Source organism: Bacillus sp. SIMBA_008 (assembly GCF_046535495.1).
Classification (GTDB): domain Bacteria; phylum Bacillota; class Bacilli; order Bacillales; family Bacillaceae; genus Bacillus; species Bacillus subtilis.
This window is the reverse complement of sequence record NZ_JAWRWL010000002.1, coordinates 519,043-575,658: the sequence shown is the minus strand read 5'-3', so window position 1 is coordinate 575,658 and position 56,616 is coordinate 519,043. Positions and strand designations below refer to the sequence as shown.

At 44.7% G+C, this 56,616-nt stretch carries 59 protein-coding genes, 1 pseudogene, 4 riboswitches and 1 other annotated feature (1 of these 65 only partly in view); of the genes and pseudogenes, 41 read left to right on the top strand and 19 right to left on the bottom strand.

Translation table 11 applies throughout. The features are described 5' to 3' along the window. Positions 1-26 precede the first annotated feature (26 nt). Positions 27-1,343, bottom strand: coding sequence for a serine/threonine exchanger (gene steT / locus SB658_RS08350; RefSeq protein WP_144500801.1), 1,317 nt, complete (start codon positions 1,341-1,343; stop codon positions 27-29). A gap of 388 nt (positions 1,344-1,731) precedes the next feature. Here steT and SB658_RS08345 point away from each other — a divergent pair, with 388 nt between their 5' ends. The 4 genes from SB658_RS08345 to SB658_RS08330 all read left to right on the top strand — a co-directional run bounded on the left by SB658_RS08345 (position 1,732) and on the right by SB658_RS08330 (position 6,088). After that, the gene (locus SB658_RS08345) at positions 1,732-2,682 is read left to right on the top strand and encodes a ring-cleaving dioxygenase (protein WP_129092418.1); all 951 of its coding nucleotides are present in this window, start codon (positions 1,732-1,734) and stop codon (positions 2,680-2,682) included. A gap of 100 nt (positions 2,683-2,782) precedes the next feature. Next, a complete protein-coding gene (locus SB658_RS08340) occupies positions 2,783-2,929 on the top strand; it encodes a hypothetical protein (RefSeq protein ID WP_003244977.1) in 147 nt (48 codons plus the stop codon). Between the two features lie 7 nt (positions 2,930-2,936). Further along, the gene (locus SB658_RS08335; protein WP_124059770.1) at positions 2,937-5,105 is read left to right on the top strand and encodes a glycosyltransferase family 39 protein; all 2,169 of its coding nucleotides are present in this window, start codon (positions 2,937-2,939) and stop codon (positions 5,103-5,105) included. Between the two features lie 11 nt (positions 5,106-5,116). Continuing rightward, positions 5,117-6,088, top strand: a complete 972-nt coding sequence (locus SB658_RS08330) for a glycosyltransferase family 2 protein (RefSeq protein ID WP_015715747.1) — start codon at positions 5,117-5,119, stop codon at positions 6,086-6,088. 517 nt (positions 6,089-6,605) lie between these two features. Here the strand turns inward: SB658_RS08330 and htrA are convergent. Next, complete coding sequence (htrA, locus tag SB658_RS08325) at positions 6,606-7,964, bottom strand: serine protease HtrA (RefSeq protein WP_124059938.1); 1,359 nt, start codon at positions 7,962-7,964, stop codon at positions 6,606-6,608. A 168-nt stretch (positions 7,965-8,132) separates the two neighbouring features. Between htrA and proG the strand changes: the two genes are divergently transcribed. The 10 genes from proG to SB658_RS08275 all read left to right on the top strand — a co-directional run bounded on the left by proG (position 8,133) and on the right by SB658_RS08275 (position 18,512). After that, positions 8,133-8,951 carry a pyrroline-5-carboxylate reductase ProG gene (gene proG, locus SB658_RS08320; RefSeq protein ID WP_124059771.1) on the top strand — a complete coding sequence of 273 codons (819 nt, stop codon included), beginning with the start codon at positions 8,133-8,135 and terminating at the stop codon, positions 8,949-8,951. A gap of 128 nt (positions 8,952-9,079) precedes the next feature. Then, positions 9,080-9,904 carry a D-aminopeptidase DppA gene (gene dppA, locus SB658_RS08315; RefSeq protein WP_029317684.1) on the top strand — a complete coding sequence of 275 codons (825 nt, stop codon included), beginning with the start codon at positions 9,080-9,082 and terminating at the stop codon, positions 9,902-9,904. 16 nt (positions 9,905-9,920) lie between these two features. Further along, a complete protein-coding gene (dppB, locus tag SB658_RS08310; protein ID WP_003245446.1) occupies positions 9,921-10,847 on the top strand; it encodes a dipeptide ABC transporter permease DppB in 927 nt (308 codons plus the stop codon). 5 nt (positions 10,848-10,852) lie between these two features. Next, positions 10,853-11,815, top strand: a complete 963-nt coding sequence (gene dppC / locus SB658_RS08305) for a dipeptide ABC transporter permease DppC (RefSeq protein ID WP_014476568.1) — start codon at positions 10,853-10,855, stop codon at positions 11,813-11,815. A gap of 4 nt (positions 11,816-11,819) precedes the next feature. Continuing rightward, positions 11,820-12,827, top strand: coding sequence for a dipeptide ABC transporter ATP-binding subunit DppD (dppD, locus tag SB658_RS08300; RefSeq protein ID WP_106610745.1), 1,008 nt, complete (start codon positions 11,820-11,822; stop codon positions 12,825-12,827). 2 nt (positions 12,828-12,829) lie between these two features. After that, positions 12,830-14,479 (top strand): dipeptide ABC transporter substrate-binding protein DppE, encoded by a 1,650-nt coding sequence (gene dppE, locus SB658_RS08295; RefSeq protein ID WP_072174130.1) that lies wholly within the window; start codon positions 12,830-12,832, stop codon positions 14,477-14,479. A gap of 87 nt (positions 14,480-14,566) precedes the next feature. After that, positions 14,567-15,526, top strand: a complete 960-nt coding sequence (locus SB658_RS08290) for a S66 peptidase family protein (RefSeq protein ID WP_072175411.1) — start codon at positions 14,567-14,569, stop codon at positions 15,524-15,526. Next, the gene (gene ykfB / locus SB658_RS08285; RefSeq protein ID WP_128422192.1) at positions 15,523-16,623 is read left to right on the top strand and encodes an L-Ala-D/L-Glu epimerase; all 1,101 of its coding nucleotides are present in this window, start codon (positions 15,523-15,525) and stop codon (positions 16,621-16,623) included. The genes SB658_RS08290 and ykfB overlap by 4 nt, the downstream gene beginning before the upstream one ends. Continuing rightward, positions 16,620-17,510, top strand: coding sequence for a gamma-D-glutamyl-L-lysine dipeptidyl-peptidase (eepC, locus tag SB658_RS08280; RefSeq protein WP_072175409.1), 891 nt, complete (start codon positions 16,620-16,622; stop codon positions 17,508-17,510). Before ykfB ends, eepC begins: the two co-directional genes overlap by 4 nt. Positions 17,511-17,522: 12 nt before the next feature. Continuing rightward, the gene (locus SB658_RS08275) at positions 17,523-18,512 is read left to right on the top strand and encodes an ABC transporter ATP-binding protein (protein WP_003232600.1); all 990 of its coding nucleotides are present in this window, start codon (positions 17,523-17,525) and stop codon (positions 18,510-18,512) included. A gap of 43 nt (positions 18,513-18,555) precedes the next feature. Here SB658_RS08275 and pgl read toward each other — a convergent pair whose 3' ends face one another. Both pgl and SB658_RS08265 read right to left on the bottom strand, forming a co-directional pair. Further along, a complete protein-coding gene (gene pgl, locus SB658_RS08270; RefSeq protein ID WP_101172472.1) occupies positions 18,556-19,605 on the bottom strand; it encodes a 6-phosphogluconolactonase in 1,050 nt (349 codons plus the stop codon). An 89-nt stretch (positions 19,606-19,694) separates the two neighbouring features. Further along, the gene (locus SB658_RS08265) at positions 19,695-20,555 is read right to left on the bottom strand and encodes a dimethylarginine dimethylaminohydrolase family protein (RefSeq protein ID WP_049139773.1); all 861 of its coding nucleotides are present in this window, start codon (positions 20,553-20,555) and stop codon (positions 19,695-19,697) included. 159 nt (positions 20,556-20,714) lie between these two features. On the opposite strand from SB658_RS08265, the gene SB658_RS08260 reads away from it, so the two are divergent. Together SB658_RS08260 and hmpA are read left to right on the top strand one after the other, a co-directional pair. Then, positions 20,715-21,233 carry an acyl-CoA thioesterase gene (locus tag SB658_RS08260; protein ID WP_003232595.1) on the top strand — a complete coding sequence of 173 codons (519 nt, stop codon included), beginning with the start codon at positions 20,715-20,717 and terminating at the stop codon, positions 21,231-21,233. A 239-nt stretch (positions 21,234-21,472) separates the two neighbouring features. Further along, a complete protein-coding gene (gene hmpA / locus SB658_RS08255; protein ID WP_072175406.1) occupies positions 21,473-22,672 on the top strand; it encodes an NO-inducible flavohemoprotein in 1,200 nt (399 codons plus the stop codon). A 76-nt stretch (positions 22,673-22,748) separates the two neighbouring features. Here the strand turns inward: hmpA and SB658_RS08250 are convergent, their stop codons facing one another. Then, complete coding sequence (locus tag SB658_RS08250) at positions 22,749-22,973, bottom strand: hypothetical protein (protein WP_009967080.1); 225 nt, start codon at positions 22,971-22,973, stop codon at positions 22,749-22,751. Between the two features lie 144 nt (positions 22,974-23,117). Between SB658_RS08250 and SB658_RS08245 the strand changes: the two genes are divergently transcribed. From SB658_RS08245 to SB658_RS08205, 9 genes are all read left to right on the top strand, one after another. Beyond that, on the top strand, positions 23,118-23,849 hold the full coding sequence (locus SB658_RS08245) for a DUF421 domain-containing protein (protein WP_015715759.1): 732 nt from the start codon (positions 23,118-23,120) through the stop codon (positions 23,847-23,849). A gap of 91 nt (positions 23,850-23,940) precedes the next feature. After that, a complete protein-coding gene (locus tag SB658_RS08240; protein WP_049139777.1) occupies positions 23,941-24,468 on the top strand; it encodes a DinB family protein in 528 nt (175 codons plus the stop codon). Beyond that, positions 24,458-24,976 carry a GNAT family N-acetyltransferase gene (locus SB658_RS08235; RefSeq protein WP_003244793.1) on the top strand — a complete coding sequence of 173 codons (519 nt, stop codon included), beginning with the start codon at positions 24,458-24,460 and terminating at the stop codon, positions 24,974-24,976. Before SB658_RS08240 ends, SB658_RS08235 begins: the two co-directional genes overlap by 11 nt. A 32-nt stretch (positions 24,977-25,008) precedes the next feature. After that, positions 25,009-25,120: riboswitch (guanidine-I (ykkC/yxkD leader) on the top strand. A gap of 77 nt (positions 25,121-25,197) precedes the next feature. Further along, positions 25,198-25,536 carry a multidrug efflux SMR transporter subunit YkkC gene (gene ykkC, locus SB658_RS08230; RefSeq protein ID WP_003232583.1) on the top strand — a complete coding sequence of 113 codons (339 nt, stop codon included), beginning with the start codon at positions 25,198-25,200 and terminating at the stop codon, positions 25,534-25,536. Then, positions 25,536-25,853 carry a multidrug efflux SMR transporter subunit YkkD gene (gene ykkD, locus SB658_RS08225; RefSeq protein WP_015252242.1) on the top strand — a complete coding sequence of 106 codons (318 nt, stop codon included), beginning with the start codon at positions 25,536-25,538 and terminating at the stop codon, positions 25,851-25,853. Before ykkC ends, ykkD begins: the two co-directional genes overlap by 1 nt. 70 nt (positions 25,854-25,923) lie before the next feature. Beyond that, the gene (gene purU, locus SB658_RS08220; protein WP_041850915.1) at positions 25,924-26,826 is read left to right on the top strand and encodes a formyltetrahydrofolate deformylase; all 903 of its coding nucleotides are present in this window, start codon (positions 25,924-25,926) and stop codon (positions 26,824-26,826) included. Positions 26,827-26,913: 87 nt separating this feature from the next. Further along, positions 26,914-27,124 (top strand) — a binding site (T-box leader). A gap of 52 nt (positions 27,125-27,176) precedes the next feature. Next, on the top strand, positions 27,177-28,274 hold the full coding sequence (gene proB, locus SB658_RS08215) for a glutamate 5-kinase (protein ID WP_014479591.1): 1,098 nt from the start codon (positions 27,177-27,179) through the stop codon (positions 28,272-28,274). Between the two features lie 11 nt (positions 28,275-28,285). After that, positions 28,286-29,533 (top strand): glutamate-5-semialdehyde dehydrogenase, encoded by a 1,248-nt coding sequence (gene proA, locus SB658_RS08210; RefSeq protein ID WP_014479592.1) that lies wholly within the window; start codon positions 28,286-28,288, stop codon positions 29,531-29,533. Between the two features lie 125 nt (positions 29,534-29,658). Beyond that, entirely contained in the window at positions 29,659-30,084 is a 426-nt protein-coding gene (locus tag SB658_RS08205; protein WP_003232574.1) for an organic hydroperoxide resistance protein, read from the top strand. A gap of 30 nt (positions 30,085-30,114) precedes the next feature. Here SB658_RS08205 and ohrR read toward each other — a convergent pair whose 3' ends face one another. Next, positions 30,115-30,558: an organic hydroperoxide resistance transcriptional regulator OhrR gene (gene ohrR / locus SB658_RS08200; RefSeq protein WP_141949430.1), complete on the bottom strand. Its 444-nt coding sequence runs from the start codon at positions 30,556-30,558 to the stop codon at positions 30,115-30,117. A gap of 142 nt (positions 30,559-30,700) precedes the next feature. Here ohrR and ohrB point away from each other — a divergent pair, with 142 nt between their 5' ends. Together ohrB and SB658_RS08190 are read left to right on the top strand one after the other, a co-directional pair. Further along, positions 30,701-31,111 carry an organic hydroperoxide resistance protein OhrB gene (gene ohrB, locus SB658_RS08195; RefSeq protein ID WP_144500800.1) on the top strand — a complete coding sequence of 137 codons (411 nt, stop codon included), beginning with the start codon at positions 30,701-30,703 and terminating at the stop codon, positions 31,109-31,111. A gap of 26 nt (positions 31,112-31,137) precedes the next feature. Beyond that, positions 31,138-31,314 (top strand): annotated as a pseudogene (locus tag SB658_RS08190) (hypothetical protein). A gap of 48 nt (positions 31,315-31,362) precedes the next feature. Here SB658_RS08190 and guaD read toward each other — a convergent pair. The 3 genes from guaD to isp all read right to left on the bottom strand — a co-directional run bounded on the left by guaD (position 31,363) and on the right by isp (position 35,669). Beyond that, entirely contained in the window at positions 31,363-31,833 is a 471-nt protein-coding gene (gene guaD / locus SB658_RS08185; protein ID WP_021479438.1) for a guanine deaminase, read from the bottom strand. Between the two features lie 172 nt (positions 31,834-32,005). Continuing rightward, the gene (metE, locus tag SB658_RS08180; RefSeq protein WP_003232565.1) at positions 32,006-34,294 is read right to left on the bottom strand and encodes a 5-methyltetrahydropteroyltriglutamate--homocysteine S-methyltransferase; all 2,289 of its coding nucleotides are present in this window, start codon (positions 34,292-34,294) and stop codon (positions 32,006-32,008) included. A 127-nt stretch (positions 34,295-34,421) separates the two neighbouring features. Next, a riboswitch (SAM riboswitch) is annotated at positions 34,422-34,577 on the bottom strand. Between the two features lie 132 nt (positions 34,578-34,709). After that, positions 34,710-35,669, bottom strand: coding sequence for a serine protease Isp (gene isp / locus SB658_RS08175; RefSeq protein ID WP_003232562.1), 960 nt, complete (start codon positions 35,667-35,669; stop codon positions 34,710-34,712). A 222-nt stretch (positions 35,670-35,891) separates the two neighbouring features. Between isp and rsbRB the strand changes: the two genes are divergently transcribed. Continuing rightward, a complete protein-coding gene (gene rsbRB / locus SB658_RS08170) occupies positions 35,892-36,725 on the top strand; it encodes an RsbT co-antagonist RsbRB (RefSeq protein WP_003232560.1) in 834 nt (277 codons plus the stop codon). A gap of 30 nt (positions 36,726-36,755) precedes the next feature. Here the strand turns inward: rsbRB and thiX are convergent, their stop codons facing one another. From thiX to thiU, 4 genes are read right to left on the bottom strand one after another with little or no spacing between them, the layout of a single operon-like run. Beyond that, entirely contained in the window at positions 36,756-37,520 is a 765-nt protein-coding gene (gene thiX / locus SB658_RS08165) for an HMP/thiamine ABC transporter permease ThiX (protein ID WP_019712472.1), read from the bottom strand. Continuing rightward, positions 37,495-39,138, bottom strand: coding sequence for an ABC transporter ATP-binding protein (locus SB658_RS08160; protein WP_003232556.1), 1,644 nt, complete (start codon positions 39,136-39,138; stop codon positions 37,495-37,497). Before SB658_RS08160 ends, thiX begins: the two co-directional genes overlap by 26 nt. Continuing rightward, positions 39,125-39,724 carry an ECF transporter S component gene (locus tag SB658_RS08155; protein WP_003232554.1) on the bottom strand — a complete coding sequence of 200 codons (600 nt, stop codon included), beginning with the start codon at positions 39,722-39,724 and terminating at the stop codon, positions 39,125-39,127. The genes SB658_RS08160 and SB658_RS08155 overlap by 14 nt, the downstream gene beginning before the upstream one ends. 1 nt (position 39,725) lies before the next feature. Further along, positions 39,726-40,328: an HMP/thiamine ABC transporter substrate-binding protein ThiU gene (thiU, locus tag SB658_RS08150; protein ID WP_021479434.1), complete on the bottom strand. Its 603-nt coding sequence runs from the start codon at positions 40,326-40,328 to the stop codon at positions 39,726-39,728. Positions 40,329-40,424: 96 nt separating this feature from the next. Further along, positions 40,425-40,537, bottom strand: a riboswitch (TPP riboswitch). Positions 40,538-40,638: 101 nt separating this feature from the next. Between thiU and ykoG the strand changes: the two genes are divergently transcribed. The 7 genes from ykoG (at position 40,639) to mgtE (ending at position 46,054) form a co-directional block, all read left to right on the top strand. After that, positions 40,639-41,325, top strand: coding sequence for a two-component system response regulator YkoG (gene ykoG, locus SB658_RS08145; RefSeq protein WP_003232551.1), 687 nt, complete (start codon positions 40,639-40,641; stop codon positions 41,323-41,325). 3 nt (positions 41,326-41,328) lie between these two features. Next, on the top strand, positions 41,329-42,693 hold the full coding sequence (gene ykoH / locus SB658_RS08140; RefSeq protein ID WP_032677392.1) for a two-component system sensor histidine kinase YkoH: 1,365 nt from the start codon (positions 41,329-41,331) through the stop codon (positions 42,691-42,693). Then, positions 42,690-43,370, top strand: a complete 681-nt coding sequence (locus SB658_RS08135) for a PepSY domain-containing protein (RefSeq protein WP_003232546.1) — start codon at positions 42,690-42,692, stop codon at positions 43,368-43,370. Before ykoH ends, SB658_RS08135 begins: the two co-directional genes overlap by 4 nt. Before the next feature lie 91 nt (positions 43,371-43,461). After that, positions 43,462-43,974: a PepSY domain-containing protein gene (locus SB658_RS08130; RefSeq protein WP_003232544.1), complete on the top strand. Its 513-nt coding sequence runs from the start codon at positions 43,462-43,464 to the stop codon at positions 43,972-43,974. Positions 43,975-44,056: 82 nt separating this feature from the next. Next, a complete protein-coding gene (locus tag SB658_RS08125; RefSeq protein ID WP_003218541.1) occupies positions 44,057-44,194 on the top strand; it encodes a transcriptional regulator SplA domain-containing protein in 138 nt (45 codons plus the stop codon). Between the two features lie 107 nt (positions 44,195-44,301). After that, positions 44,302-44,467, top strand: a riboswitch (M-box (ykoK) riboswitch). Positions 44,468-44,558: 91 nt separating this feature from the next. Next, positions 44,559-44,681, top strand: coding sequence for a hypothetical protein (locus SB658_RS08120; protein ID WP_009967087.1), 123 nt, complete (start codon positions 44,559-44,561; stop codon positions 44,679-44,681). A 17-nt stretch (positions 44,682-44,698) separates the two neighbouring features. Continuing rightward, positions 44,699-46,054 (top strand): magnesium transporter, encoded by a 1,356-nt coding sequence (mgtE, locus tag SB658_RS08115; protein ID WP_003232543.1) that lies wholly within the window; start codon positions 44,699-44,701, stop codon positions 46,052-46,054. A gap of 42 nt (positions 46,055-46,096) precedes the next feature. Here the strand turns inward: mgtE and SB658_RS08110 are convergent, their stop codons facing one another. Then, a complete protein-coding gene (locus SB658_RS08110; RefSeq protein WP_003232541.1) occupies positions 46,097-46,429 on the bottom strand; it encodes a MerR family transcriptional regulator in 333 nt (110 codons plus the stop codon). A gap of 194 nt (positions 46,430-46,623) precedes the next feature. Between SB658_RS08110 and SB658_RS08105 the strand changes: the two genes are divergently transcribed. From SB658_RS08105 to SB658_RS08095, 3 genes are all read left to right on the top strand, one after another. Further along, positions 46,624-46,779: a hypothetical protein gene (locus tag SB658_RS08105; RefSeq protein ID WP_003232538.1), complete on the top strand. Its 156-nt coding sequence runs from the start codon at positions 46,624-46,626 to the stop codon at positions 46,777-46,779. 87 nt (positions 46,780-46,866) lie between these two features. Continuing rightward, positions 46,867-47,049, top strand: a complete 183-nt coding sequence (ykoL, locus tag SB658_RS08100; RefSeq protein WP_003245766.1) for a stress response protein YkoL — start codon at positions 46,867-46,869, stop codon at positions 47,047-47,049. A gap of 132 nt (positions 47,050-47,181) precedes the next feature. Further along, positions 47,182-47,646, top strand: a complete 465-nt coding sequence (locus SB658_RS08095) for a MarR family winged helix-turn-helix transcriptional regulator (RefSeq protein WP_003232536.1) — start codon at positions 47,182-47,184, stop codon at positions 47,644-47,646. A gap of 41 nt (positions 47,647-47,687) precedes the next feature. On the opposite strand, the gene SB658_RS08090 is transcribed toward SB658_RS08095, so the two are convergent. After that, on the bottom strand, positions 47,688-48,782 hold the full coding sequence (locus SB658_RS08090; RefSeq protein ID WP_144500799.1) for an MGDG synthase family glycosyltransferase: 1,095 nt from the start codon (positions 48,780-48,782) through the stop codon (positions 47,688-47,690). A 91-nt stretch (positions 48,783-48,873) separates the two neighbouring features. On the opposite strand from SB658_RS08090, the gene SB658_RS08085 reads away from it, so the two are divergent. Continuing rightward, positions 48,874-49,425, top strand: a complete 552-nt coding sequence (locus SB658_RS08085) for a YkoP family protein (RefSeq protein ID WP_024572091.1) — start codon at positions 48,874-48,876, stop codon at positions 49,423-49,425. Positions 49,426-49,452: 27 nt separating this feature from the next. On the opposite strand, the gene SB658_RS08080 is transcribed toward SB658_RS08085, so the two are convergent. Next, positions 49,453-50,265 (bottom strand): metallophosphoesterase, encoded by an 813-nt coding sequence (locus tag SB658_RS08080; RefSeq protein ID WP_003245342.1) that lies wholly within the window; start codon positions 50,263-50,265, stop codon positions 49,453-49,455. A 192-nt stretch (positions 50,266-50,457) separates the two neighbouring features. On the opposite strand from SB658_RS08080, the gene SB658_RS08075 reads away from it, so the two are divergent. Further along, on the top strand, positions 50,458-52,152 hold the full coding sequence (locus tag SB658_RS08075; protein ID WP_003245165.1) for a DUF6044 family protein: 1,695 nt from the start codon (positions 50,458-50,460) through the stop codon (positions 52,150-52,152). A 12-nt stretch (positions 52,153-52,164) separates the two neighbouring features. Next, entirely contained in the window at positions 52,165-53,178 is a 1,014-nt protein-coding gene (locus tag SB658_RS08070) for a glycosyltransferase family 2 protein (protein ID WP_003245533.1), read from the top strand. Positions 53,179-53,203: 25 nt separating this feature from the next. Here SB658_RS08070 and SB658_RS08065 read toward each other — a convergent pair whose 3' ends face one another. The 3 genes from SB658_RS08065 to SB658_RS08055 all read right to left on the bottom strand — a co-directional run. Further along, positions 53,204-55,039, bottom strand: a complete 1,836-nt coding sequence (locus tag SB658_RS08065; RefSeq protein ID WP_010886495.1) for a DNA ligase D — start codon at positions 55,037-55,039, stop codon at positions 53,204-53,206. A 3-nt stretch (positions 55,040-55,042) separates the two neighbouring features. After that, positions 55,043-55,927 carry a non-homologous end joining protein Ku gene (ku, locus tag SB658_RS08060; protein WP_003245346.1) on the bottom strand — a complete coding sequence of 295 codons (885 nt, stop codon included), beginning with the start codon at positions 55,925-55,927 and terminating at the stop codon, positions 55,043-55,045. A gap of 87 nt (positions 55,928-56,014) precedes the next feature. After that, positions 56,015-56,616 carry the final stretch of an EAL domain-containing protein gene (locus SB658_RS08055; protein WP_029726983.1) on the bottom strand. Its footprint extends 1,801 nt past the window's final position, so only the last 602 of its 2,403 coding nucleotides appear in the window; its start codon lies off the right edge, out of view; its stop codon occupies positions 56,015-56,017.

Genomic DNA, 56,616 nt, shown 5'->3' with positions numbered 1-56,616 from the left:
GTTCCCTAAACAAGGGAACCGTTTTATCAGCTTGCTTTTCGTTTTTTCATCCCGTAATAGACAGGCAGTCCGGCAAGGCCGATGAGGATGGATAATCCGCAGCTCATAGTATCTGTAATGAGTGTGCTGCCTAGCACAAAGAAGGAGCCCGCGATTGCCAGAATTGGCATAAATGGATAAAGCGGAACACTGTAGGCGCGCTTTTCTCCCTTTGCTCGCTTGCGGAGAATAAACACTGCAAAAAAGGCCATCACATAAAAAATGTAGATCATGAAAATGGAGATTTCTGAGAGCTTATCAGGGTTGCTGATCAGCATCATAATCAAAGCTAAAGCAATTTGAAAAGAAATCGCAATCCATGGTGTCCGGAACGACGGGTGTACATGTGACAGTTTTTCAGCAAATGGAAGCTGTTTGCGTTCCGCCATTGCAAATGAAACACGCGGGAAAGAAAGCACCTTTCCATTTAAGCACCCAAAGATGCTGACGATAATCCCTACACTGATCAGCTTTCCGCCAATTGACCCGAACAGCATGGTTGCCGCGGTGCTTGTCGCATTTTCACCAAGCGTGACAATTTCGTTCGCTGACAGGATGTGGAGCAATGCAAAATTAATGAAAATATAGATCGCCGTTACAATTAATAATCCGCCCGTCATAGCGCGTGGAAGCAGCTTTTCGGGATTTTTCATTTCTCCGCCGAGAGCGGCAAGGAGAATCCATCCGTCATAAGCAAACAACGTAGCTAAAATAGCCGCCCCGAAGTTCATATCGGAAATGCTTTCGTTTACTGCTGTGAAGATGTGCTGATCGCCTTTCCAAAGGCCAAAGATGATGATGCAGGCAATCGGAATCAGTTTTCCGATCGTTGTCAGCGTTTGGACAAAGCCGCCGTATTTTGTACCGATAATATTAATGACGCATAAAAAGAGAACTGCTATAATTCCGATTACTTTTGATAGTCCAGATCCCCAGCCGAAAAGATTCGCCATTAAAGATCCAAAATATAAACCCAGTGCGCCAATAATCGCTGGACCGTAAATGATAATCTGCACCCAGCCGCACAAAAATCCCCAAAACTCGCCGTACACTTCTTCAAGATACGCATAAAGCCCGCCGGTTTTTGGAATCTGCGTTCCGATTTCCGCGATTGTCAAACCGCCCGCCAGTGTTAAAATACCGCCTAGCAGCCAGGCGAAAAGCGCCGTTTTTGAATCACCTGAATAAGCAAGCACAGCGCCGGGCTTCATAAAAACACCAGAACCGATAATGGTTCCGATGACAAGAGTAAGGGCAAACAAGAGGCCTATCTCTTTTTTCAAACCGTTGTCTTCAGTATGCATGTCCTTAACCTCCTATGATGTTGAAGCTTCATGTTGAAGAATCTATTTTTTCATATTGTAAACCCTATTTTAGAAAAGTGAAATAAAATAAATTTTCTGATTTTCGAAATTTGCTTTGTGTACAGCAGATAAAACTGTGGAAACACCTGTTTTAACAATCTATAAGCGAATAAACTTCATGATTTTTATTTGTAAAGTTCGTGTTTTCTGTATTAGGATTTTAGCCGGTACAGAGGGGAGATGAGAATTCAGAAAATGAACGAACCTTCGGTGAAGCTGATATGTTGACTTTCTCATGCGAATAAAATACTTTGTTATTAGAACAATAAATATACAACTATGATATGATATCTCGAAATCGAGATAAATTAACCTGGAGGGACAGCATATGAAAGTTAACGGCATTCACCACGTATCGGCATTAACGGCCGACGCACAAAAAAACTTGGATTTTTATAAGAAAGTATTAGGATTAAAGCTCGTCAAAAAATCCGTCAATCAGGATGAACCGACAATGTACCATCTGTTCTACGGAGATGAAGTGGCAAACCCGGGAACTGAGCTGACGTTTTTCGAGATTCCCCGCATTGCACCGTTTCATGCAGGAACAAACAGTATTTCTTCTATTGGATTGCGCGTTCCAAGCACAGAAGCCCTGCATTACTGGAAAGAACGTTTTGAAGCGCAGCAAGTAACGCACAGCGGTATATCCAAAAGAGCTGGACGTGACATATTGGCATTTCAAGATCATGAAGGGCAGCGACTTTTGCTGACTGCTGATGAGGAAGGAAAAGGATATGGCCTGCCTGTTAAACAGAGCGGCATTCCGGAAGAATTTTCGTTTCGCGGGTTAGGGCCGATTGAACTGACTGTGCCATATGCTGAACCAACCTTACACGTATTGACGAATATTCTTGGATTTACAGAAATCAGCCGTGAACCAGTCGAAGGGCAAGGAACCGCCGTTATTCTGGAATCAGGAGAAGGCGGTGCTGCAACGGAAATCCATTTAATAGAAAGAAACGATCTTCCGCGCGAGCGTCAAGGCAAAGGAAGTGTTCACCACGTTGCATTTCGGGTAAGAGATGAAGAAGAACTTGCCGGGTGGCACCGGATCATTAGCCGGGAAGGCTTTAGCAATTCCGGCATTGTGGAGCGCTACTATTTCAAGGCGCTGTATTTCAGAGAACCGAACGGCATTTTGTTCGAGTTATCAACAGACGGACCGGGCTTTATGGTAGATGAAAATCTTGATGAGCTTGGCCAAACGATCGCTCTTCCGCCGTATCTTGAGCATCGAAGAGCTGAAATTGAAGCGAAATTGAAACCGATCCAATAAATTGTGATTCATTTGCCTTCCGGCGCCGCCGGAGGGCTTTTTTTATTACCATAATTAATTTTGACCTAAACAGCATGCCTTATTAGGGAGGAAATATCAGATGCTGATTGGGAGAAATGGCTTAAAACCCTTTGCAAATATGGGTGATTGGTATGGAATGGCCTCGGCAAAAATATTGTCTTTGTTTATTAATAGTTTATTCATATTTGCTTGTTACACTATTTCCAAGTTAGACAAAAAGGAGTGAAAAATAAGTGGAAAAGAAAAAACGCGAGCTGGATATTTTCCTCATCCTCATTTTGCTCGCATCTGCATTCTTAAATATCTATAACATCTGGAATGATGATACGGTGAATCCTTATTACACCGCTGCAGTCACAAGTATGATGCAAAGCTTTCATAATTTTTTCTATGCCTCATTCGACGCGGCGGGGTTTATAACGGTTGATAAACCGCCTATTACGTTCCAGATACAAACCATCAGCGCACTTATATTCGGTATGCACGGCTGGAGCGTCATCCTGCCTCAGGCACTTGCTGGTGTAGGTTCTGTCCTTTTAATGTATCTGTTAATAAAACCGACATTCGGTAAGACAGCAGCAAGAATTGCCTCTTTCATCATGGCATGTACACCGATTGCTGTAGCTGTAGCACGTACAAACAATGTTGATGCATTACTGGTATTTTTCTTATTGCTTGCTACATGGCTTCTCTTTAAAGCGATCAGAAAAGGAAAGCTGATCTGGCTGTTAGCAGCATTTTTCGTTGTTGGAGTAGGTTTTAATACAAAAATGCTGCAGGCTTACATGATTTTACCGGCCTTCCTATTGTTCTATTTGATTGCGGCAAATGCCGCGATGAAGAAAAAAATCATTTCGCTGGTCAGTGCGTTAGCCGTATTAGCAGCCGTTTCGTTATCGTGGCCGCTCATTGTCGACAATATCCCTGCAAGCAAGCGGCCTTATATCGGAAGCAGCCAAACCAACTCTGTTTTGGAATTGGCTTTTGGCTATAACGGAATCCAGCGGCTGACAGGCCAAAATTCAGGCGGCGGCCAGGGTGCGCCAAACAAAGACGCTTCAAAAGAAATGTCTTCTTCTGATAACACTCAAGCACCGCCTAATCAGTCATCAAACAGCAGCTCATCAAATGATGACAAATCTTCAAATGGCAATATGACGGCACCTCCATCCAATGGCCAAATGCCAAGCGGAGGAGAAATGCCAAGCGGCGGTCAAGGAGGCCCTCCAAGCGGCGGAGATGGCGGCCAAGGCGGACCTGGCGGAGACGGAGGGAAAGGCGGTACAGGAACCGGTTCGAAAATGCAATCAGGTTCAGGGATGTTTGGAACGGGAACACCTGGTCCACTGCGGCTTTTCCAAACAGAGTTATCTGATCAAATCAGCTGGCTTCTGCCATTTGCGATATTTGGAATCGCAGGCTTACTGATCGCAGGCGCGAGAGAAAGAAGAAGATTATCTGTAGAGCAGAAGGAAACGGTGTTCTGGGTTGCGTGGCTTGTACCGATTGCCGGATTCTTCAGTGTCGCAGAATTTTTCCATCATTATTATCTCATCATGCTGGCACCGCCGATTGCGGCTCTTGTTGGTGCGGGATGGGTTGCCCTTGTTCATCTGTATCGCAATCAGACAGGCTGGAAAGCATGGCTTTTGCCAGGAGCAATTATTGCGACAACTGGATTTGAATTGTTTATTCTCAGAAACTACAACGATCAAATCGGTGTTGGATGGAGTATCGGGGTAGGTGTTATCGGCGTGTTGTCAGCGATTGCTTTGCTGCTGTTTAAACAGCGCCAAAAACCGTTCAGTTATTATGTTTCACTTGCAGCTCTCTTCGCATTGCTGGTGATGCCGATTTATTGGGCAAGTACGCCACTTCTGTACGGAGGCAACAGCTCACTGCCTGAAACAGGCCCTCAGCTCGCATCAATGAGCGGAAAAGGCATGGGAATGTCTGATGCGACTGTAAATGAAAAACTGATCAAATATCTAGAGGAGAATAACTCCGGAGCTGAATACCTATTCGCCACAACCGATTCGAACACAGCGGCACCATATATCATTAAAACGAAAAAAGCTGTCATGGCTATTGGCGGATACAGCGGTTCTGACCCGGCAATCACACTGACTCAATTCAAAAAACTTGTAAAAGAAGGAAAAGTGAAATACTTCTTGGCTTCTGGAATGGGAAGAGGCGGAAACAATGACATTGTTGAATGGGTTGAGAAAAATGGAAAAGAAGTAGCATCAGAAAAATGGCAATCAAGTTCTGATCAAAAAACAGAAAATACTGATTCAGCTGATACATCAAGCAGCAAGGCTTCAGGTGAAAACGGCAAAATGGGCGGACCTGGCGGAATGAATCAGTCAGCAACATTATACGAACTACATGCTGATGAATAGGAGGCAAAAACATGAGCAGACATATTCAATATTCAATTGTTGTACCTGTGTATAATGAAGAGCTTGTCATTCATGAAACCTATCAGCGCTTAAAAGAGGTCATGGATCAAACGAAGGAAAACTACGAGCTGCTTTTTGTAAACGATGGCAGCAAAGACCGCAGTATTGAGATTTTAAGAGAGCACAGCCTGATCGACCCGAGAGTGAAAATTATTGATTTTTCAAGGAATTTTGGACACCAGATCGCCATTACGGCGGGTATGGATTATGCACAGGGGAATGCAATCGTCGTCATTGACGCCGATTTGCAGGACCCTCCTGAACTGATTTTAGATATGATTGAAAAGTGGAAGGAAGGCTATGAGGTCGTGTACGCCGTGCGGACTAAACGAAAAGGGGAAACCTTTTTCAAAAAACAAACCGCGGCTATGTTTTACCGGCTTCTCAGCGGTATGACAGATATTGATATCCCGATTGATACGGGGGATTTTCGTCTCATGGACAGAAAAGTCTGTGATGAAATGAAGAGATTAAAAGAAAAAAATCCATTTGTCAGAGGGCTAGTCAGCTGGGTGGGCTTTAAACAGACAGCGGTCGAGTATGTACGTGATGAAAGGCTTGCCGGAGAAACAAAGTACCCGCTCAAGAAAATGCTGAAGCTGTCAATGGACGGCATCACGACATTTTCACATAAACCGCTGAAGCTGGCAAGCTATGCGGGGATTTTAATGTCAGGTGCTGGATTTCTGTATATGTTTATCGTGCTGTATCTGAAGCTATTCACAGACAGCACGATTACCGGCTGGTCATCACTTATTGTGATCCAGCTCCTGTTCAGCGGCATTGTCCTTCTGATTTTGGGCGTGATCGGCGAATATATCGGCAGAATCTACGATGAAGCCAAAGACAGGCCGCTTTACATCGTCCAAAAATCGTATGGAATTGAAAATAAAAGACTCTATAGAGACCAGCATATGTCATAACCTCAAACCCCCTGTCCGTTACGGACAGGGGGTTTTTATGTTCTGAGCACGATCTAAAGCAAAAGATGCTGATAGATATATGGAAATTGGGTAAAGAAGAGATTGTGAGCTTGTACTGCGGTTCAGTCATGCTGAAATAAAAACAGCAAAACTTAAAGATTTCGTCCTCGGCTTTGCTGCATGTCAGCTGTTATATTGGGGGGCTTTTAAGAAACGCATGATTAGAGCCGTACCAGTTATATTTAATAGAATACTGGTACCCAATACAATTCCCCACGTCAACGTCGATTCAGAGAGAAGAAAGCTCAGCAAAAGAAAAGCCAATCCTGCGCAGATCATACTCAGTCCCACGGTTTACATGTTCATGCCTCCTAGCAAACGATGTTTCTAGCATCTGATGTGAATGATGTCAATCTGTATGATATACGGATATCTCGTCAGAAAGTTTCATAGAACAATTAGGTCTTTTATCTAATAAAAAGCCTCAGACCGCTTTTACGGCCTGAGGCGTTATGTCTTACGAAGTTTTCTCTTCTTTTTGATCCAGTTTAATTTTTTTCGTCATTTCTTTGCCGTTTCGGAGAATTTTCACTTCAACGGTATCACCGATCTTTGCGTCTTTATATAAGATATTGCGCAATTCACTGCCTGTATCAATTTCTTTACCTTTTAGGCCGATGATAATATCCTCCGCTTTTAATCCGGCCTTTTCCGCAGGAGAGCCTGAAGCGACCTCACGGATGTAAACACCTTTATTCAGCTGGCTGCCGAACAGGCCGAGTGTGCCTTCTTGGTAATTTTGCGGCACTTGTTCTAGATCAAGCATGCTGACACCGATATATGGACGTTCAATTTGTCCTTTAGACAGCAATTCTTCAGCAATCGGTTTTACGTCATTGCTTGGAATGGCGAATCCGATACCCTCAACATCATCCTCACTGATTTTCATACTGTTAATGCCGACAATTTTGCCGTCTGCATTTAACAAAGGACCGCCGCTGTTACCTGGATTAATTGCTGCGTCTGTCTGAATGACGTTAATGCTCGTTTCGCCGGCTGATGTAGACATTGAAACCGTTCTGTCCACGCCGCTTACAATTCCTTGTGTTACTGTGCGGGACAGATCTTTTCCAAGCGGATCCCCAATCGCAATAACGGTCTCGCCTGTTCTGAGATCAGATGAATCACCGAAGTTTGCCACTTTTGTGACGTGGTCATCACTGATTTGGAGGACGGCTAAATCAGTTAACGAGTCACTGCCTACCAGCTTTGCAGTAACCTCAGTGCCGTCATATAAAGATACCTTCAGTGATGATGCCCCTTCTACGACGTGGTTATTTGTAATGATATAAGCCTTGCCATTCTCTTTTTTGAAAATGACACCTGACCCTGAACCGCTTTCTGTATCTTCGCTGGAATCAGAAGAACTAGAGCCGAACAAAGAGCTGTTTGATTGTGCCTGAAGATTTGTAATACCGACAATCGCTGGTGAAAGGTCTTCTACCATATCTGAGATTTTAGAAGAGTCCTCGCTCTTGAATGCAGATGAGCTGCTTGAGCTTGATGAGCTTTTTTTAGATTCAGAGGAGGTGCTTGTTGCTGTAACAGATTGCGTTTGCTGCTGGCTGGATGATTGTTTTGCAGTGTCCTGAGAATCATGGTCGCCAAGCGGTGTAAACGTGTAAATGCCAAGGGCGAGACTGCCGCCGATCACTCCGCCAAGCAACGGTCTGAACCATCCGAATCCTCGTTTTTTCTTCTCCTGATCATGAATGACATTGCGGGCCGAGTAGGAGGCGCTCTGATCGTTCTCTTTCGTTAAAAAGACCTCATTCTCATTACCTTTCGTTCTGTTTTCATCACGATAGTTATCCATCATGTTCACTCCGTTTCTCTATTTTCACATGTCTATTTATATTGATAGGTTTATGACTTGAGTTTATCATAAACAAAAACTGTGGGATAAAAATGAAAAGATTATGGGAAATTGTGAAAAAGTGCGGAAAACGGTACACTTCATATTGTATATGAAAGGACTGAGTCGATGGAACAGATTGGATTGATTGGATATGGCAGCATGGCGGATATGATCGCCAGACAGCTGTTGAAACATGAACAAATAAAAGAGAATGAGCTATTTATTGAGACGAGAACGAAGGGGGAGCGGCTGCGGGCACTCATGTCAGATTATCCAAACGTATCGGCTGATCCGTTGGAGAATTGGGCAAATACGTGCCAATTGATTTTGATATGCGTCCCGCCACTCCATGTCATCGAAACAATGCGCCGTCTGCACCCGTATGTGAACAGAAATACTCACATCGTATCCATAGCTGCCGGTGTGCCGCTGCGTCTTTTGGAGGCAGAAACAGAAGCGGGTATCTCACGTGTTATTCCTGCCATTACGTCCGAAGCAGAAGCTGGCATTTCACTTGTCGTTCACAGTGAAGCACTGGCTGCGGAGAAGAAAGAGCATCTGAATGAATTGTTATCGGTTTTCAGCCGTGTTCGAGAAATCAAAGAATCGAATGTTGATGCGGCCAGCAATTTAACGAGCTCGGCACCGGGATTCATAGCTGCAATCTTTGAAGAGCTGGCACTGTCTGCCGTCAGAAACAGCAGCCTGTCCAAAGAAGAAGCCTTTGATTTTCTGATTCATTCGCTATACGGAACTGGCAAGGTGCTGATCGAAAAAAATATGTCTTTCGAGGAGACGCTGGAACGTGTTGCAACCAAAGGCGGAATAACGGGAGAGGGAGCTGAGGTGATACACGCCTCTGTGCCGGACGTTTTTGATGAGGTGTTTGAAAGAACCCTGAAAAAATATGAACTGCTTACAGAACAGGTTGGTAAACAGACATGAATCCTTGAAAGAGGATTCTTTTTTTATCACTGAATGATTGAGATTTTTCCCAGTTATATTGCATTTTTCCTCTTTTTTTAATATAATTTGTTAGAATATTCATAATTTAGTAAAAAAGGAGGAGCGTTATGAAATTGTACATGTCAGTAGATATGGAAGGTATTTCGGGTCTTCCGGACGATACCTTTGTGGATTCCGGCAAGCGGAATTATGAACGCGGACGGCTTATCATGACTGAAGAAGCAAACTACTGTATTGCTGAAGCGTTTAACAGCGGGTGTACCGAGGTGCTGGTCAATGACAGTCATTCGAAGATGAATAATCTGATGGTTGAAAAGCTTCACCCTGAAGCAGACTTGATTTCTGGTGACGTCAAACCATTTTCAATGGTGGAGGGACTGGATGATACGTTTACAGGCGCTTTGTTTCTCGGTTATCATGCGAGAGCCTCGACTCCTGGTGTCATGTCACACAGCATGATTTTCGGCGTCCGTCATTTTTACATAAACGATCGGCCTGTCGGTGAGCTTGGATTAAATGCATACGTTGCCGGTTATTATGGTGTCCCGGTATTAATGGTAGCCGGGGATGACCGGGCGGCAAAGGAAGCGGAAGAGCTTATCCCGAACGTGACGACAGCCGCAGTCAAACAAACCATTTCAAGATCCGCAGTAAAGTGCTTGTCGCCTGCGAAAGCCGGACGGCTGTTGACAGAAAAAACTGCGTTTGCCCTGCAAAACAAGGACAAAGTCAAGCCGCTCACACCGCCTGACAGGCCGGTTCTGAGCATTGAATTCGCCAATTATGGCCAAGCAGAATGGGCGAATCTGATGCCGGGAACGGAAATCAAGACGGGAACTACAACCGTTCAATTTCAGGCGAAGGACATGCTTGAAGCCTATCAGGCGATGCTTGTCATGACTGAGCTTGCGATGCGGACATCATTCTGCTAAAGGGGTGTTTTAGGCTTTGGCGCGATACATGATAAAGCGTTTTTGGGCAATGGCAGCTACGATTTTGGTGATTACCACCCTGACTTTTGTTCTCATGAAGGTCATTCCCGGATCTCCTTTTAACGAGGAGAGAGGCACAAATGAAGCCGTTCAAAAAAATCTCGAAGCCTACTATCACTTAGACGATCCTCTCATTTTCCAATACATTTTCTACTTAAAATCCATCATTACATTCGATTTCGGACCTTCAATTAAAAAACCGTCGGACAGTGTAAATGATATGCTGGAACGCGGATTTCCCGTTTCCTTTGAGCTTGGGATGACAGCGATTGTCATTGCTGTGATTTCTGGGCTGGTGCTGGGCGTAATTGCTGCACTCCGCCGCAATGGCTTTTTGGACTACGCCGCGATGAGTCTTGCAGTACTCGGCATCTCCATCCCGAATTTTATTCTGGCAACATTGCTCATTCAGCAATTTGCTGTCAATCTCAAACTATTTCCCGCTGCGACATGGACGAGCCCGATTCATATGGTGCTTCCGACCGCAGCGCTTGCTGTAGGGCCAATGGCGATCATTGCCAGGCTGACACGGTCGAGCATGGTCGAAGTTCTGACACAGGATTATATCCGCACAGCAAAAGCAAAAGGGCTTTCTCCGTTCAAAATTATCGTAAAACACGCACTCAGAAATGCACTCATGCCCGTCATTACCGTCCTGGGCACACTCGTCGCCAGCATCTTAACAGGAAGCTTTGTCATTGAAAAAATCTTTGCCATTCCGGGAATGGGAAAATATTTTGTTGAAAGCATTAATCAGCGGGACTACCCCGTGATTATGGGAACGACCGTTTTTTACAGCGTCATTCTGATTATCATGCTGTTTTTGGTCGATTTGGCCTACGGTCTCTTAGACCCGCGCATTAAACTGCATAAGAAAGGGTGAAGCGTGTGAATCTCCCTGTACAAACGGATGAACGCCAGCCAGAACAGCACAATCAGGTGCCTGATGAGTGGTTTGTCTCGAATCAGGAAAAAAATCGGGAAGCCGATTCGGTCAAGCGGCCGAGTTTGTCATACACGCAGGATGCCTGGAGGAGGCTGAAAAAAAATAAATTAGCGATGGCCGGACTCTTTATTCTTTTATTTCTTTTTGTCATGGCAGTTATCGGGCCCTTTTTATCGCCCCATAGTGTCGTACGCCAATCGCTGACAGAACAAAATCTTCCGCCCTCAGCCGATCATTGGTTCGGCACCGATGAACTCGGCCGGGATGTGTTTACCCGAACATGGTATGGCGCGAGAATCTCGTTGTTTGTCGGCGTGATGGCAGCACTGATTGATTTTTTGATCGGTGTCATTTACGGAGGCGTTGCCGGCTATAAAGGCGGCAGGATTGACAGCATTATGATGCGGATTATCGAAGTGCTGTACGGGCTGCCGTACCTGCTTGTTGTCATTTTGCTGATGGTGCTCATGGGGCCGGGACTGGGCACTATTATTGTGGCGCTTACTGTGACCGGGTGGGTCGGCATGGCGAGAATTGTAAGAGGCCAGGTGCTTCAGATTAAAAATTATGAATATGTACTCGCCTCGAAAACCTTTGGCGCGAAAACCTTTCGCATCATCCGGAAGAATTTGCTGCCGAATACTATGGGAGCGATCATCGTACAAATGACATTAACCGTACCTGCCGCCATATTCGCAGAATCATTTTTAAGCTTTCTCGGCCTCGGCATACAGGCTCCGTTTGCAAGTTGGGGCGTGATGGCGAATGACGGCCTGCCTACGATTTTATCTGGGCATTGGTGGCGCCTGTTTTTTCCGGCCTTTTTCATATCTCTGACGATGTACGCGTTTAATGTGCTGGGGGACGGATTGCAGGATGCGCTTGACCCTAAGCTGAGGAGGTAGCTGTATGGAAAAAGTTCTGTCAGTCCAAAATCTGCACGTGTCTTTTACGACTTACGGCGGGACGGTTCAGGCGGTCAGAGGGGTGAGCTTTGATTTGTATCAAGGAGAAACCTTTGCGATCGTCGGCGAATCCGGCTGCGGCAAAAGCGTTACCTCCCAAAGCATCATGGGCCTGCTTCCGCCTTATTCGGCGAAGGTGACAGACGGCAGCATTCTATTTAAAAACAAAGACCTTTGCCGTCTCTCTGACAAAGAAATGAGAGGTATAAGGGGAGCCGACATTTCTATGATTTTTCAAGACCCGATGACGGCGTTAAACCCTACGCTGACTGTCGGCGACCAGCTGGGGGAAGCGCTATTGCGCCACAAAAAAACGAGCAAAAAAGCGGCACGGAAAGAGGTGCTTTCCATGCTGTCATTGGTTGGTATTCCAGATCCCGAAGAGCGCCTAAAGCAATATCCCCACCAATTCAGCGGCGGCATGAGACAGCGGATTGTCATTGCGATGGCGCTGATTTGCGAGCCTGACATCTTAATTGCGGATGAACCGACCACCGCCCTGGATGTAACCATTCAGGCACAGATTTTAGAGCTGTTTAAAGAGATTCAGAGAAAAACGAATGTGTCTGTCATCCTGATTACACATGATTTAGGGGTCGTTGCCCAGGTAGCTGACAGAGTCGCAGTCATGTATGCCGGGAAAATCGCGGAAATCGGCACGAGAAAAGATATTTTTTATCAGCCGCAGCACCCTTATACAAAAGGACTGCTGGCTTCTGTCCCGCGGCTGGATTTAGATGGCGCTGAGCTGATCCCAATCGACGGAACGCCGCCGGATTTATTTTCGCCTCCGCCGGGCTGCCCGTTTGCCGCCCGCTGTCCGAACAGGATGGTTGTGTGTGACAGGGTGTACCCGGGCCAGACGATCAGATCTGACTCGCACACCGTCAACTGCTGGCTGCAGGATCAACGAGCAGAGCATGCGGTGCTGTCAGGAGATGCGAAGGATTGAACATGAAAAGGGGGAAGAGGATGAAACGAGTGAAAAAGCTATGGGGCATGGGTCTTGCATTAGGACTTTCGTTTGCGCTGATGGGGTGCACAGCAAATGAACAGGCCGGAAAAGAAGGCAGTCATGATAAGGCAAAAACCAGCGGAGAAAAGGTGCTGTATGTAAATAATGAAAATGAACCGACTTCATTCGATCCGCCGATCGGCTTTAATAATGTGTCATGGCAGCCGTTAAATAACATCATGGAGGGGCTTACGCGTCTTGGCAAAGATCATGAGCCTGAGCCGGCAATGGCGGAGAAGTGGTCTGTTTCGAAAGATAATAAAACTTACACATTTACGATTCGGGAAAATGCGAAATGGACAAACGGAGATCCTGTAACAGCTGGAGACTTCGAATACGCGTGGAAGCGGATGCTTGATCCGAAAAAAGGCGCTTCATCGGCATTCCTAGGTTATTTTATTGAAGGCGGCGAAGCATATAACAGCGGGAAAGGGAAAAAAGACGATGTGAAGGTGACGGCAAAGGATGATCGAACCCTTGAAGTTACACTGGAAGCACCGCAAAAATATTTTCTGAGCGTTGTGTCCAATCCTGCGTATTTTCCGGTAAATGAAAAGGTCGATAAAGACAATCCAAAGTGGTTTGCTGAGGCGGATACATTTGTCGGAAACGGTCCATTTAAGCTGACGGAATGGAAGCATGATGACAGCATCACAATGGAGAAAAGCGACACGTATTGGGATAAAGATACAGTGAAGCTTGATAAGGTGAAATGGGCGATGGTCAGTGACAGAAATACAGATTACCAGATGTTTCAATCAGGGGAACTTGATACCGCTTATGTCCCTGCTGAGCTGAGTGATCAGCTGCTTGATCAGGATAACGTCAATATTGTTGACCAGGCGGGTCTCTATTTCTATCGATTTAATGTCAACATGGAGCCGTTTCAAAATGAAAACATCAGAAAAGCCTTTGCGATGGCTGTGGATCAAGAGGAAATTGTAAAGTATGTCACGAAAAATAATGAAAAACCGGCGCGTGCCTTTGTATCGCCTGGGTTTACGCAGCCTGACGGCAAAGATTTCCGTGAAGCAGGCGGAGACCTGATCAAGCCTAACGAAAGCAAAGCGAAGCAGCTGCTCGAAAAGGGCATGAAGGAAGAAAACTATAATAAGCTTCCAGCGATCACGCTTACTTACAGCACAAAGCCGGAGCATAAAAAGATTGCCGAAGCTATTCAGCAAAAATTGAAAAATAGCCTTGGAGTCGATGTAAAGCTGGCCAATATGGAATGGAACGTATTTTTAGAGGATCAAAAAGCGCTGAAATTCCAATTCTCTCAAAGCTCATTTTTGCCTGATTACGCGGACCCTATCAGTTTTCTGGAAGCCTTTCAAACGGGAAATTCGATGAACCGCACAGGCTGGGCCAATAAAGAATACGATCAGCTGATCAAACAGGCGAAAAATGAAGCCGATGAAAAAACACGGTTCTCTCTTATGCATCAAGCTGAAGAGCTGCTCATCAATGAAGCGCCGATCATTCCGGTTTATTTTTATAATCAGGTTCACCTGCAAAATGAACAAGTAAAAGGAATTGTCCGTCACCCTGTCGGCTATATCGATTTAAAATGGGCAGATAAAAACTGATGGCGGTGATTGAGGAAATACTGCTTCTTTATGCGAAGGAGCGGTATTTTTTCTCTTTCTTGCACGTATACGTAGGGTGCAGAGCAAATGAAAGGAGTGTTTTCGTTGAATTACAAGCCGAAAGCGCTGAAAAAGGGTGATACAGTCGGAGTGATCGCGCCCGCAAGTCCGCCGGATCCAAAAAAGCTTGACACCGCGCTTTTATTTTTAGAAGAGCTCGGTCTTCAGGTAAAGCTGGGCAAGGCGCTGAAAAACCAGCACGGCTATTTAGCGGGACAGGATGATGAGCGGCTGGCGGATCTCCATGAGATGTTCAGAGACGAGGAGGTAAAAGTAGTGTTGTGCGCATGCGGGGGTTTTGGGACAGGACGTATCGCCGCGGGCATTGATTTCAGCTTGATCCGCAAACACCCTAAAATCTTTTGGGGATACAGTGATATTACGTTTTTACATACTGCCATTCATCAAAACACAGGTCTTGTCACCTTCCATGGCCCAATGCTCAGCTCGGATATTGGCCTTGACGACGTTCACCCGCTGACAAAAGCGTCATATAAGCAGCTCTTCCAGGAGACGGAATTCACCTATACAGAAGAGCTTTCTCCGCTGACCGCACTTGTTCCTGGAAAAGCGGAAGGCGAGCTTGTCGGGGGAAATCTGTCTTTGCTGACGTCTACACTGGGCACGCCATTTGAAATTGATACGAGAGGAAAGCTTCTGTTTATTGAAGATATTGACGAGGAGCCTTATCAAATCGACCGGATGCTGAATCAGCTGAAAATGGCGGGGAAGCTGACGGACGCGGCAGGAATTCTAGTTTGTGATTTTCACAATTGTGTCCCGGTGAAGCGAGAGAAGTCTCTCTCGCTTGAGCAGGTGCTGGAAGACTATATTATTTCTGCGGGCAGGCCTGCTCTGAGAGGATTTAAAATCGGCCACTGCTCGCCAAGTATTGCCGTTCCGATCGGTGCGAAAGCTGCTATGAATACAGCAGAAAAAACAGTCGTAATAGAGGCAGGCGTTTCAGAAGGGGCGCTGAAGACATGAAAATCATTCGAATCGAAACAAGCCGAATCGCTGTCCCGCTGACAAAGCCGTTTAAAACCGCGCTTCGCACTGTGTATACGGCTGAATCAGTCATAGTAAGGATTACTTATGACAGCGGTGCAGTCGGATGGGGAGAAGCACCCCCGACGTTAGTGATTACAGGAGACAGCATGGATAGCATTGAAAGTGCCATCCACCATGTGTTGAAGCCGGCATTGCTTGGAAAAAGCCTGGCGAGCTATGAGGCCATTCTGCACGATATCCAGCATCTTCTTACAGGAAATATGAGCGCGAAGGCTGCTGTAGAAATGGCGCTATACGACGGCTGGGCGCAGATGTGCGGGCTGCCGCTTTATCAAATGCTTGGCGGATATCGAGATACGCTGGAAACAGATTATACCGTCAGTGTCAACTCACCTGAAGAGATGGCAGCTGATGCCGAGAATTATCTCAAACAAGGCTTTCAAACGCTGAAAATAAAGGTCGGAAAAGATGATATTGCAACAGATATTGCCCGTATCCAGGAAATCAGAAAACGTGTCGGATCAGCTGTGAAACTGCGTTTAGACGCTAATCAGGGGTGGACGCCGAAGGAAGCGGTAACTGCCATTCGGAAAATGGAGGATGCGGGTCTAGGCATTGAGCTTGTCGAGCAGCCTGTCCATAAAGATGATCTCGCTGGGCTTAAAAAGGTGACAGATGCAACAGATACGCCGATTATGGCTGATGAAAGTGTTTTTACACCGCGCCAGGCGTTCGAAGTTCTGCAAACCCGGAGCGCAGACTTGATCAATATTAAATTGATGAAAGCGGGCGGCATCAGCGGAGCAGAGAAAATTAATGCCATGGCGGAGGCCTGCGGGGTGGAGTGTATGGTCGGCAGCATGATCGAAACGAAGCTGGGCATTACGGCCGCGGCGCATTTTGCGGCAAGCAAGAGAAACATCACACGCTTTGATTTTGACGCGCCGCTGATGCTGAAAACAGATGTATTCAAAGGCGGCATAACATATAGCGGCAGCACGATTTCGATGCCTGGCAAACCGGGCCTCGGAATCACCGGGACTGCGCTTTTGAAAGGGGAAAAAGAGCAATGATGCACACTGTCATATCAGCAGTGGCCAACATCTGGACAGTGCCTGATTCACCGCGCCCGTCTGATCAATTCATGCTTCAACCGACTGTAATGATCAGAGACTGGCTGGAGCGCATGACGTATGATGAACGGCTTGGATTATGTACAGACAATGTAATCCAAACTCAGGTTCTTTTTGGCGAAAAGGTACTTGTGATGGCAGAACAGGGGGAATGGGTTTCTGTGATCGTGCCTAGCCAGCCATCCCGAAAGGATCCGCGCGGATACCCAGGTTGGATGAAAAAGAACCAGCTGGAAAAATCTATGCCCATCGATACACAACACGATGTGATGATCAGCAAACCTGCTGCCTTTTTGTACAGAAGCAATGGGGAAAAGGAGATCGAATTAAGCTTTTTGACGGTTCTCCCCTTTATTGCAAAAGAAAACGGATATTTTAAGGTTTCGACTGTTTTGGGAGAAAGGTTTGTGAAGCAAAGTGATGCAGTGCCTGTCAGCAAACAGAAAGGGACTGCTGAAGACATCATTCAAACGGGTGCGTTTTTCCTTGGCCTTCCCTACCTATGGGGAGGGATCAGCGGGTTTGGGTTTGATTGCTCCGGATTTATGTACAGTATATTTAAGGCGAATGGATATAGCATCCCCCGTGATGCGGGAGATCAGGCTAAGGCGGGGAAGGGTGTCCCGCTTGATGATATGAAAGCAGGTGACCTGCTGTTTTTTGCTTATGAGGAAGGAAAAGGAGCGATTCATCACGTCGGTCTGTATGTAGGCGGCGGGAAAATGCTTCATTCTCCAAAGACAGGAAAATCAATCGAAATCCTCACATTAAAAGAGACAATCTATGAAAAAGAACTTTGTGCGGTGCGCCGCTGTTTTTCAGAATAAGGAGGGAGACAAATGACGCCACTGCCTTTGTTAGAGGTCAGCCAGCTGAAAATGCATTTTGACGCAGGGAAAAAGCGGACAGTCAAAGCCGTCGACGGGGTCACCTTTCAGATTCGTGAAGGAGAAACGTTCGGGCTAGTCGGGGAATCAGGGTGCGGGAAATCAACCTTGGGGAGAGTGCTGATGCGCCTTTATCAGCCGACAGAAGGAAGCGTGACATACCGCGGCACAAATCTTCATGCACTGAGTGAAAAAGAGCAGTTTGCCTTCAACCGCAAACTGCAGATGATTTTTCAGGACCCTTATGCTTCACTTAACCCGCGCATGACCGTTCGAGAAATTATTTTGGAGCCGATGGAGATTCACAATCTCTACAATACCCATAAAGCGCGGCTTCTCGTCGTGGACGAGCTGCTTGAGGCAGTTGGGCTTCATCCCGATTTTGGCAGCCGTTATCCGCATGAATTCAGCGGCGGGCAAAGGCAAAGAATCGGGATTGCGAGAGCACTGTCGCTGAATCCTGAATTTATCGTGGCGGACGAACCGATTTCTGCTCTTGATGTCTCTGTTCAAGCGCAGGTGGTCAACCTGCTGAAGCGGCTTCAAAAAGAGAAAGGGCTAACGTTTTTATTCATTGCCCATGATCTTTCGATGGTGAAGCATATCAGTGACAGGATCGGTGTTATGTACTTAGGGCACATGATGGAAATTACAGAGAGCGGCACCTTGTATCGTGAACCGCTTCATCCCTATACAAAGGCGCTTTTGTCCTCGATTCCGATTCCGGATCCCGAATTGGAGGACAAGCGTGAGCGTATTCTCTTAAAAGGAGAGCTGCCGAGCCCGGTCAATCCGCCAAGCGGCTGCGTGTTTCGTACCCGCTGTCCGGAGGCGATGCCTGAATGTGGAGAATCTCGTCCCCAGCTTCAAGAAATCGAACCCGGCCGTTTTGTCGCTTGCCATTTGTATCGAAATGCTGAAACGAAGGAAAAAGTGAGATAAATAAAAAGAGTGGCTCCTTTTTACTAGAGCCACTCCATTTGTTTTATACTTGATGTAAAAACTTTACACAAACCGGGTAAGGGACAGAAACCGTTGATGGGAGGAGTGTCAATCGGCCGGTTTCTTTGTCTCTTTCAAACAAGACAAGGTTGCCTGTTTCTTCATTTGAAGCAACGAGGAACCCTTCCGTTGGGTCAAATACAAAGTCACGAGGCCAGTTTCCTTCTGTCGACACTCTTTCTACGAAAGCCAGCTCTCCTGAATATTGATTCACTTCAAATACGGCGATACTGTCATGGCCGCGGTTTGCGACATAAACAAAACGTCCGTCCTGCGTGACATGAATTGCGCTTCCCTGGCTGTTATCTGTAAAATCATCAGGGATGGCAGAAACGACTTGGATTTCTCTAAATTCGCCGGCTGTCGGGTTGTATTCAAGCGCAATCACTTCATTGCTTAATTCTGTCATGACATAAGCGTATTTTTCTTTCGGATGAAAAGCGATATGGCGAGGTCCTGCACCGGGAGCGAAGGAATGGCTTCCGGATTCAGTCAACACGCCGTCTTTCAGCTTATAGGTGTACAGCTTATCTATACCTAAATCAACCGCTACCACATAATTGTGTTCAGGTGTGAACCCCGCGTAGTGTGTATGCGGTTTTTCTTGTCTTTCGTGCGGCCCTTTTCCTGTGTGAGCGGCCTCTGAAACAGGTGATTGCAAGCTGCCGTCTTCCTGAACCGGAAAAACGTGTACCTTCCCGCTGTGATAATTGGCAGTCAGGACGAATTGATTTTGATCATCAATGCTTACGTGACATGGCGAAGGGCCATCAATTAACTGATGATTCAGAAATGTCAACTCGCCGCTGTTTTTATCGATTTGATAGGCAGCAACTCCGCCTTGGCCGTCTGCTTTTTCGATGGAATAAAGGATGGTGTTGTTTTTATTCGGCGCCACATATGTCGGGTTGCCCAGCTTAGCGGCCAGCTTTGGCTCGCTGAGTGCTTTTTTCTCAGTATCAAGCTCAAATGAATAAATTCCTTCGCTTCCGCCTTTTGTATACGTCCCGACATATCCTATGTATTTTGTCATGCGATTTCCCCCTTAAAAATGATGTCACCTCTATATTAACGTATCTTGATAAAATAAGCTGTTCAAAACATGAAAAAGGGGAAGATTCTTCATTCGCCTCGAATCAGCGGCATTGTGCAGCACCTGAAGGAGCCGCCTGATTTAATAATTTCTGACAGGTCAATTTCGATAATGTGATAGCCTCTTTTCGATAGCTGTTGATTGACATGGCGGTTGCCAGGGAGACTGATGATCGTTTTTTTTCCGATTGAAAGGACGTTGGTGCCAAGCGTAAATTGTTCGTCCTCGGGCACCTCAATAAGATCATAACGTTTTGCTAGCATATCGGCTGCATCTGGCTCAATGGCCTGTGGATAAATTAACGCTTCGCTTTCAGATACAATGTTAAATACGCAGTCCAAATGCAAAAATTTTTCATGAAGCTTCACTGGAACGATCGTATATTCAGGAAGTGCCTCTTCCAGCTGGCCGATAGCTGAAATGTCGGTGCGCTGGCTGATTCCGACATAAACAATGTCATCATCGATAATGACGTCTCCGCCTTCAATACTCGTATCAAGCATGCGGGTGTAAGAGATACCTTGGCTGTGAAAAAAATCTTTTATAACGGCTTCTTCTCCTTGGCGAATCGGTTCAGTCATGCTTGACAGAAAGGCTTTTTCTCCGATGACAAATCCTATGTCCCTAGTAAAAACCTGCTCTGGTAGTCCGTCGCGAACGGGCAAAAGGACGACCTCAACGTTGTGTGACCTAAGTGCCTCCACTAAGCGGCTGTGCTGGTCGTTTGCGGTTTTTACATGAATATTGTCATCTTCAAAATGTTTTTGTGTTTCGTTTATAACATCTTTTATGGTCATGTGCTCAGGTTTGCATAAGATCACTTTCTGAAGTGTGCCGTATTCCGTTCGGCATAGCGTTTTGTGCTGAGATTTCGGGATGGATACGTCCATTTGTTTTTCCTCCTAAAGTGTGAAGAATACATTTATTATTCCCTCATCATGAAAATCATTAAACCATTTTAAATTTTAGACAAATGGAAGAGAATATTGTTTAATAGGAGAATATAAGTGCATTTAGCTAAAAGATCAGACATCAAAGGGGAGAAAGGTATGGAAACACCGGAAACAAGATTTTGTAAAGAGTCAAAGGTTGTGAAAACCAGCAGGGTGTTCCCGCTTGACACGAACAACCATAATACGCTGTTTGGCGGAAAATTAATGAGCTACATAGACGACATTGCCTCTATTTCAGCGGCGCGCCATTGCAGACGTGAAACGGTAACAGCTTCAATGGATTCTGTAGATTTTTTAAAGCCGATCGGGCAAAAGGATTCTGTCTGCCTAGAGTCATATGTGACATGGGTCGGCACATCTTCCATGGAAGTATTTGTGAAAGTTATTAAGGAGCATTTGATGACTGGCGAACGGGAACTCGCTGCCACATCCTTTTTGACATTTGTCGCATTAGATTCAAATGGCAAGCCGGTGCCTGTACCGAGGGTTGTACCGGAAACAGAAGAAGAAATCATGCTGCATAATACAGCTGTACAGCGTGCTAATGAACGTAAGAACCGCAAGAAACACAGCCAGGCGCTTGCGAATGCGCTCGGAACTGATAAGCCTTGGTGAACGTTAAACCCAAAACATAAGTTGTTTTGGGTTTTTTTTGTACTTTTCAATGGTGATTATTGCAATGGTTAGTCCGTTTTTGCTAGGGGATTCTATAAAAAAGCAACAAATGTCATGTTAAATTGATAATTTTGTGACAACTTTATTAAAGATTCATTTTAGATATATCTTTTATTCGTAAGATCATGTATTTTAAAGATATATTATGAATACATCTTTTCGAAAGGATTGTTTATAAAATGTTAGATAACAAAACAATCGAAATTATTAAAAGCACTGTACCCGTATTGCAACAGCATGGAGAAACAATCACTGGCCGTTTTTACGATCGGATGTTTCAAGACCATCCAGAGCTTTTGAACATTTTTAATCAAACAAACCAAAAGAAAAAAACACAGCGAACTGCTCTGGCAAATGCCGTTATTGCAGCTGCGGCAAACATTGACCAATTAGGAAACATCATTCCGGTTGTCAAACAAATCGGCCACAAGCACCGCAGTATCGGAATTAAGCCTGAGCACTACCCAATCGTCGGTAAATATTTGCTGATTGCGATTAAAGATGTATTGGGAGACGCTGCAACTCCTGACATTATGCAGGCATGGGAAAAAGCGTACGGAGTCATTGCTGACGCGTTCATCGGAATTGAAAAAGACATGTATGAACAGGCTGAAGAGCAAGCCGGCGGCTGGAAGGAGTATAAGCCATTCGTTATCGCAAAAAAAGAGCGGGAAAGCAAAGAAATTACATCCTTCTATTTGAAACCGGAAGACGGCAAGCCGTTACCTGAATTCCAAGCAGGGCAATATATCAGCATCAAAGTGCGGATTCCTGATTCTGAATATACGCATATCCGCCAGTACAGCCTGTCTGATATGCCGGGAAAAGACTATTATCGAATTTCAGTGAAGAAAGATGGTGTCGTGTCTTCTTACTTACACGATGGGCTGCAGGAGGGAGATTCAATAGAGATCAGCGCACCGGCAGGGGACTTTGTTTTAGATCATGCATCACAAAAAGATCTCGTTTTGATCAGTGCCGGAGTTGGCATTACACCAATGATCAGCATGCTTAAAACATCTCTTTCCAAACAGCCTGAACGGCAAATTCTGTTCATTCATGCGGCGAAAAACAGTGAATATCATGCATTGCGCCATGAAGTAGAAGAAGCAGCAAAACATTCTGCTGTTAAAACAGCATTTGTGTATCGCGAGCCGACAGAGGAAGACCGTGCAGGTGATCTGCATTTTCATGAAGGACAGATTGATCAGCAATTCCTCAAAGAACTGATTGCCAACACAGATGCGGATTACTATATTTGCGGTTCACCGTCGTTTATTACGGCAATGCATAAGCTTGTATCAGAGCTCGGATCAGCGCCGGAGTCTATCCATTACGAGCTATTCGGCCCGCAATTAAGTTTGGCGCAGTCCGTTTGAACACATACATGAAACTCTTCTCCTTTCAGAGAAGAGTTTTTTATTGAGATATAAGAAGGCAGACAAGCGCCGGTTTCTACATCCGGACAATCACAGACCCGCTGCCATTTGTGCATACACGGTTTTGCTGTTCTTGCATTGTTCTCAGCAATTCATTGTTTACCTCAATCGCTCTAATTAGTTGCTTCATTCTTAGCTCCAAACCGGCCAGCCTGTCGATTGTTTGCTGCTGGTAGCCCTCGGGTTGGGGAGCCAATGGCAGATCAAAGGGCCAAAGGGTATTCGACTTCTGATTTTTCATATTGCGTATTGCGCCTCCAATCGGTGTCACTTTCTATTATGTTATGTTCAGGCGATATGCACGTTCGCCTAGACACTGATGCATAGAGGGCCTGCCACGGGGCACAATAGGCTCAATATGACCAGCGGATGGAGGTAAAGATCGGTGTTATGGATGGTATGGGTATTTTTACTGAAGCCAGTTATCGTATTTTCGATTGCATATATTTTGTTTCGGCTTGCCGGTAAAAAAGCTGTGTCACAAATGAACAATTTTGACCTGCTTTTGACCTTCGCAATCGGAACCATTATCAGTGAGCCGATCCTTACATCCAAGCTGCCGATGTCAATTTATTATGCGGGTGCTTTTTTGGTGCTTTATCTTATCATGAGCAAGCTCTCTTTATCTAATAAATGGCGATGGCTCCTAGTCGTGAGCCCGACTGTCCTAATCCGAAACGGGGATATTGATGAACGCGGCCTTCGTAAAGAAAGGCTGACTGTTAATGAGCTGCTCGGAAAGCTGAGGGAAAAGGGCTATGCCGACCCGGCTGACATTGATCTTGCTATCATTGAAGAAACGGGAGAAGTAAGCGTCATCCCGAAAGAGGAAGCGAGAGCGGTGCAGGTGCGGGATTTGAATATGGAAGCTGAACGGAATTTTATCCCGATTCCGCTCATACTGGATGGCGAAATCCTTGATCATAATTTGAAATATCTCCAAAAAAACCGATCCTGGCTGTTTGAGAAGCTTGAGGAAAAAGGGTACAGCCCCAAACTGCTGTCTTCGATTACCCTTGGCACGATGAATGCACGCGGTGATATATCCCTTGATTTAAATACCGCTAATGAACCGCAGCATGATCCTTACTTATATAAACCGGGAAATAACAATTAAGATGGCTCTCTCTTGTAATGAGAGCTTTTTTCTTTTTTAAAGGGAATTTTTGTTTGGTGTCAAATGTACCTAGTTAGGAGGGGAACTGAACATGAAGGACTTATCCATAAGAAACGACATGGCGCCAACGGTCAGTTTGCTGTATTCCGCAGTGGAAGAAAACAGTCTCCGTCTGGCTTCCATCGTAAGCCATATGACACACAGTGAACTTTACTATAAGGGGCGCTGCCAAACAAAAAACAGCACGGCTCAGCTTTTGCACCATATCACAAATGTTGATATCAGATGGGTCTGGCGTATCAAGGAAAATCGGATACCGGACCATATTGAACAGGCATACGGCCCGATGACAGATGAAAGCGGACGGCTGCCTGAACCGGTGAATCAGCCAGACTTAGATGAACTCCTGAAAAGACATCAGCATGTAGTAGAGGAGTTGAAATCGGTATGCTTCACTTTAACTGAAAATGCTTTGAACCAGCCGCTTTCCTTCGAAGGTGACACCGCGACGATACGATGGGGAATTTGGCATATGGCAGATCATAACCGCTATCATCAGGCACATATTGAAGCTCTCAAAAAAGAATGGAAGCAGGATGTGGCGAAGTATGAACGCTAAAACGAAGCTTGTGACTGATCGAATTCGTTTGCGCTGTATGGAAGATCGGGATCAAGCCACTTTGTTTGGGCTGCTTTTTAATGATCCTGACGTCATGACATATTATTCCGGTTTAAAAGATAAGAGGCAAACCCGCGAGTGGGTCAATTGGAACCAACGAAATGAAAAAGGGTACGGCGTTAGTCTGTGGATCGCCGAAGATAAGCGGACAGGGGAGTTTTTGGGGCAATGCGGCATCGTTCCCCAGCAGATCGAAAATCAAACCGTAATGGAAATTGGCTATATGTTTGCCCGCCGCCACTGGGGGAACGGCTATGCGCAAGAAGCGGCTCGGGCCTGTCTGGACTATGGCTTTAACGAGCGGCAGTTCGGCAAAATGGCGGCTTTGATTGATCCGGGTAACAAAGCGTCCATACGGGTAGCGGAGAAAATCGGCATGCATTACAGCAAAACGATCAGAAAATGGAATAAACCGATCGCGGTATATGAAAGAAAATCTTACAATTGAAAGATAGAGCTGAGTTTAGTATCATGATATCATGTAAAGTTTTCTAGGGTTCCGCATGTCAATTGACATGGACTGGTCCGAGAGAAAACACATACGCGTAAATAGAAGCGCGTATGCACACGGAGGGAAAAAAGCCCGGGAGAGTCAATCTCATGTGAGACGACTGTCCGGGGTTTTTTTGTTTTCGGAGAATCTTAATAGATAGAAAGGAATGACTCAAAATGAAATGGGGATTGGTCGTGCTTGCCGCTGTTTTCGAGGTTGTTTGGGTGATAGGCTTAAAGCACGCTGACTCAGCCTTAACATGGAGCGGCACTGCCATCGGCATCATATTCAGCTTTTACCTTCTAATGAAGGCGACTCACAGTCTGCCTGTTGGTACCGTGTATGCCGTCTTTACCGGGCTCGGCACAGCGGGAACAGTACTTAGTGAAATCGTTCTCTTTCATGAACCGGTTGGATGGCCGAAGCTATTGTTAATTGGCGTGCTCTTAATCGGTGTAATCGGGTTGAAGCTTGTGACACAGGATGAGACAGAGGAAAAAGGAGGCGAGGCATAATGCTGCACTGGATCAGTTTACTGTGCGCGGGCTGTTTAGAAATGGCCGGCGTGGCCCTTATGAATCAATATGCGAAAGAAAAAAGCGTGAAATGGGTGCTGTTGATCATTGTTGGTTTTGCCGCTTCATTTTCCTTGCTGTCGTACGCAATGGAAACCATTCCGATGGGAACGGCTTACGCGGTCTGGACAGGAATTGGCACCGCCGGCGGGGCGCTTATCGGCATCCTCTTTTACAAGGAGCAGAAAGACGCCAAACGGATCTTCTTTATCGCGTTGATTTTATGCTCAGCAGTTGGTTTAAAAATTCTGTCATAAATTGATTTTTATCAAATCTTCAGTATAATGGATAAATAGTTTAGACTTACAAAGATAAGAGGGATTATTCATGAAATCATATATGACTCAGCGGTTGGACGAATACCGTGACGGAAATGAGGATAAAGGGCGGCTCTTGGTCAGCTGCCCCGATCAGCCGGGTATCGTCTCTGCAGTTTCCGCGTTTTTATTTGAACACGGTGCCAATATTATAGAATCAAATCAATATACGACAGACCCTGAAGGCGGCCGGTTCTTCCTGAGAATCGAATTCGACTGCGCAGGCATTCGTGAGAAAAAAACATCACTTCAGGCGGCGTTTGCCTCTGTAGCGGATAAATTCGACATGACATGGAGCTTAACTTTGGCGAGCGAACTGAAGCGTGTCGCCATTTTCGTTTCAAAGGAGCTCCATTGCCTGCATGAGCTGATTTGGGAATGGCAAACCGGCAACCTGATGGCGGAGATCGCTGTTGTCATCAGTAACCATGAGGAAGCGAGAGAGCTGGTTGAGCGCCTGAACATTCCATTCCACTATATGAAAGCGAACAAAGACATCAGAGCGGAAGTCGAAAAGAAGCAGCTTGAACTGCTGGAGCAGTACGATGTTGATGTCATCGTGCTCGCACGCTATATGCAGATTCTAACTCCTGATTTTGTTTCGGCTCATCCGAATCGCATCATCAATATCCACCATTCATTCCTGCCAGCTTTTATCGGTGCGAATCCGTACAAACGGGCCTACGAGCGCGGCGTGAAACTGATCGGTGCGACATCTCATTATGTGACAAACGATCTTGATGAAGGGCCGATCATTGAACAGGATATTGAGCGTGTGGACCACCGCGATAATGCGGAAGCGCTGAAAAACATCGGAAGAACAATTGAGCGCAGCGTGCTTGCCCGTGCTGTGAAATGGCATTTGGAAGACCGTGTCATCGTTCATGAAAATAAAACAATCGTCTTTAACTAGACTGCAAGAGGCCCGCGCAATGCGGGCTATTTTTGATGACAAAAAACCTTGACAAGTGTCTTTTTTCTTTGCATAATATAAAAAAATCATTGAGCGTTGAAGAGGATTAGTAAGCAGACCTTTCTGTGACAGAGAGCAAAATGAATCGCTGAAACATTTTGCCGCATGAAACCTGCCGAACCTGCCTTGGAGTCCTAGGGGGAAAACCTAGGCGCATAACCTGGCGTTACAGGAGAGCGGAGCGTGCACAAGCGCGTTCAATCAAGGTGGTACCACGGAAACCCATTTCGTCCTTATGAATCAGGATGAAATGGGTTTTTTTATTGTAGAAGAGCCGCGGAGGAGAATAAATGAAAAAACAAAGAATAGTAGTGAAAATAGGAAGCAGTTCGCTCACGAATAGCAAAGGAAGCATTGATGAGGCAAAAATCAGAGAGCATGTTCAGGCGATTTCCGTGTTAAAAAAAGCGGGGCATGAAATGATTCTGATTACCTCGGGTGCCGTAGCGGCGGGGTTTTCCAGCCTCGGTTATCCGTCCCGTCCCGTTACCATCAAAGGAAAACAGGCGGCGGCCGCGGTCGGACAAACACTGTTAATGCAGCAATATATGAATCAATTTAAACAATACTCATTAACTCCGGGACAAATCCTTTTAACGAGAAATGATTTTTCGAAAAGAGAACGGTACCGAAACGCGTATGCTACGATAATGGAATTATTGGAACGCGGCGTCATTCCGATTATCAACGAGAACGATTCTACATCTGTTGAAGAATTGACATTCGGAGATAATGATATGCTTTCTGCGTTAGTCAGCGGATTGATTCACGCGGACCAGCTCATGATTCTCACCGACATTAACGGACTGTATGATGCCAATCCAAATGAAAATCCTGAGGCGAAACGATTTGATTATTTGCCGGAGATCACGCCTGAATTGCTTGGATATGCAGGTTCAGCTGGATCAAAGGTCGGCACCGGCGGAATGAAATCAAAGCTGTTAGCCGCACAAACCGCGCTGTCTCTGGGAGTGAAAGTATTCATTGGAACAGGCAGCGGAGAGCAAAAACTTGCGGACATTTTGGACGGCAGGGGAGACGGCACTTATATCGGAGACAAAGAACTATCTTCGGTTAACAACACAAGGCAGTGGATTCAGTTCCACTCGCCGATATCGGGAGAAATTATCATTGATGCGGGTGCCGAGGAGGCGATGATCCATAATGGAAGCAGCCTTTTGCCCGCTGGCGTTGTGGGTGTGAACGGAAGCTTTCCGAAAGGGGCGGTTGTGGAAGTCAGGGGACCGGGCGGCGTGATCGGCAAAGGCCAAACTCATTACTCCTCCGAGGAGATTATGGAGGCTAAAGGCAAACGCAGTGACGAACTTGATTTTGAGAAAACGTTTGAGGTTATTCATAGGAATGACTGGGTCAATGTAAAAGACTAGGAGGCGGAAAAATGAGTGAAGTTTCTGTAAAAGCGAAGCTGGCGAAAGAAGCAGCAGCCGAAATGATCATGAAAACAACAGCCGAGAAGGATGAGGCGCTCAGCCTCATTGCAAACGGACTCCGCAAAGAACTAGATTTTCTCTTGGCGGAGAATGCAAAAGACATTGTGAACGGAAAAGAGAATGGTTTAACTCCGGACATCATTGACCGTCTCACACTGGATGAGAAACGGATACGCGATATCGCGGACGCGGTGGAGCTCTTAATCGACTTAGCGGACCCAATCGGCGACTCTCTTGAAACGATTGAAAAAGAAAACGGCCTGTTTATTGAAAAAATCCGTGTGCCGCTCGGTGTCGTAGGAATGATTTATGAGGCGAGGCCAAACGTCACAGTTGATGCGGCTACCCTTTGCCTGAAGACAGGGAACGCGGTTGTGCTGCGGGGAAGCTCCTCAGCCATCCACAGCAACAAAGCGCTCGTCAGTGTCATTCACAGAGCACTTGAGCAATCAGCGCTTCCGATTCACGCTGTGCAGCTGATTGAGGATACAAGCAGAGAGACAGCAAAAGAGCTCTTTACGTTAAATGATGGCTTAGACGTATTGATTCCGCGCGGAGGCAAGAAACTGATTGATCTCGTTGTGAGAGAATCAACAGTTCCTGTATTAGAAACGGGAGCAGGAAACTGCCACATATTCATTGACGAAACAGCCAAACCGCAAATGGCAGAAAAGGTTGTCGTAAATGCCAAAACGCAACGCCCTTCCGTATGCAACGCGATTGAATCATTGCTGATTCACAAGGCTTGGGCAAGACAGCACGGGAAAGAATTGCTGGACCAGCTGGAAAACGCGGGAGTTGAAATTCGCGGTGATGAATTGGTGTGTGAACTTCATCCTTCAAGCAAACAAGCATCAAAAGAAGATTGGGAAACCGAATTTTTAGCGCCTGTCCTCAGTGTAAAGACGGTTGAAAACGTCCAAGAAGCTGTGAAGCATATCCAACAATACGGCACCAATCATTCAGAAGCGATTTTAACTGAAAATGACAAAAACGCGGCATATTTTCAAACGGCTGTCGATGCTGCCGCGGTCTATCATAACGCGTCAACCCGCTTTACCGACGGCTTTGAATTCGGCTACGGAGCCGAAATCGGCATCAGCACGCAAAAGCTTCATGCAAGAGGACCGATGGGGCTTCCTGCACTGACTTCTACAAAATACATCATTAAAGGAACTGGGCAAATCCGTGAATAGCGGGGTAATGTTCAATGAAAAAGCTTATCTCATTACGAGATAAGCTTTTTTATACGCGAAAAATTGACATTTCAAATTTAATTGTGTACAATTTAATTGTATAAAATATATTGGGGGAATGAAAAATGAGTCAGCCATTATTTACCGCAACTGTTTCAGCGGTAGGAGGAAGAGAAGGAAAGGTCATTTCATCAGACCGCGTTCTTGAGCTTGATGTCGCAATGCCGGGGACACCGAGAGCCAAGAAATTAGAAAAAGCGACAAATCCAGAGCAGCTGTTTGCAGCAGGTTATGCAGCTTGCTTTGACAGCGCCCTGCAGCTTGTCGCAAGAACAGAACGGGTAAAAGTAGAGACAGAGGTTACAGCAAATGTTAGCCTGTTAAAGGATGAAGCGGACCAGGGCTATAAGCTGGGTGTGACGCTGCAAGTAAAAGGAGAAGGAGTCAGTGCATCAGAATTGGAGGCGCTTGTGAAAAAAGCGCACGGCGTCTGCCCGTACTCAAAAGCAACCTCCGGAAATATTGATGTGACACTTGAAGTTGCTGAATAAATAAAAAGAGGATGCCTGTACAAGGCATCCTCAATTTTTTTGATGAAGTGTTTCCAGCAATGTATATAGAGCGGATTTTAACTGTTTGAGATCCTCCCCAGACTGCTTTGAGAGCCCCAGAATTGTCTCTGGAATGTCAGCCGCTTTTTCTTTTAATAACGCTCCGTCCTCTGTCAGGCTGATCAACACGGACCGCTCATCCTCTTCAGATCTTTTTCTCGTAATCAAACCCTGTTGTTCCATTCGTTTAAGCATCGGAGTGAGCGTTCCTGAATCTAAATACAGCTGTTCGCCTATTTTTTTGACAGTAAGCGTTTCATGTTCCCATAACAAAAGCAAAGCCAAATATTGAGGGTATGTTATATTCAGCTTATCAAGCAGCGGCTTGTATTGCTTTGTCATTTCCCGCGAACTTGCATATAGCAAAAAACATAGCTGATTCTCCAATTTCATATGATCAAATTTATTTTCCATTTTGTTCACCAACTCTTTTTTGTCATTCGATTCTATTGTATCTGAAAAACCTCACTTTTCCTATTCTCGGCAAACATAGCATGTTTAAAAAGATCAGAAAGGGAAATATAACAACTAGATACAAATAAGGAGGTTGGGAAATATGGCACTATTTACAGCAAAAGTAACCGCGCGAGGCGGACGAGCAGGACATATTACATCAGATGACGGTGTTCTTGATTTTGATATTGTCATGCCAAATGCCAAAAAAGAAGGACAAATCGGCACAAATCCGGAACAGCTCTTTGCGGCAGGGTATGCTGCATGCTTCGGCGGCGCGCTCGAACACGTAGCCAAAGAGCAGAATATCGAAATTGATTCGGAGATTGAAGGGCAGGTCAGCCTCATGAAGGATGAGAGCGACGGCGGGTTTAAAATCGGTGTCACACTTGTTGTGAACACGAAAGATTTAGATCGGGAAAAGGCACAAGAGCTTGTCAACGCCGCTCATGAATTCTGTCCTTACTCAAAGGCAACCAGAGGAAATGTTGATGTAAAACTAGAATTAAAATAATGACCGGCATCCTGAGTGTTCTCAGGATGTTTTTTGGTGTCGGAGCATGCGGGGCGGGCACAGATTTATGATAAAACTTCAGAGAAGCGTTTGAAGCATGCCTTTAAACCAAAAGTTACAGGTGAAGCGGGCGGCTGGCTCGGTGTCTGCCAAGCTGAATTCCGGCGCGCATGATTGCTGTTTTGTATTTGCACAGGGCATAGCGCTACTTGGAGAAATAACAAGGACCAGGCCGCGCATGCCTGATCCTTTTAATATTCTTTCTTATTGGCGAAGTTCCGCCATGCTTGAAACGGGGATAAATGCTCTGTTAGTGTCACTTGATAAAAGGGGATCGTTCTTTCTTCATCAGGTTTATCAATTTCTTTATAAATGAATGAATCATCAAACCCGGCTTCGGCAGCGTCTGTGTGCTCAGCTGCATAGAAAACGGCTTTAGGCCGGGCCCAGTAGATGGCGCCCAAGCACATTGGGCATGGTTCACAGCTCGTATACAAAATGCAGTCATCAAGCTGGTATGCTCCTAGCACCTTACAGGCTTTTCGAATAGCTGTGACTTCCGCGTGGGCAGTCGGATCATTGCTTGTTGTGACGTTGTTCTGTCCCTCTGCAATAATGGCTCCGTCTTTCACGATAACGGCTCCAAAAGGCCCGCCGATTCCTGCATTCACTCCTTCACATGCGAGAGTGACAGCCCGTTTTAAGAACGTTTCATGATTCATCCCAATCCCTCCTGTCAATAGAGTGTTATTAGTATAGCCGAAAAAAATGCAAAGAACATTCTTAAAAAAGTGCAAAATAAACAAAGTAATTGGGGGATTTGCTAAAATAAGAAACTATTGTGGCTGTATTATAGAAAAAAACCATCTGCCAAATGCAGATGGTTTTTTCAAATTATACAAGCTGTGTCTGCTGTGCTCTTGCCTGTTTTGCAGCTTCAACCATGTTTTTCAATGCTGCAACCGTTTCTTCCTGCTGTCTTGTTTTCAATCCGCAGTCTGGATTTACCCAGAAGCGGTCAGTCGGACAGACGGCAAGCGCATCAACGATAATATTGTACATTTCTTCAGTTGACGGCACACGAGGGCTGTGAATGTCATATACACCAAGGCCAAGCCCTTTCAAATACGGGTGGTTTTTTAAGTAATCTAAAAATCCTCCGTGGCTTCTGCTATGTTCGATTGTAATCACATCGGCATCAAGATCATTGATTGTATCAACGATATCTTCGAAGTTGCTGTAGCACATATGTGTATGAATTTGTGTCTCGTTTTTCACGGAAGAAGTGGTTAATCTGAAAGCTTCTGCCGCCCAAGTCAAATACTCATCCCAATCGCGGGTTTTCAATGGAAGGCCTTCACGCAACGCTGGTTCATCGACTTGAATGATTTGAATGCCTGCGTCTTCAAGCGCTTTAACTTCTTTGCGAAGGGCAAGCCCGATTTGGAAGGCGATTTCTTTCCTCGAGATGTCGTTTCGAGGGAAAGACCAGTTTAAGATTGTAACCGGGCCCGTCAGCATTCCTTTTACATGCTTGGAAGTCAATGACTGTGCGTAGACTGTGTCTTTCACTGTCATCGGTTCAATAAATTCAACATCTCCGTAAATGACTGGCGGGCGGACACAGCGTGAGCCGTATGATTGAACCCAGGCATATTTAGTGAAGGCGAAACCGGCCAGCTTTTCACCGAAGTATTCGACCATGTCTGTCCGTTCAAATTCGCCGTGAACAAGGACATCAAGCTCCAATTCTTCCTGAATATCAATCCATCTTTTTGTTTCCGCATTGATAAAGTTTTGATACTGTTCATCGGACCACTCAGCTTTCCGCCATTTTTGGCGTGCGCTCCGCACTTCAGCAGACTGCGGGAAGCTGCCGATCGTTGTCGTCGGCAAAAGCGGAAGGCCGAGAGATTCATTTTGTAGGGCTAAACGTTCTTCAAACGGAATCGGGCGCTTGAAGTCTTTATCAGTTAATTGCTCAAGCTCTTTCTTTTGTTCAGAATTGGCGCCTGTTGCAAACTGTTTAAGCGCCTGGATATCAGCCTTAGCCTGCTGAATCTCTTCGCTGATCGCCGCTTTTCCTGATACTAAGCCTTCTTTCAAAGCTGTCAGCTCGGCCAGCTTTTCTTTTGCGTAGGATAATCCGTTCAATAGGTCTTTTTCCAAATGCTCATCAGGGTGTTTCGCTACTGGAACATGCAGCAGGCTGCTGGAAGGCTGAATCCACAGTTCATCAACTTTTGCAATGCTGAGAATATCAAGAACGGCATCGAGACGCTCTTCAAGGTCCGCTTTCCAAATGTTGCGTCCGTCGATAACGCCGGCTGCCAGCACTTTATCTGTCGGGAAGCCATGTGTTTTAAGCTGTTCCAGGTTTCTGCCTTTGTCGTGAACGAAATCAAGGCCAATTCCCTGAACCGGGTAAGAGATCAGCTCTTCATAAGCATCAACAGAATCAAAATACGTCTGCAAAAGCACATTCAAGGATGAAAGCTCACTTGTAATGCTTTCAAATAATTCTTTTGCGCCGCGTACATCTTCACTAGAGGCGGTAACGAGCGCCGGCTCATCGATTTGAACCCATTTTACGCCTTCTTCTTCAAGCTCTTTCAAAAGCTGTACATATAATGGCACAAGGCGTTTTTGGATCGCTTTTGCTTCAGACGGTTCATAGCCTTTAGCAAGCGTAACGAACGTATAAGGGCCGACAATCACAGGCTTTGTTTCCACACCGTATTCCTGTTTGATCCGGCGATAATCTTCGAGTTGTTTGTTTCTTGTCAGACGGAACTCAATGCTCTCGTCATATTCCGGAACGATGTAATGGTAATTTGTATTAAACCATTTTGTCATTTCACTAGATACAGCGTCTTTGATTCCGCGGGCGATAGCGAAGTATGTATCGGTAGCGTCAGTCAAATGTCTGAACCGTTTCGGGATCCAGTTGAAGCTGACTGCTGTGTCGAGTACATGGTCATACTGTGTGAAATCAGAAACAGGCACAACATCAATCTGCTGGTCAATTTGTGTTTTTACTGCGGATAAAAATAGTTCGTCGATTTGCTTCAAAAACGTATCTTTATCAGTACTGCCTTTCCAATACGCTTCAAGTGCTTTTTTCCATTCCCGGTTCAGTCCGATTCTCGGAAATCCTAAATTCGATGTTTTGATGGTTGTCATTGTTTCTCCTCCTTTATATGTAAAACACTCTCTTTCACCCGCGGATACAGGCTGCTAAGAGGTTTTCTCACAACAAAAAGCCTCTTTCCCATGAGAGAAAGAGGCTTTTCTACGTAAAACACTGCCTCTCTCATCTCTCAGACACAATCTGATGGAATTAGCACCGTGCCTTATGAGACATCAGTCTCGGCGCGAAAAGCAGTGCGCCCCATTTCACAATGGTATTACGGTCGGTTGCTGTTGGGGTCAAAAGGCCAATCCCTCGCCCAACTCTCGATAAGAGAAAATGTTATTAATTTTTTGAAAAGTTGAATCATTTGTTGGTAATCTTAACAGTAATTCAAATTCATTGTCAACATAGAATTTGAAATTTTTATTTACATGATGTGGTGTATATTATATAAGAAAAATAATCTTATAGGGTCAACAAATGTGATTGCTCTGCTTTTTCTGCGAGCTCATCAGGAGCTGTTAAATACAGGAATCCATTGCCTGCCAGCGTTTTTGCAATATCAAGAGGAAGTGTCCTGCGGATTAGCTGTGCGAAAACCTCAGATTCAGAAAGCTTTCTTTGAAATGATTCTTCTTCATAGCTTTTGATTAAAGCAAGCGCACCGCTGACATGAGGGGCAGCCATTGAAGTGCCGGTCAGCTTACCGTACTTCTTGTTGGGAAGGGTGGATAAGATGTTTTCTCCTGGTGCCACAAGGTCAATCTCTTTATTCGCGTTAGAAAATTCTGATAATTCTCGCGCTACAGAAACAGATCCAACTGCAATCACTTCATTATAAGCTGCGGGGTAGGAAAGCTCTTCTGTGCGTTCGTCGCCGTCACCTTCATTTCCCGCTGCACAAACGACAAGCACTCCGTTTTTCACTGCGTTTTTCACTGCTTCTTTTAGCTCTGGCACATCGCTTGGCCCTCCAAGGGACATTGAGATGATGTCGACTTTCTGTTCCACCGCGTAGTTGATGCCGTTAATTATCCATTCGTATTGTCCGCTGCCGTTCTCGCCGCCAAGAACCTTCACAATCAATAGGCTTGCCTCAGGCGCGACTCCGGCAATGCCTCCGTTTGAATCATTAGCTGCAATTGTTCCGGCGACGTGTGTGCCGTGTCCGTTGTAGTCGGAAATCGCATCTTCCTTGCCGCCGTCGTCATCCGTGAAGTTCTTTCCGCCGATGATTTGATTTTTTAAATCAGGGTGGCTTGTGTCGCAGCCTGTGTCTAATACAGCAACTTTAATATTTTTGCCTTTTACCCCTTTTGCCCACATTTCTGGCGCCTTAATCACTTTAATGCCCTCAGGAAGCTCGTTTACATCCATGATCTGCTCATTCGTCACATACGGGATCAAGCGGATTTCACCATTCATAAAAAAGCCCTCCTTTTTTATGCTTGCAAGTGGATTCAAGGGTGTTGCCTCATATTATATGAAAAAAGCAAGCGCTCGGACAGAGCCATTTGAAGCATTTTGAAAAAATAGGATACACACCAAAGAATTAGTAATCTTCAAAATATTGGATGGCTTCAACATGTATGACTGGGATTCAACTGTAAGTCAAGTTATAATAGTGTTGGGGAAAGGAGCAGTGTCATGAAACTGAATGAAAAATTATATGCATTTTTTTCAGAGCATGTGGAACAAATGGCCGAGGAATGGATTGAAACGATGGAGGAAAGTGATCCGAATTCGCTTTACGCCCTACATAATGCAACAGTAACGGAAGAATTGAAAGAGCAGGACAGAGAATTTTACCGGCATCTGAATTACATGTATGTTTTACCGGAAAAACAATTTCTCGAAGAGTTTCAAGAGTGGGTCATTGAGCTGACCAACGATCAAAAACATCTCGACACACCGGTTCAGTATGTCATTCGGGAGTTTATGAGAAACAGGAGATTATATACGAAGTATTTTGAGAAGTTCGCAGAAGAAAATGAATCAGCGTTTGAACCGGGAGAGAAGCAAAAATGGGCAGATTTGATTGTAAAAGTATTTGATTTCACCATTTATACATTCGTTGATCACGCTGAAATGAATGCCAAGCAGCAATTAAACGCCCAAAGAGAAATGATATTGGAATTAAGCTCACCTGTCATTACCCTGAGCAAATCAACAGCTCTGCTGCCGCTTGTCGGTGACATTGATACCGAACGGGCGAAGTTTATTCTGGAAAACACGCTTCAAGCTTGTGCGAAAAGACGTGTGGAGCATCTATTAATCGATCTGTCAGGTGTTGTTGTGGTGGATACGATGGTGGCGCACCAGATCTTTAAATTGATTGAGGCGCTAAATCTGATCGGTGTCCGGTCAACCTTGTCAGGAATCAGGCCTGAAATTGCGCAAACTGCTGTACAGCTGGGGATTGACTTTTCGAATATTACCATTAAAACCAACCTTGCCCAAGCATTAAACTATCATCAATAAAAAAATCCGCTATCTGTGATAGCGGATTTTTTATGATGCGAAACATAAAGATACGAGAAAGGATCCCGCGAATAATATGAGGACGAGGCAAAAGAACACCCAGTCGCGCCGGTTCACGCTCAATGTCCTGTAGTATGTCCGGTTTCTGCTTCCTGTAAATCCTTTCGATTCCATCGCAAGCGCTGTCCGTTCCGCTTTTCTGATGGCGCTTGCCAATAGCGGTATGGTATATCGTTTTAACGCACTGATTTTATTCATGATGCCGCTCTCCGCCGCTCCTCCTCTGATTTTATGAGCCTGCTGAATCAGCTGGACCTCATCCTTTAACAGCGGAAGAAAGCGAAAGCCTGCAATGACACCGTACGCGAGCTTTGGTGAGAGCCTGCACTGCTGGACAAGGCTCAGCATAAATAAAATCGGATCGGTTGTAAAAACAAACATCATCGATAAGGCGGAAAAGCATAAAATACGAAACCCGAGAGAGATGCCGACAGACACATTATCGCTGTTAATTGAGATAGGGCCTGCTTGAAACAAAAAATTATCCGGTGTTGTCGGCACTTTTCCAAAAACTGCGGCTGTCCACACGCATCCGAATGCTAAAATCAAAAACGGAATCGTAAACAACAACCATTTTTTCAATGGGATTCCGGCCGCCAGTAGAACGCCCGCAACGATGATGATATAAAAACATGCCGGAGTGTATGGGTTGTAAATAAACGACAGCATGACGACACAACAAAAAACCGCCGCCGCTTTCACAGTCGGATTAATGAGATGTAACGGCTGCTTCATCACGCACCTCCTCTTGAAATGCCATCCATTCATATAGAAGGGGAAGGGTGAGCTTTGCTTTTTGAACAAGCCCTGTTTCTTGAGAAAACAACTGCGCTGGAGATCCGTCAAAGGCCAGGCCTGTATCGTGAAGCACAAGCACGCTGTCAGCATACGAAGAGACTAGCTCCATATCGTGTGTAATCATAAGGACAGCGGTTCCCTCTGCCTTGATACGCTGAATCATTTCCATGCATTCAGCCGCCGTGCGGGCATCCTGGCCAAAGGTTGGTTCGTCTAATAATAAAACCTTTACGTCATGCATGAGCATAGTAGCAACGCTCAGTCGCCGTTTTTGCCCTTGGCTGATCGCAAACGGATGATGATCAGCCAAATGCGCAAGACCAAAACGCTGCAGCAGGTGTTGCGCTTTTTTCTCAGTTTCAGCATTTGCTTTCTGGCCGAACAGAAGCTCGTCATATACCGTATCGGTGACGAATTGATGCTCAGGGTTTTGAAAAACAAATCCCATCCGTTTACGCAATTCTTTTTCTTTATATTTCTGCAGCGGCTGATCATAGAGAAGGATTTTGCCGCTTTGCGGTTTCATGAGACGGGCCAGAACTGATAGGAGCGTCGATTTTCCAGTTCCGTTCGGACCGACAAGCGCCGTTAAAGAGCCTTCGCGCAACGAAAAGCTGATGTCTTTGAAAATCGCCTGCTGTCCTCTCGCGAACGAAAGGCTGCTGACTTCAAGCACACTCTCCCCAGGAGGGGCTTTCTTCTTTTTGACACGCCCGGCAGGAATAGGTTCTTTGAACAGCATCTCTTTTGATAAAGTAAACGGCATACTCAGCTTTTCCTGCAGATGACAGACCTTTGGAATGGCGATGCCCAATTTCTTTAGTGTCTCCGCTTCATGCTGAAATAGATTTTTCGTCAGGCCATCCAGCGCCTTTTTGCCTGATTTGTCGAGTACGATCGTTCTCTCAATCCAAGGCGCCCATTCATCAAGCTGGTGCTCAATGACGAGGAGGCTGAAACCTTTTTCCCGCTGAAGATCCTTCATCAGATGAACGAACTCCCGTGCTGAGAAAGGGTCTAAAAGAGAGGTCGGCTCATCTAAAATAATAAGCTCAGGCTCCATCGCCAAAATACAGGCGAGAGCCACTTTCTGCTTTTGTCCTCCTGAAAGGGTTGAGATCATTTTTTCTTTTAAATGGGTAATGCGTAATTTTTCTAATACGGCGTTGATTTTCTCTGTCATTTCTTCTTTTGGAATTTGCAGATTTTCCAGCCCGAACGCTATTTCGTCCTCCACCGTCAGCATGCAGAACTGCTGATCAGGATCCTGAAAAACGACCCCGGCATGCTGAGCAATCGTTTCGGAGGTTTCAGCATCTGTGACCGGCTTTTGAAATAGAAAGACATGTCCGGACTGAACGCCGTCGCAAGCCTCCGGATATAGACCGTTTAAACAAAGGGCGAGCGAGCTTTTGCCGCATCCGCTCGGTCCTAATAATAAAACACATTCTCCTTTTTGAAGCTCAAACGAAATGTCTTGAAAAACCGGTTTCTCGTCTTCTTCATAAGAGAAGCTGAGCTGCTCAACCGTCAGAAGCTCATCAAAGGCTTGCATGTTCTGACGCCCGCTTCCGTTTCTTTTTCAGTTCCTTTCCGAGTGCCATTCCGTTTAACACACCTGTATAAGCGAGAGAGTCGCTGACAGCTTTTCCGAGAAGCCCCGCCAAAAGCGCGCCGGAAATGAGGCGGATCACAAGCATAATGAGCAGATAACCTGGTGAATAGGCTGCATAGCCAGAAACAAAGAGATCATAGATAAAGCTGGCTACTGAAGACCCCATACCGGCCAGCATAAGGACAGGGAGAGAGTATGCTTTCCAGCGTGTTGCAAGAAACACAGCCTCAGCCCCGAGTCCTTGAACAATGCCAATGACGATGACCATCGGGCCAGACGGATTTCCCAGCAGGCACTCAACGAGAGCGGCAATGATTTCAGAAACGAGCGCCGCACCCGGTTTTCGAATCATGTACGCGGCGATCACAGAAACGATAAACCAAATGCCGTAAATCGGTTCATAGGCGATTGGCCCAAACATACCTGCAAGCACGTTTCCGAAATGTGTAAATAATAAATAAACAACGGCAAATACGATACTGATAACAGACATGATGACAATTTCTTTTACTTTCCAGCTTTTCATTTTATCCCTGCTTTCTGTTTTTTCTTGATGGACTGTTAGCCGAAAGATTCACAGTCATGGTGATGTGGTTTGTTTGCTGCTCAGCCATGCGGAAAACGGCTTCCAATGTGCTGAATACGTCATGCGCATCCCCGTCAAGCTCGCTCGCGTAATGGACACCCTGTACGAAAGTGCCTTGGGCTTTTGCAATGTCGACAGCCTTCATAATCAATCCCATATAATCCGGCTCGTTCATTGGATAAAGGGCAAATTGGCACGGCGCTTCCGCCTTCAAGCCTCGGACAGCATCATCATTGACACGCTTATCACCTTTGGAAAGATATGTATCCCCCTGTGTGTCACCCGGGCATCCAATGGAAAACGTGCCGTTCATGACGATGTGTTGTTCGCTGTTTGCTGCATGAAGGTAAATGGCTTTTGCAGCATCGAATACATGATCAATCGATCCGCGTAACACCGTGCTGATATGGTCGGTTTTCGTCCATACCTTGGATGTATCTGTTTTTTTCAGCGCAGACTTGATCACACTGATAAAATCATCCGTCATCGGATATAAAGAGAAGCGAAAACCGGCGATTTTGCTTGTACCGCAAATATGCTCCATTTCTCCGACCTCCTGTTTTTTTGGTAAAATAAAAAACTGCATATCCTAAGGGAATATGCAGTCATAGATCGATTAAGCGCACAAAAAAATACACCATTCGGTCAACCTGCACTTCCCCACGCTGGTATTATCCAGATCGGGTCATAAGGGATCAAAGCGCGTTTCTTCCGCGCTTTATCTCAGCCAAAACAGCACCCCTAGTGCTTTCCGTATACAATTTTTTATTTTGACATCATAATAGATGATAAGAATCATTTTGTAAACAACGAAATCATTTTTTTCAAATAGGGACGGGAGAGGATGATCAAATTTGGAAAAAGGACACATATTAATTGTGGAAGATGAAGAAAAAATCGCCAGGGTTCTTCAGCTTGAATTGGAATATGAAGGATACAGCGTCACGATCAAACACAATGGCACAGAAGGTCTTGATGCGGCAGCGGAAGGCGGGTATTCCTTGGTGCTTCTTGATGTCATGCTTCCGGGGCTTAGCGGACTGGAAGTGCTGCGCCGCTTGAGAAAAACGGATTCGCAGACACCGGTCATATTATTAACGGCGCGAGACAGTATTCCTGATAAGGTAACAGGTCTGGACATCGGTGCAAATGACTATGTCACCAAGCCGTTTGAAATCGAGGAATTGCTTGCGAGAATCAGGGCGGCGCTGCGGCAAAATGGAACAAAAACGGAAGATATCGGCACCTTTCTTACATATGACGATTTGCGGGTGAACGAAAAAACCCGTGAAGTGAGACGCGGAGACAAAGAGGTGGAATTAACGCCGCGGGAATTTGATCTGCTCGTCTATATGCTAAAGCATCCGCAGCAAGTGCTGACACGGGAGCAAATTCTAAGCTCGGTATGGGGATTTGATTATATCGGTGATACCAATGTCGTGGACGTCTACATAAGATACATCAGAAAAAAACTGGACTATCCTTACGAAAAACAGCTGATCCATACGATTCGCGGGGTCGGCTATGCCATTAAGGGGTAAACGATGAAGCTGAAGACCAAGATTCATCTATACACTTCGCTATCACTGTTGATTTTATTAATTTTGGTTCATACCGCAGTATATCTCATTTTTTCGTCTGCGCTGACATCAAAGGATGCGGCCCGGCTTGCTGATGAGACGGATAACATTGCCGAAGCGCTGCGTGCCGCTGAAACAGAAGGAGTGGCTTTGCAGGATATGCTGCAGGCCTATCTTCCGGCAAATGGCATGGTGCGTGTAGTGAATGGTGATCAAAAAGCCGTTATGACGATCACAAAAGAAAAAGCCTATAAAGATTTTCCTCTCTCTTTTCATAGCGGAGAAACGGCAGATGTGAGGAAACATGACGGCAAGCTGTTTGCCGAGGCTGCTGTTCCGGTGATTTGGACCGATGGACAAGTGGTGTCTCTTCAGCTGGTTGAAAGGCTTGAGAACACAGAAGAGAGTCTGTTTCTGCTGAAAATTATTTTAATCGCTGCAAGTGCTGCTGTCTGCATTGCTTCTTTTTTTGCAGGCAGCTTGCTAGCCCGCCGAATCATCAATCCGATCAGACGATTAATGATCACAATGAAAGACATACAGCGAGACAAAGAATTTAAAACGATTTCTTTAGAAGGACAGTCCAACGATGAATTGTATCAAATGGGGCTGACATTTAATGAAATGGCAATGATGCTGAAGGAGCACTATGATAAACAGCAGCAATTTGTTCAAGATGCTTCACACGAATTGAAAACCCCGCTCACCATTATAGAAAGCTACAGCAGCCTGATGAAGCGGTGGGGGGCAAAAAAGCCGGAGGTGCTTGAGGAGTCGATAGAAGCCATTCACTCAGAAGCGGTGCATATGAAAAAACTGACCAATCAGCTTTTGGCGCTGGCCAAAAGTCATCAAGAGCTTGAGCTTGATCTGAAAACAATCGATCTGATTGAAGCGGCGCGCGCGGTTATGCAAACGCTCCAGCCCGTTTATCAGCGTGACATATTGCTTGAAACAGATAAAGAGAGCCTGCTTGTAAAGGCTGATGAAGAACGCATCAAGCAGCTGTTGACCATTTTGCTTGATAATGCAATAAAGTATAGTGAAAAGCCTATTGAGATGTCAGCCGGAACGAGGAATGGACGGCCATTTCTGTCAGTGAGGGATGAAGGCATCGGAATACCTGAGGAGCATATCCCGCATTTGTTCGAACGGTTCTACCGGGCAGATGAGGCACGAAATCGAAAAACAGGCGGAACGGGTTTAGGCCTTTCCATTGCCAAGCAAATCGCCGATGAGCATGGCATTGAGCTGTCTGTCAAAAGCAAGCCGGGACAAGGAACAGCTGTCACCATGCAATTCAGCGAACAGAATGGGGGAGGCCGATGACTAAAACAATAAAAATAGTATCTTTTGCTGCAGCAGCCATTTTAGTTGTCATCATCTGTACGTTTCTCATCATTCGGCAAACCCATGAGAACGTATTGTCAAAGGAGACTGTCGTAAAAAAAGTCGAAGCCTCCTATGAAGGCAAGGTCACGAAAGCAACTCAATCAAAGGATAAAAAAACATATGATATAACCCTTGAAAATCCAAAGGGAACTTACTTTGTAAAAGCAGACGCAATATCGGCTGACATTCTTTCAATGAATAGAGTAAAAGCAGTGAATCCATCTGCCATGACAGAAAAAGAAGCCGAGCATCTCGCGCTTGAGCGGGTGCCGGGAACGGTCAAAAAACAAACACGGCAAAGTCAAGTTGCCACTTATACCATACAAAAAGAAGACGGGAAAACATACGAAGTGAAGGTAGACATGCAGGCAAAAACAGTCTTGTCTGCCGATCAAATCAGCAGCAAAGATCAACAAAAAACGCCGATTACGAAAAAAGAAGCCAAAACAATTGCAGAGCGAAAAACGGGCGGAACAGCGGATGACGCAGATCTCGAAGAAAGTGAGGGCACTCTCATCTTTGAAGTAGACGTTGATCTTCCTGATAATAAGGAAGCGACAGTGAAAATCAATGCCTACACAGGAAAGGTAGCTAACATTGTGTATGAAGACTGACGGTTTCTCATCAAATTCTCATCTTGCTCTCGTTTTCCTTTCATGTTGAGTATGTAAACTGTACTCATACAAAACAAAGGAGGGCTCACAAATGCTCAAGAAAAAATGGATGGTCGGTCTTTTAGCAGGGTGCCTAGCGGCCGGAGGATTCAGCTACAACGCGTTTGCCACAGAAAACAATGAAAACAGACAGGCTTCTTCTAAGACGGATGCACTCACTGAACAAGAAGCAGAAGCAATTGCTAAAACAGTTGTTGACGGCACAGTAGAAGACATTGACAGAGACCTTTACAACGGCAAAGAAGTCTATGAAGTGGAGATTGAAAAAGAAGGTGAAGACTACGACGTTTATGTAGATATTCATACAAAACAAGCGCTTAATGACCCGTTAAAGGAGAAAGCAGAACAAGTCGCCATAACCAAAGAAGAAGCTGAAGAAATTGCTTTAAAGCAAACAGGTGGAACCGTAACAGAAAGTAAGCTTGACGAAGATGACGGTGCTTACATCTATGAAATGGAAATCCAAACGAAGCAAGGAACTGAGACAGAATTTGAAATTTCCGCAAAAGATGGACGCATTATCAAACAGGAGATAGATGACTAATCAAAACCCCCGCTGCAGCGGGGGTTTTTCATGATAAGAAACCTTCTTTTGGACAATCTAAGTAGAAAAGGAGGCGAAACGCATGGAAAAGAAAGAGGAGCAATACATCAATCAGGCTGAATATGTCCCTCATCCGACGAAGGAAGGAGAGTATGCCTTATTTCTTCATGAAACGTATCATTTGCTTTCTGAAGATGACGAGACACAAACAACAGAATAAGGGCTTAGGCCCTTGTTTTGTTCCGTAATTGTGATGTAAGCGCATTTATTACTTTTTTGAGTTGACATAGCTTGTTTTTTTCTGTAATCTCAGTGTGTCAATTCAATTAGGAACTTCGTTAGGTGAGGCTCCTGTATGGAGATACGCTGCTGCCCAAAAATGTCCAAAGACGCCAATGGGTCAACAGAAATCATCGACATAAGGTGATTTTTAATGCAGCTGGATGCTTGTCCTATGCCATACAGTGCTAAAGCTCTACGATTGAAGGCGCCCGCACGCTTTTTTTGCCGTGCTTCTTTCACCTTCAATCCCGAAGGCTTTTTTTATGCCTTTAAAACGAAACCAATCAAAGGAGGTGCGGAGTATGGATTCTCCCCATTCGAGTCAATCTGAAGAAGTACCCATATACTATGACAGCAAGACAATTGATTACACGATGAGGAGACGAACTGCCGCACCTTCTGGCGAGGCCGGCACGTCTCCGTAGAGGAGGTACGAGTCCCGATGGTTCAAAACATGACCTATGACGAACTCATTTTACGCATCATTATTTTACTGCGAGACGGGAAAATCAGGGATTTCAGAAGTGTTATTGATGAGCTTCAGCCCTATGACATGGCATTTATTTTTAAAGAAATGCCGGAAAAACACCGCGCCCGCTATTTATCTTATTTAACTGTAGACGATATCACTGATATGATCGGGGAGCTGGAACGCGAATTTCAGCTTGTCGTCTTAAATAAAGTCGGAAAAACAAAAGCAACACTGGCGATGAACAAAATGGACAACGATGACCTCGCTCAATTGCTTGAAGAAATGGACGAAGAACTGAAGGAACAGCTTTTGTCCAGCATGGAAGCGTCAGAGTCAAAAGCTGTACAGCTCTTGATGAATTATCCGGCTGATTCAGCGGGACGCATGATGACAAACCGGTATGTGTGGATTCCTCAGCATTACACGGTAAAAGACGCGGTCGTCAAACTGAAAAGCTTCGCTGAAATAGCTGAATCGATCAACTACTTATATGTTATTAATGAAAGCAAACAGCTGGTTGGGGTTCTTTCCTACCGCGATTTGATTCTGGGTGAACCTGAAGAAAAGGTGCAAGATTTAATGTTTACCCGCGTCATATCAGCAGATGCTCTTCAGGACCAGGAAGAAGTTGCCCGCCTGATTGAACGTTACGATTTTTTGGCAATACCGGTTGTAGAAGAAAACAACGTGCTCGTCGGCATTGTGACGGTCGATGATATTATCGACGTCGTTATTCGTGAAGCTGATGAGGATTACGAAAAATTTGCCGCTTCCGGTAAAGACATCACCTTTGACACAAAAGCTTACGTGGCGGCATACCGGCGCCTGCCATGGCTAATCTTACTCTTGTTTATCGGACTGATTTCAGGAAGCATTATCAGCTATTTTGAAGATGCGCTGAAGCAGGTTGTAGCGCTTGCGTTTTTCATGCCGATGGTGTCAGGGATGACAGGAAATACGGGAACACAATCTCTTGCGGTTGTCATCAGAGGTTTGTCTAAAGAAGAAATGAACAAAAAAACGATTGTGCGCCTGATCTTCCGGGAGTTCAGAACAAGTATTTTTATCGGAGCGGTTTGTTCTGTGCTGATTGCGATTGTCTCCATCATATGGCAGGGGAATGCGCTTTTGGGATTTGTTGTCGCCTCTTCGCTGTTCTTAACCTTAATCATCGGCACGATGTCAGGAACGATTATCCCTATTATTTTGCACAAACTGAAAGTAGACCCGGCGATTGCTTCTGGACCGCTGATTACAACGTTAAACGATATTTTATCTTTATTAATCTACTTTGGCATTGCCACTGCATTCATTCACTCATTATAAACGTAAAAAGTCCGTCTCAACTGCGAGCCGGACTTTTATTATTTAACGGTTTTTGTACCGAAAGTGAGCATTAAGCTGCCCCTCCAGCATTTTTTTCCGCACTTGCGGATCGTTTTTTAACATCTGTTCTTTTTTGCGCATATCCTTTAAAATCTCTGCCGTCTGTACGCCGTCTTCACGCTTATTGGCGATATCCATCAGCCGCTCCACATCGGCAAAAGAGTATTTTCTTGTCCCCCTTGAAGAACGCTGCGGGTAAATGAGCTTTCGTTCCTCATAATACCTGATCTGTCTTACGGACAATCCTGTCAATTCACTCACAATTCCGATTGAAATCACTTTTTTGTCTTTATAAGAATGATCTTCTGTGGTCATTTTTCCACCCCTGGATGTCTTTTGATAATAGTATATAAAAAACAAAGAGAAAAAACCTGACGCTTGTCATATTTTCTAACATCAAATAGAAGATTTTTGAAAAAATACGGAAGAAAAATTAACAAGAATAATGCGTAACACCCAAGCGCGTTTTATCCTTTATGTAACGAATCAAACGAGGAGGAAGGATAATCATGGAGGAAGAAAAAGCGGTCTCACTGGCAAAAGAAATTATAGAGTTGGATATCAAGCGTGATGAAATGCTGGAGACGTTTATGCAGCTTGCCGGAGAACAGGCTTTTCAATTATTAAGATCGGTTCAAAACGGACAATACCGAAAATCTTCGTAAACATAAATTCTTTACATTAGATTCATACCACGTTCATTTAAAAAGAGTATCTTTTGTATAGGATACCTCAAAATGAAGGAGGACGCTATGAGTAATTTATTGAAATCCGCTTTAGAAAAAGAACGACGCCATTATTCTGAAAAACTCTATCAGATTGGGGTTTATAATAAAGAGGTCATGAACAAAATGACGATTTCTGAGCTTCGGAAAGAATACGCTTATTTCTTTCGAAGCATTACAAATCATAAAAATTATCCTTATACAAGATAATGTATAAGGATTTTTTTGCTTTTAGAAGGAATTTCTCGAATTATAGCGAATACGTATAGTAAGGGACTGAACTCTTATTATATGTAAGGGTTTTCATTATTTTTTTATAAAAATCCTATATACGAGGTAGATATGATGAGATTATCGTTTAACGAAGAAGAAGTTGAGCGTGCGATGAATTTGTACAGAGTTTTTGCAAGGGCTTTCAAAAGTGTGTCCGAACATAGTATCCGTGATAGCAAAGAGCACGGTTTTAATCCCACTGAATTTGCTGTACTGGAGCTCCTGTACACAAGAGGCCCGCAAAAATTACAGCAAATTGGGTCGAGACTTCTGCTTGTAAGCGGAAACGTCACATATGTTATTGACAAACTAGAAAGAAACGGGTTTTTAGTAAGGGAGCAGGACCCGAAAGATAAACGCTCTGTTTACGCACATTTAACTGACAAGGGAAATGAGTATTTGGATAAAATTTATCCGATTCATGCACTGCGTATTGCGAGAGCGTTTTCAGGTCTTTCGCCTGATGAACAGGACCAGCTGATCGTCCTGCTCAAGAAAGCAGGCATACACAGCCAGCATTTGCTGTTTCGTTAACTATTCTACACTCTCTGTTTCAGGAGAGTGTTTTTTTTGTTTCATAAGATTCTTTTTAAAACATCTTCAATCTTCCTATCAGACATTTCGCCAAGGTATCCATTGACGTGTTTTTTATACTCCTTCATCTGTTCGTTCGATTGAAAAAATGCCGTGATATACTCTTCTGCTTTCTTCATGTCCCAGTTTCTCATATCTGTGACGAGTTTCCTTTCATGTAGAAGGTTTAAATTCATTTCCTCCTGTCCCGGCAGTGCATGATAAATAAATACCGGAAGCCGTTTCTGTAAGCATTCACTGATGGTCACGCCTCCGGGTTTAGTCATGATGCCTGTCGACTGTTCGTACAAACGGTTCATCTCTGCTTTGCTGTGAAGGTAAGGAATTGCCTCAATCAAGGGGTGGTGTAAACTTTTGACATAGGAGTAGAGCTTTTCGTTTCTGCCGCATAATATTTTGTATAAGATCTTTCCGCCTGGCGACAGTTCCTGCACCCATTTTAAAATCCCACCGACCCCCATGCTGCCTCCTGTGATGATGATGGTATATGGCGAGTGGTGCTGCAAGGTATCTGCTGATTCCATTTCAAAATTTCGGTGAACTGGAATGCCGGTCAAGTATATGTTGTTCTGATCGATCCCCTCTGATATTAGCTGCTTCTTTACTTCCGTGCTCGGAACAAAATGGTAATCAATGTTCTTCCGTCCCCATAATTGATTCACGAAAAAATCAGTGTATACATTCACAACCGTCAGATTCGGATATTCAGGCTTTAGTCGGTTCAGCAGATAAGAAGGCAGCGCATGTGTGCAGAAGGCGATATCAGGCTGTTTTTCTTGGAGAATGTGCCTCATTTGCTGTGTGAACAGCCATTCGTACATGAAATAGCGTTTGTCATGCTGAAATTCTCCGCAGGCGAGGAGCCTGTAAATGCCGCTGTACGTTTTCGGGAAATATTGAATCCATTTTAAATAAGCCACGGAGGACAATTTTTCTAACCGCCTATACGCATGTGAAAAGATATCAATCTTTTCAGCTGCCAGCCCTTGAGACTCTAATTCAGCCTGCAATGCATCAGCCACATGATGATGGCCGGTGGAAATGCTTAAAAAAGGAAAAATGAGAATGTTTTTCATGACAGTCCTCCTTAAAAAATATGGCAACTATATTTTGAGGAGAACGTTCACAAAATATAAGGGTGTTTTTGATCACAAGGAAGGTGAAAAGATGAAAACCTGTTTCCTTTCCATTTGGAGAATGGTTGATCCGATTTATTTCTTTTTTTCAAGGCTAAGCTTGATTGACAACGATCAAAAAAGCGTTTTTCGAGTCAGGCTGACGAAGTATAAAGGACATCATGTCGTACTGAGCGATGGAACGCATATTAGAAAAAATGATGTGCTCGTTAAAATTCATCTGCACAATATTAAGCTGATAAGAGAACTGCAAAGCATTGAGAGCGCGGTCAGAAAGGGAATCATTATTTATCAGAAAGTATATCAATCGATGCCGCTTCTTCTTGACTATATCAACAATCATAAAAAAAGCGAGAAAATCAAAGGAATCATTGGGATTACAATGCTTGACAAAGGTGTGGAAAGGCTCGGCTTTGATGTGATCACCCCGGTGAACCCTTTTTACAGATGCTTTAAAAAAGTGTCTCATGTGCCGATTTTATATTTGACTTCAAAGCCTGTGAGCTTGCGGCATTTACCGAATTCATCCTATTTGTTTATCTCAAAAGAAAAGCTGCAGAAAACCTATCAAAAAAAAGACTGATGCCTCGGTCAGCACAGTCTTTTTTGATTAAATCTGATGAAATGTCACTTCAGGGCGGCTTCCGACACGGATATTTACGCCGGTTTGTCCCAAGCCCTCGCTGATATAAAATGGTTTATCGTGATGATAATGAAGGCCTTTAATCATGTTCATTCGCACGAGCTTTCCCATTTTCACCAAATGATACGGTTTTGGCCAGTGAATTTGCCCGCCGTGAAAATGCCCTGACAGCAGGTAATCATAATGAACATCTTTCATATCCAGAATAATATTTGGGTCATGTGTTAAGACAAGATGATAGCCATTTTCCAGACTTTGATAAGAGCCGGTGATATTACTCCGATTCGTACTGTAATCATCAATGCCGATAATATTGACTGGTCCTGCAGCCGTCTCGATTCGAACATGTTCATTTTGCAGCGTGATACAGCCGTTTTCCTCTAAAACTCGCTTCAATCTCTGAAAGTCCTCTTCTTTCAATACATAATCGTGGTTACCGAACACCGCGTACATTCCATATGCAGGCTTTAGCTTTTGCAAGGCGTTCAAGTAACCTGCCAGTTTCGGAATATTACGTTTCCGATCAAGAAAATCCCCGGTAAGAGCAATGATGTCCACAGGCTGATCTTTTGTTAAATGATACAGCTCCTCAGGTGAGACTGAAATGTTTTCCAAGTGAAGATCAGATAAATGAAGGATATTTAATTTTTTTCTGGCTGGAAGGCCGTCTTTTTGGTCGATTGAAATGGTGTTGACTTTCACATCTTTTGTATTGCGGTTCGCTTTATATAGAAATGGCACAAATACGAGTATGGCCAATGAAAGTAAGATTGTAAACAAAATATATCCCCTCCCTTCTATCAGTATAGTAAGTGATCAAGCCCTATGGATAGCGGGAATTAATGGGTAGAGACAGGTTGAAAAACGGATTGTCATATGATGAATGATTTGGAAGGGAAAAGGGATAATAAATTTTGACACATGAGGCAGAACATGCCGACGGAGTCAGAATAACAAATGGATGTGTAAGCAATGTTACGATTGATGAGACAACAAAAAAAAGAAACATATTATCTCTGGATCGCATTATTTCTTCTTTTATTGTATGTATCCCCGCTTTTTATTTTAAAGGAAGATGCCCATATCCGGGTCCACGATAATTTAGATTCCAACATCGCTTGGTACAAGGTTCTGGCCGATAGCGGAGAAATCGTCGGCAAGGTTGACGCTGCCATTCCGCAAATCATTAACGGGCTGCCCCGGGATGCCTTTGGCACCGAGTGGAGCGGAATTGTTTGGCTCCATGCTTTCTTTTCTTCCATGACCGCCTATGCAATAAGCCAGACGGTTACAAGAGTTGTCGCTTTTTTTGGAATGTATGTGCTGCTGAAGAAACATATAATCCCGGAACCAAAAGCGGCTTTCATCCGAATTGGCGTATCGCTTGCATTTGCCTTAACACCTTTCTGGCCCTCGGGAATGCTGAGTACGCTTGGGTACCCTTTGGCACTGTGGGCTTTTTTAAATATCCGAAAAGGGGATATCTCATGGAGAGAGTGGCTGACGCTGGGCTTGCTCCCTCTATACTCAAGCTTTGTTCTAGGCTTCTTCTTTTTCCTGGCAGGGATGGCGTGTTTTTGGCTGTATGATGCCATTACAAAAAGAAGATGGAATTTGATGTTCTTAGGCAGTATTGCATTTATGACGAGTATCTATCTTTTCGTTGAATATCGGCTTGTCTATTCGATGCTGTTTGAGCACGCACCGATGCATCGTATCGAATTTATCTCATCTAGGCATGACGTTTGGCATTCTCTTCGACTATCCATAAAAAACTTTGTCTATGGCCATAATCATGTGATGACCGTTCATACCGTTGTCATCCTTCCGATCCTGATGGTCGTATTTGCTGCTCTGCTGTTCAAACGAAATCGGACAAAGCCAGAAAATGTTTATCTGTTTTTATGTGTGCTTAATTACGGGTTGTCATTATGGTATGCGTTTTGGTTCAACAAAATTTGGGCTGTTCCAAAGCAGAAATTTGCTTTTTTAGCAGAATTTAATTTTGCCCGTTTTCATTTTCTTCGGCCGCTTGTTATATACGTGAGCTTTGCGCTTGCTTTATATCTCATTTGGCGGATGGGGAAAGGATGGAAATGGCTTGTGTACGCCGCAGTCGCTGCACAGCTGATGGTGTTGGCGCCTTTTAATGAAGAATATACGTATGGTGTTCATTACAACGCGCCGACATTCAGGGAGTTTTATGCATCAGAGCAATTCAAAGAGATTAAGGAATATATCGGACGTCCGCAAGATTCGTATAGGGTGGCGAGCATCGGACTGCATCCGTCTATCGCCCAATATAACGGGTTTTATACGTTAGATACGTATAACAATCTGTATCCGCTCTCATATAAATATGAATTTAGAAAAATCATCGAAAAAGAGCTGGAAAAAAATTCTCGGCTGAAACAATACTTTGATGAATGGGGCAGCCGCTGCTACCTTTTTGTCGATGAACTCGGTAAACGATATGATTTCAAAAAGAACTCGAAGAAAACGATCAACAACCTTCAATTAAATACAGATGTATTTAAAAAAATGGGTGGACGGTACATTTTTTCTTCAGTTCCGATCATGAATGCTGAACAAAACCATCTCGCGCTCGTAAAGACGTTTGACCATAAAGATTCCGCCTGGCGCATTTATTTATATGAAACAAGATAAGGAGGATATCGATTGAAACAGTCACAGCCAGTATTAACCATCGTCGTCCCGTGTTTCAATGAAGAGGAAGTGTTTCAAGAAACAAGCCATCAGCTGACAGAGGTTGTAGATGATTTAATTGAAGAAAAATTAATTGCTGAAGACAGTAAAATTCTGTTTGTCGATGATGGCAGCAAAGACCGCACTTGGGCTTTGATTGCTATGGAGAGCATAAGAAACAAGAAGGTTACCGGCTTAAAATTAGCCTGCAATGTCGGCCACCAAAAAGCGCTTTTAGCCGGATTGCATAAAGCGAAGAATAGGTCAGACTGCGTCATTTCGATCGATGCTGATCTTCAGGACGACATCTCTGTGATCCGGGATTTTATGCTGAAATATCATGAGGGCTGCGAGATCGTTTACGGTGTACGCCGGAGCAGAAAAACCGATACCTTTTTCAAGCGCACGACCGCGTTAGGGTTTTATCGTCTCATGAATAAACTTGGGATTAAATTAATTTATAATCATGCTGATTTTCGTTTAATGAATAAAAGGTCCCTTGAAGAGCTTGAGCGTTATCCGGAAGCGAATCTGTTTTTAAGAGGTATTGTCCCCATGATCGGCTTTAAATCGGCCGAAGTTTTGTATGACCGCAAGGAACGCTTTGCCGGCAAAACGAAATATCCGCTGAAAAAGATGCTATCCTTCGCTTTTAACGGGATTACTTCATTCAGTGTCGCACCAATTCGATTCTTTACGCTTTTAGGGTTTGTTTTGTTTTTCCTCAGCGCTGTGGCAGGGATTGGCGCGTTTATTCAAAAGCTGCTCGGCCATACGAATGCAGGCTGGGCGTCTCTTATCATATCCATTTGGTTTTTGGGCGGGCTGCAATTGATGGGAATTGGAATCATCGGAGAGTATATTGGAACGATTTTTTCTGAAGTGAAAAGACGGCCGAAATACGCGATTGATATTGATTTGTATAATGAACAGCTGAGCCCGCTTCAGCGCCAGGAAAAAGAGCGGTTAGAAAAAAAGTACAGTTAAACACGGAAAGAGCTGACTTCATTAGTCAGCTCTTTTTCTTCAACTGATGCAATATAGCGCTAAGCGGTTCGTCTTGCGGGTTGCGGTAAAAATCAAAAAATGGGCAGCCCTGCTTCTTAATTCGATCGATGACCGTATCAATTGTAAACAGAGCGGGTGTTAAAGATGATTGCACCTCATGCCAGTAGAGCGGGGCTGCAACAGTCCCAAGCTCATTTCCTCTCGTTGAATAGGGACAGATAATCGTTTTTCCTTCTGCATGCTGCAAATAATCAAGATACAATTTGCAGTGTCTGTTTTTAATCAAGCGTTCAGTGGTAAAGAGCTCGGGAAATGCATTGGTGCAGTACTCTGCGATCAGCTGCGTAAATTGGCGTGTTTCTTCATACGTAAATGCCTCGGGAGACAAGGGAATATAAAGCTGGATGCCTTTGTTGCCGGACAGCTTCGGGTACGATGTGATGCCAAAGGAATCCAACAGCCGCTTCAGTTCATTTGCGGCCTGCACGGCCATAAGAAAGTCATCTCGCGAAGGCGGGTCTAAATCAATGACAATCTCAGCCGGACGCCTGCTTTTAATGGTTTGAAAAGGAACGTGAAACTCCAAAGCAAGCTGGTTGCAAAGCCATAGCAATGTAGACATATCCTCACAGACAATATGTTCATGGCTTCCATCATAGAAAGACTGAACAAAATCCGGCGCATAGTCCGGCTTGTTTTTTTGGAAAAATGATTCGCTCCTAGATCCATGCGGATAGCGGATGACGGTGACAGCCCGGTTTTTCAGAAATGGGAGCAGGTAGTCACTGACTTCAATCATATACTGAATAAAATCTTCTTTTGTTTTTTTATTCTTTTCAAATATGATTTTATCCAGGCTTGTGAACTGGAGCTTTGGGTGAACCGGTTTGGAGTGTCGTATGACTTGCGCATACGTGCATTCGGTCCAGTCCATTTGGAATTCGAAACCGATAAACGATACCTCTCTTAATGTGCCTTGGAGAATTGTTAAGTATTGAACAGCTGCACAAATCGAAGGTTCAAGCGTAAATTCGCCTGAGGGTGTTTGATGTCCGTGCTGTTCCATAATCTCGCGTATAGCGCTTTTTTCCTCATCACGCATTCCGTGCGAGACAGAGGCAATCGGTGTCATTATTCCGTTTTTTAACACCGATACCGTCAGAAACCCGTTGTTAGGGTTGAACCCTGTTATGCAAACATAAGCTTGTTTAAAGTTTTTATATTTGAGCCAATCGGACGACCGCTTCTTTTCAAGCCATTTGCTGTTTGTTTTCTTCGCTACAATTCCTTCTCCGTCATATTTTATTACCATCTCCCAGAGTTGATCAAAATGATCATAACAGGGAATGGATTGAATGGTTTCTTTTGCGTAAGGATCTGGAGATGCAGGAAGCTTTGCTGCGGATATGAGTTCACGCAGCGATTTTTTGCGGTCCAAATACGAAAGAAGCGTTACATCTTCTCCGCTTCGCTCTAACAAATCAAAGGCGAGAAAGCAGCACGGCCGCGCGTTTGCCGATTCCTGAATCTTGTCTGGCCTTTTCAAACGCCCCCGCACTTGAAGGTGTTCAAAATCTGCACGACAGGGATTCACCAAACATACGATTTCACCGTCAAGTGTCAGCGGAAGCTCTTTTTCTAGGTGCTGAAAGGCAGTTTTGGCGAATTGTGTGATTTCAGGGAAGGTGCTGCTGAGCTCCACACCATTTCTGCTGGTTAAGGTCACACCTGAAGAATGGATGCGGAGAATACAGCGGTACCCATCATATTTTACTTCGTAACGCCATTCTGCTCCGATTGGCGGTGACGAAGTTAAGACCGGCTGCATGGTAAACGCCATGCGCTATGATGTGCCGGAGGCTTTTTTTCTAGTTGTTTTTTGTTTTTTATCTCCGGCTCCTTTCGGTTCAGCGGCTTGTGCAGGTGCGGCAGCCGGTGTCTCCCGGTTCGGCCTTCTGGTTCTGTCGATGCTGGCTTGCAGAGCGCTTACCAGGTCAATGACATCTTCACGAGGTGGCGCTTTATCAGGAGTGACAGCCGTTTCTTTATTTTCTAGCTTGTCGTTGACTCTTTGCAGCAGCGCCTGTCGGTACGTGTCTTCATATTTCTCAGGCTCAAACTTAGCAGTCAGTTCATCTATTAATGTGATAGCAGTTTGCAGTTCCTTATCGTTTACATTCGATTGATCAGGTACACCTGGGACTTGAGCGGCGCTTCTGACCTCATCGGGATAATGGATAGACTCCATGACGATACAATTTTCATAAACGCGGAGAATCGCCAGCTGCTGCTTTGACCTGATTGTCATATTGGCGATACCGATCTTTCCGGTTGAGCGCAGCGCCTCACGCAGCAGGGTATAGGCCTTCGTCCCATTATCCCCGGGGCCGACAAAGTAGGAGCGGTTAAAATAAATCGGATCAATTTCCTGAAGCTGAACAAAGTCAACAATCTCAACTGCTTTCTCCTCATGCTCCTGTTTTAAGCTTTTTAAATCTTCGTCTGTCAGCACTACATATTTTCCTTTTACATATTCATATCCCTTCACAATTTCATCAGGACTAAGAGTTTTTTCGCAATTTGTGCAAACTTTCTCGTATTTGATTGGTGCGTGATCCTCTTTATGGAGGCTGCGCAGTTTAATATCTTTATCTTCTGTGGCCGCATATAGCTTGATGGGGATGTTTACTAATCCGAAGCTGATCGATCCCTTCCACATTGTATGCATATCGATAAACCCCTTTTTTTCTTTAGTGTGAAGAGAAGGAGTACGATTCATGTGTAGTAACTTATGGGTGAAAAAAAGCCGGCGCTGTTATTGCGACGGCTGTTCAATAATGAATTGTTCGAATTGTTCCGGAGGTATTGGCCTGCTGAAAAAGAAGCCCTGCAAATGGTCGCAGCCTTTTTCAAAAAGAAGCTGCTTTTGAGCTGCATTTTCCACACCTTCGGCAATCACCTGCAAAGACAGCTGATGTCCCATGGCAATAATAGCTCCGGTAATTTGCTCTGATTTAGGATGGGTCTGAATATCGTCAATAAATGATTTGTCAATCTTCAGCCTGTGAATCGGGAAGTCCTTCAAATAGCTAAGAGAGCTGTGACCAGTACCGAAATCGTCAATACTGATTCTGATTCCTAATTCTGTTAGGGATGACAAAACCTTTTTGGAGTGATCGAGATTGTCCATTGTCATGCTTTCCGTCACCTCCACTTCAAGAAGCTGCGGAGGAAGCTGGTACTTATTAAGCGTATCCTTGATGAGGGGAATCAGATCTTTAGATTGAAACTGTCTGGCGGAAATATTAATGGCGACAGAAAGATCATAGCCTTTGTCATGCCAAATCCTTGCCTGCTTGCATGCTTCATCTATAATCCACTTTCCGATATCAATAATAAGTCCCGTTTCTTCTGCAA

What these genes read in the sequence shown, in the direction of transcription:
- steT (WP_144500801.1), bottom strand. Translation starts at nt 1,343, where the DNA reads ATGCATACTGAAGACAACGGTTTGAAAAAAGAGATAGGCCTCTTGTTT.
- SB658_RS08345 (WP_129092418.1), top strand. Translation starts at nt 1,732, where the DNA reads ATGAAAGTTAACGGCATTCACCACGTATCGGCATTAACGGCCGACGCA.
- SB658_RS08340 (WP_003244977.1), top strand. Translation starts at nt 2,783, where the DNA reads ATGCTGATTGGGAGAAATGGCTTAAAACCCTTTGCAAATATGGGTGAT.
- SB658_RS08330 (WP_015715747.1), top strand. Translation starts at nt 5,117, where the DNA reads ATGAGCAGACATATTCAATATTCAATTGTTGTACCTGTGTATAATGAA.
- htrA (WP_124059938.1), bottom strand. Translation starts at nt 7,964, where the DNA reads ATGGATAACTATCGTGATGAAAACAGAACGAAAGGTAATGAGAATGAG.
- proG (WP_124059771.1), top strand. Translation starts at nt 8,133, where the DNA reads ATGGAACAGATTGGATTGATTGGATATGGCAGCATGGCGGATATGATC.
- dppA (WP_029317684.1), top strand. Translation starts at nt 9,080, where the DNA reads ATGAAATTGTACATGTCAGTAGATATGGAAGGTATTTCGGGTCTTCCG.
- dppD (WP_106610745.1), top strand. Translation starts at nt 11,820, where the DNA reads ATGGAAAAAGTTCTGTCAGTCCAAAATCTGCACGTGTCTTTTACGACT.
- dppE (WP_072174130.1), top strand. Translation starts at nt 12,830, where the DNA reads ATGAAAAGGGGGAAGAGGATGAAACGAGTGAAAAAGCTATGGGGCATG.
- SB658_RS08290 (WP_072175411.1), top strand. Translation starts at nt 14,567, where the DNA reads ATGAAAGGAGTGTTTTCGTTGAATTACAAGCCGAAAGCGCTGAAAAAG.
- ykfB (WP_128422192.1), top strand. Translation starts at nt 15,523, where the DNA reads ATGAAAATCATTCGAATCGAAACAAGCCGAATCGCTGTCCCGCTGACA.
- eepC (WP_072175409.1), top strand. Translation starts at nt 16,620, where the DNA reads ATGATGCACACTGTCATATCAGCAGTGGCCAACATCTGGACAGTGCCT.
- SB658_RS08275 (WP_003232600.1), top strand. Translation starts at nt 17,523, where the DNA reads ATGACGCCACTGCCTTTGTTAGAGGTCAGCCAGCTGAAAATGCATTTT.
- pgl (WP_101172472.1), bottom strand. Translation starts at nt 19,605, where the DNA reads ATGACAAAATACATAGGATATGTCGGGACGTATACAAAAGGCGGAAGC.
- SB658_RS08265 (WP_049139773.1), bottom strand. Translation starts at nt 20,555, where the DNA reads ATGGACGTATCCATCCCGAAATCTCAGCACAAAACGCTATGCCGAACG.
- SB658_RS08260 (WP_003232595.1), top strand. Translation starts at nt 20,715, where the DNA reads ATGGAAACACCGGAAACAAGATTTTGTAAAGAGTCAAAGGTTGTGAAA.
- hmpA (WP_072175406.1), top strand. Translation starts at nt 21,473, where the DNA reads ATGTTAGATAACAAAACAATCGAAATTATTAAAAGCACTGTACCCGTA.
- SB658_RS08250 (WP_009967080.1), bottom strand. Translation starts at nt 22,973, where the DNA reads ATGAAAAATCAGAAGTCGAATACCCTTTGGCCCTTTGATCTGCCATTG.
- SB658_RS08240 (WP_049139777.1), top strand. Translation starts at nt 23,941, where the DNA reads ATGAAGGACTTATCCATAAGAAACGACATGGCGCCAACGGTCAGTTTG.
- SB658_RS08235 (WP_003244793.1), top strand. Translation starts at nt 24,458, where the DNA reads ATGAACGCTAAAACGAAGCTTGTGACTGATCGAATTCGTTTGCGCTGT.
- ykkC (WP_003232583.1), top strand. Translation starts at nt 25,198, where the DNA reads ATGAAATGGGGATTGGTCGTGCTTGCCGCTGTTTTCGAGGTTGTTTGG.
- ykkD (WP_015252242.1), top strand. Translation starts at nt 25,536, where the DNA reads ATGCTGCACTGGATCAGTTTACTGTGCGCGGGCTGTTTAGAAATGGCC.
- purU (WP_041850915.1), top strand. Translation starts at nt 25,924, where the DNA reads ATGAAATCATATATGACTCAGCGGTTGGACGAATACCGTGACGGAAAT.
- proB (WP_014479591.1), top strand. Translation starts at nt 27,177, where the DNA reads ATGAAAAAACAAAGAATAGTAGTGAAAATAGGAAGCAGTTCGCTCACG.
- proA (WP_014479592.1), top strand. Translation starts at nt 28,286, where the DNA reads ATGAGTGAAGTTTCTGTAAAAGCGAAGCTGGCGAAAGAAGCAGCAGCC.
- SB658_RS08205 (WP_003232574.1), top strand. Translation starts at nt 29,659, where the DNA reads ATGAGTCAGCCATTATTTACCGCAACTGTTTCAGCGGTAGGAGGAAGA.
- ohrR (WP_141949430.1), bottom strand. Translation starts at nt 30,558, where the DNA reads ATGGAAAATAAATTTGATCATATGAAATTGGAGAATCAGCTATGTTTT.
- ohrB (WP_144500800.1), top strand. Translation starts at nt 30,701, where the DNA reads ATGGCACTATTTACAGCAAAAGTAACCGCGCGAGGCGGACGAGCAGGA.
- guaD (WP_021479438.1), bottom strand. Translation starts at nt 31,833, where the DNA reads ATGAATCATGAAACGTTCTTAAAACGGGCTGTCACTCTCGCATGTGAA.
- metE (WP_003232565.1), bottom strand. Translation starts at nt 34,294, where the DNA reads ATGACAACCATCAAAACATCGAATTTAGGATTTCCGAGAATCGGACTG.
- isp (WP_003232562.1), bottom strand. Translation starts at nt 35,669, where the DNA reads ATGAATGGTGAAATCCGCTTGATCCCGTATGTGACGAATGAGCAGATC.
- rsbRB (WP_003232560.1), top strand. Translation starts at nt 35,892, where the DNA reads ATGAAACTGAATGAAAAATTATATGCATTTTTTTCAGAGCATGTGGAA.
- thiX (WP_019712472.1), bottom strand. Translation starts at nt 37,520, where the DNA reads ATGAAGCAGCCGTTACATCTCATTAATCCGACTGTGAAAGCGGCGGCG.
- SB658_RS08160 (WP_003232556.1), bottom strand. Translation starts at nt 39,138, where the DNA reads ATGCAAGCCTTTGATGAGCTTCTGACGGTTGAGCAGCTCAGCTTCTCT.
- SB658_RS08155 (WP_003232554.1), bottom strand. Translation starts at nt 39,724, where the DNA reads ATGAAAAGCTGGAAAGTAAAAGAAATTGTCATCATGTCTGTTATCAGT.
- thiU (WP_021479434.1), bottom strand. Translation starts at nt 40,328, where the DNA reads ATGGAGCATATTTGCGGTACAAGCAAAATCGCCGGTTTTCGCTTCTCT.
- ykoH (WP_032677392.1), top strand. Translation starts at nt 41,329, where the DNA reads ATGAAGCTGAAGACCAAGATTCATCTATACACTTCGCTATCACTGTTG.
- SB658_RS08135 (WP_003232546.1), top strand. Translation starts at nt 42,690, where the DNA reads ATGACTAAAACAATAAAAATAGTATCTTTTGCTGCAGCAGCCATTTTA.
- SB658_RS08130 (WP_003232544.1), top strand. Translation starts at nt 43,462, where the DNA reads ATGCTCAAGAAAAAATGGATGGTCGGTCTTTTAGCAGGGTGCCTAGCG.
- SB658_RS08125 (WP_003218541.1), top strand. Translation starts at nt 44,057, where the DNA reads ATGGAAAAGAAAGAGGAGCAATACATCAATCAGGCTGAATATGTCCCT.
- SB658_RS08120 (WP_009967087.1), top strand. Translation starts at nt 44,559, where the DNA reads ATGGATTCTCCCCATTCGAGTCAATCTGAAGAAGTACCCATATACTAT.
- mgtE (WP_003232543.1), top strand. Translation starts at nt 44,699, where the DNA reads ATGGTTCAAAACATGACCTATGACGAACTCATTTTACGCATCATTATT.
- SB658_RS08110 (WP_003232541.1), bottom strand. Translation starts at nt 46,429, where the DNA reads ATGACCACAGAAGATCATTCTTATAAAGACAAAAAAGTGATTTCAATC.
- SB658_RS08105 (WP_003232538.1), top strand. Translation starts at nt 46,624, where the DNA reads ATGGAGGAAGAAAAAGCGGTCTCACTGGCAAAAGAAATTATAGAGTTG.
- ykoL (WP_003245766.1), top strand. Translation starts at nt 46,867, where the DNA reads ATGAGTAATTTATTGAAATCCGCTTTAGAAAAAGAACGACGCCATTAT.
- SB658_RS08095 (WP_003232536.1), top strand. Translation starts at nt 47,182, where the DNA reads ATGATGAGATTATCGTTTAACGAAGAAGAAGTTGAGCGTGCGATGAAT.
- SB658_RS08090 (WP_144500799.1), bottom strand. Translation starts at nt 48,782, where the DNA reads ATGAAAAACATTCTCATTTTTCCTTTTTTAAGCATTTCCACCGGCCAT.
- SB658_RS08085 (WP_024572091.1), top strand. Translation starts at nt 48,874, where the DNA reads ATGAAAACCTGTTTCCTTTCCATTTGGAGAATGGTTGATCCGATTTAT.
- SB658_RS08075 (WP_003245165.1), top strand. Translation starts at nt 50,458, where the DNA reads ATGTTACGATTGATGAGACAACAAAAAAAAGAAACATATTATCTCTGG.
- SB658_RS08065 (WP_010886495.1), bottom strand. Translation starts at nt 55,039, where the DNA reads ATGGCGTTTACCATGCAGCCGGTCTTAACTTCGTCACCGCCAATCGGA.
- ku (WP_003245346.1), bottom strand. Translation starts at nt 55,927, where the DNA reads ATGCATACAATGTGGAAGGGATCGATCAGCTTCGGATTAGTAAACATC.